This is a genomic window from Jidongwangia harbinensis (assembly GCF_020216025.1).
In the GTDB taxonomy this organism is placed as follows: domain Bacteria; phylum Actinomycetota; class Actinomycetes; order Mycobacteriales; family Micromonosporaceae; genus Actinoplanes; species Actinoplanes harbinensis.
This window is the reverse complement of the sequence record NZ_JAIWNC010000040.1, coordinates 1-57,343: the sequence shown is the minus strand read 5'-3', so window position 1 is coordinate 57,343 and position 57,343 is coordinate 1. Positions and strand designations below refer to the sequence as shown.

Here is a 57,343-nt window from a genome sequence, read left to right as displayed (position 1 = left end):
CGCCTCGCGGATCACGACGAGATCGTTCGGTGGCCCGTTGAGCGGAAGCAGGACCTTGTCCGGGTCTATGTATTCCCAGTTCCCGATGAGCAGTGCTCGGTATCGCTCGTCATTCATGATGCTGCCGTTTCGCCGTCGGCTTCGGCTCCGGCCTCAGCATAAGTCGGCGAACGGCGGGCGGGCTTGTCGGATCGGGGACCCGACAGACGTTAGACGCCGACCCAGAACTGGGTCACGCCGCCCGCGGCCACCTCGCCCTCATGCCGGGTCAGCGAGGGCTGGTCGGGCCGTCGGCCCCAGTAGACCGTCTGCGGCGCGCTCCAGTCGCAGGCGCTCGCGTAGGCCCGTACCGTCGCGAGCGCCGACGCCACCGGCCGGTCGTGCCGGTCGCTGCCGGCGAACATGCGCAGTCCTTCGAGGAGCAGTCCCAGGCCCTCGGTGTAGCGGGGGATCCCGGCCTCGGCGGCGGAGAGTAGCCGGCGGCGGGCGAGTTCCCCGCGCGGCAGACCGCGTTCCCGGAGCAACTGCCACGCGTGGATGATGTGCGCGTCGGGGAGCCACCCGAACCACCGCGCGAAGTTGTCCGGCCAGTCCCCGAGCCGGTCGATGCGGTGCAACCGCAGCAGCAGATAGCCGGCGACGGCCGCCCCGTCCGGCCGTTGCACCTTGTCGCGGAAGAGCCGCAGCGCCTGGTCCTCGAGATCACCGGCCACGACCTGGGCCTGGTCGAGCTGGCCCGACGACAGATAGCTCAGCATGGCCCGGGCCGTCGGGTCGGGGCTCCAGGCCCGGACCCGGACGCCGTCGTCGACATCGCCCCTGGCGCGCACCCGGGCGAGCGTCAGCACGCAGCGCGGCGCCGGCGGCAGGCAGACGAAGCGCCACGCGACACCGGGGCCGCCCACCTGGATCAGCTCGGCGTCGTTCAGCTTCACCTCCGCTACGTGTTCGGTGGTCTTCGCCCAGGCCGTTTCCGCGTCGACCGGAAGGGGCGTGGTCTCCGTCCCGTGCCAGAGCCGGGCCCACACCCGCAAGGCTGGCTCGGCCTCGCCGCCCTTGGTGGGTGCGCCGGTCGGCCGGACTACCTGAAGTGTCACGGAAGTGAGCGCGTCGGCGTCCACATCGGCGGTCCGGGCGACGATCTCGCCCGAGGAGAGCGCCGCCCGCACGACGTAGGTGCCGGGCGGCAACCGCAGCTCCTGGGATCCGCCCACCGGCATCGGCATGGTCGTGGTCTCCGCCGTACGCGTGTCGATAACCTCGGCCGCGAGCACCGCCTCGGGCGGCAGGTGGTCGGGTCGCAGCGAGACCCGCAGCAGTCCGTCGCCGGTCACGGCGCCACCGACACTTCCGCTGTGGCCCAGGGCGGCCAGGCGCCCACCTGCGCCACCGCCCCGCGATAGGGCGGCCCAGCCTGCACGGCGAGGCGGTACATGTCGGCCCGGACGTCGGCGTCCCACCCGCCGTCGCGGGCCGTGGGGGTGACCGGCTCGGCCGCCTGCGACAGCGACTCGAGCAGAACCGTCGTGCCCGGCCGCCCGACCGCCTCGGGCGGCCAGCAGCTCACGCGCAGCGGCACGTACGGTGGCTGCGCGCAGACCTGGACGATGCCGTCGCCCACCGCGCCGAAGGACTGCGGGCGCTGGACCGGGGCGGCCGGGTCGCCGAGGCGCAGCACGGTGGTGACGGCCCGCTGAAGACCGGGGAAGTCGACCACCCAGCGCCCGTTGTCCGGCCGGGCGCCCAGCCCTTCGAGGCTGCGGATGAGCGCTTCGGTGAACCGCGTTGCCTGCCCCGGCCGCCCGTAGGCCTTGTGGCCGCCCGAGGCGCCGAACAGCAGGGCGCCGTCGCGGTCGTCGCTGACCACCTCGGGGTCCTTGAGCACGTGCCCGGCGCCGCCGAGATTCTCCAGGAATTGCTGTGGGATCTCGCGGCAGGCGTCGACGAAGAAGTACTGGCTGCGGGCCTGGCAGGCGGCCATGCCGGTGTAGGTCGCCATGATGTCGACGCTGTTGCGCATCATCGCCAGCCGGGACTGTCCGAAGTCCTCGAGCAGCAGGTAAGGCGACTCCTTCTGCACGCCGTGGCCGCAGAAGTAGAACAGCGCCACGTTGCCCTCGTGGCTGTCGCACCGCTCGTACCATGCCTCGAACGCGGCGATGGTGTTGGCCAGGTTGGGGACGCCCACCCGGATCTCGCCCTCGACTGGGTCGACGTGTTCGGCCGGCGGGGAGAGCAGGACCTCGACGGTGCCCAGCCGGGCGCCCGGATGGTTGAGGCCCGACACCACGAAATCGGTGAAGGCCATGGCCGCATGGGGTGGCCCCGTCAGCTGGCGCAGCCCGAAGGTGTCGTGCGGGACCGGGTCGGCCCCGCCCGGCAGATGCCGGTAGGCGCCGACGCCGATGGCCAGCAGGTGGACCCGGGGGCCATCGCGCCCAGCGTCGATCACGAGCGTCATCCGTCGTTCGCCCCGGCCCGCTCGGCGAGCCGCTCGTGGAAGCTCGGCTGGAGGAAGTACTGGCCGTGCGCGCGCAGGGGGGAGTCGGTGCGGTACGAGTAGTCGACCACGCCGTCGATGATCGAGCCGACCTCGAAGCCGAGCAGGTCGCTGTAGTCGAAGATGTTAATCCAGCGCCGCACGGCCGGTGGCCGCGGGAGCTTGCGCTTCGGGTCGTCGCCCGGAACGGCCCGGTTGCTGGCGCGGAACAGCTTGAGCTCCTCGAAGAAGCCGACCTGGCTGCCCACGGTGACCAGCAGGTCGACCTCGACGTCGGCGCCTGTCGAGGTGAGGACGTCGTAGACAATATTGCCGCCCATGCTGTGCGCGACCACGACGAACGGGTCGGCCGGAGTGCGCTCGGCGGCGGCCGCGCGCAGGTCAACCTCGACCAGTTCGCCGATGGGACGGGCCACGCCGTGCTGCTCGTGTAGATAGACGAACACGTCACCGAGGAAGCCGGTGACCGGCGGGACGGCGACCGACCGGATCTTGTCGGCGGCTCGCCGGCCCACGTAGTTGGGCACCGCCGAGCGCAGCCGTCCCAGGCCGCGCCGGACGGCGTTCCATCCGGGTCCGAGGCCCAGTGACTCGTATTCCGAATCCGAGGCCGCCGCGGCCGGCGAGCCGTCGCTGGCAGTCGCGATCTCCTGCTCCAGCCGGGTGACCAGCTCCTGATCGGTGCGGATCGTGTCGACCCAGTCCGGGTGGGGTTTGCTCCGGGCGTAGCGGTACGCCGGTCCGGCCAGCTCCGCCAGCTCGCCTGCCTCGTCGCGCTCGCCGAGGGCTGCGGCTGACCAAAGCAGGTCGACGGCGTCGGGCAACGAGCGCCGGGCGACGGCCAGCACGACCTCGGCCGGGGTGGTCGCGCTGCCGTCCGGATCGGCCGCCACATACATCTCGGCATAGGCGGTGTCCTCCGCGCCGAGGCTTTCGAAGTCGTCGCGGGGGACCGAGGCGCCGCCCCAATGAAGGCGTCCGCCGAAGCCGCCCCAGTAGGGATTGCGGATCGCGACCGCGCGGCCGTCGGCCGGGCGGTGGTCGCGCAGCAGGAACTCGCGGAACAACGCGTCGCGGGCCGCGATACCCCGGGTGTAGTCCGCACTCCAGCGGTTAGAGACTCCGTGCACGAAAACGAGCGGCATGGCGGCCTGATTTCGTAGTCGTTGCAAGCCCTCCTGTCTCGTTTTGATAGCCGCGGAAGACGCCGTCTGGCAAGCGACCTGTCGGGAGGACGACATAGAAGTCGCCGTGGGTGTTGCACTTCGCCTTCTGCACCAGGCAGTTCTTGACGCGTTGCCGAGGGCGCGGTTGTCCCAGACCAGGAAGGCGTCGCCGTGCGTCGAGGAGGCCAGGCCGGACGCCAGACGGAAGCCGGCCGGGGTGCCGCTGGTGGGGTAGGAGATGGGAAACGACAGGTTCAAGATCGCGGCCGGCTTGTTGCCGCTGTCGTCGACATGGCGGCGATGAGGGTGGACCGATGACCCGAGGTCCTCACGCTTCGTTCAACGGTGGCTGCTCGAGCTGCATGATCGACGCACGGATCTGCCGAGATGAGGTGCGACACGAGGTCGCACGAAGTGAGTGAGTACGTCGATTGGAGGTCGGGTTTGATGCCCGAGACGTAGCTCCCGGTCAGTATCTCCAGACCGGTCCCCGCCCTGACGTGCGTGGCGAGTAATCGCCGGGTGCGAAGCTCAGGGAAAAGCCCAAGGGCACCTATTCCGACTGGGTGTCACAGGTGAGGGGAAGGCCGAAAGGGTGAATATGGTGAACCCTCGTTGATGCCTCGTCACGGCAACTCTCCGGGTCGGACAGTAATGCCGGGGAGACAAAGAGGCTGGCCGCTGGAAGTCGGCAGACGACGACCGAGGACTCATCGACGGTCGTGTGGATACCGTCGCCTCCGGGGTTAAGAGGGCACCCGACCCGGCCGTGTCTCACGCGTGTGGAACGTGGAAACCCCGTTACGGTCCGCAGGATTTTCTGTGGTAGGCCGACCGTGAGGAGAGTTCAACTCCGGGACGGGAACAGGACGCCCAAGAAGCGAATGCCGGTGACTGAAAGGTAACAGGAAAGCGGCGGCATCATCAACCGGTCCTCCGACCGGTCGTCGCCGTATAACTGGCCGGATACCGAGCCTGGTGCCCGGCTGCGAAAGCAGGCTGACGTGTGGCGGGTGAGCCTTTGACGACAATGCAGCGGAACCATTCGAGCCGAAGGACAAGTTAGACACAGATGACGGCTTTCGCTTTAGATATTGCGATGGCGGCCCTCGGAGTGAACGGACCTGAGGACGACTCTCCACCATGGGACAACGTTGCCTGGCGACGCCATGAGGAGAACGTACGGCGGCTACGAGGCAGGATCTTCAAGGCGACGAAGGACGGTGACTGGCCGAAGGTCAGGAACCTGCAGAAACTGATGCTGCGCAGCTGGTCCAACACGCTGGTCAGCATGCGCCAGGTCGCGCAGCGCAACGCTGGACGCGCGACGGCGGGCATCGACGGGAAGGTCGCACTGACCTCCCCGGCACGCATGAACCGGGCGGAACAGACCCATCGCACCGCACAGACGTTCATGCCGCTCGCGGTCAAGCGGGTATACATTCCGAAAGCCAATGGGAAACAGCGACCACTCGGCATCCCGGTCATCTCGGACCGCGTCCACCAGGCGCGGCACCGTAACGCACTGGAACCCGAATGGGAGGCCCGATTCGAGCCCAAGAGTTACGGGTTCCGGCCGGGCCGCAGCTGCCAGGACGCGATCCAAGTCATCCACGTGACCGCGTGCGGCGCGACCGCGCAACGTGTGTGGGTGCTGGACGCGGACCTCACCGCAGCATTCGACAGAATCGACCACGACCGTCTACTCGCCACGATCGGGGATTTCCCGGCCGTCCCCAGATCCGGGGCTGGTTGAAAGCGGGCGTGTTCGAGAAAGGCAAAGGATTCGCTCCCACTGATGCGGGAACTCCGCAAGGCGGGGTGATCAGTCCTCTGCTGTTGAATATCGCGTTGCATGGGCTGGAAGAGGCGGCAGGAGTCCGTCACGAACGCAGCGATCCGCAGCGGACGAAACGGGGCTCCCCTTCGCTGATCAGATACGCCGATGACATGGTCGCCCTCTGCTACTCCAAGCAGCAGGCCGAAGACGTCAAAACGCGGCTCGCCGCATGGCTGGCACCGAGGGGTCTAACCTTCAACGAGGACAAGACGAGAATCGTCCACCTCGACGAGGGGTTCGATTTCCTCGGGTTCACCGCCCGCCGACGCAACGGCAAGCTCCTGATGAAACCCAGCAAGGCCGCCGTCAAACGAGTCAGGCATCGCCTGTCCGCCGAGTTTCGGGCCCTGCGCGGCTCGAACCCGGCGACTGTCCTCGCGAAGATCAACCCGATCGTGCGGGGCTGGGCGAATTACTACCGAGGGGCAGCATCGTCCATCGTGTTCGCCGCGCTGGACGTGCACCTGTGGCGGCTCACCTACAAGTGGGCCTGCCACAGTCATCCCCACAAGCCGAAGCCCTGGATCGTTAACAGGTACTTCGGCCGGTATAACTCGGACAGGCAGGACCGGTGGGTGTTCGGCGACCGCACCAGCGGCGCTTACCTCCCCAAGTTCGCCTGGACGAAGATCGTCCGGCACAGCCTGGTCCGCGGGGACGCGTCTCCGGACGACCCCGCCCAGGCCGCCTACTGGGCCGAACGGCGCAGCAAGAACAGACCGCTGCTCGACCGCAGAACCCTGCACCTGCTCCGCAGGCAGCACGGGTCCTGCCCGATCTGCGGTGAGTTGCTGCTGCACGCCGACCGCGAGCCACAAACCCCACGCGAGTGGGAACAGTGGCACCGCACCACCCGCAAGGCGATCACCAGGCAAATCATCGCCTCCACGGGAAAGGCCTGCCGGACGAGACCCGACTCGTTCACTCCTCCTGCCTCCGCCGAACCACCAACGGACAGCAGGAACCAGCACCCACTGCACTCCAGAAATCGCCCCAGCGGCTTGCTTGAGCCGTGTGCCGCGACGAGTTGCACGCACGGTTCTGAGGGGGCCCGGCGCAGCAATGCGTCGGGGCTACCCGACTGCACTGGTACGTGTCAGTCGTCCGGCTCCGCGCTACGCAAGTAACATCAGGACTTCTACTCACGCATGCGGCATGCGATTCCGTCAAACCCTCAAGTCGGTTATTGTTTGTTTAGGACGAGGGGAGGTTCGCGATGGCGCGCGTCGATGACCCAGGCGATCAAGAAAACTTCGATTACGACGGCGATGGCTTTTATGTAGATCCGGGGTGCGACGACTCATTCTCTGCAAAAGATGCATTTCCTACTTCGGACATTATTCCTCCACAAGACGCGTACGACCACTCTGGTGAACGCCATGATCACACTGAGGAAGACCAATCGACTCGCCAAGGCGAAACCATACTGGGGTGGGTGATGTCGGAGCTGCCGTCCATCGAGAGGGCCTGCGATGTCCTGCTTGATGCGGAAGCGGAGGATCGGCACGAGGCGGCTGCGCGCACCGTCTTGAACGGCCTGCAGGTCGGGGTTCGCGGCATCATGGATCTGAATCTGCGGCCGCCGCCTTATGGCGAAAGTGTAGTGACTGCCGCCCAAGCCAGAAGGTTCATTCATATGGTGGGATCCCTCCTGGCGAAGGTGGTCAGTGAGAGGGGAATGGAGTGGCCGCCACCGCTTCTTTACCCCCCACCTGCAGTCACGCGAGATCTGATCTCGCTGTACAGTTCGGCCACGGTCGGATCGCTGAGACGCGATCGTCGTCCGGACGCATCGCTTCGGGCGGCCCTGCAGGTAATAGATGTCAGAACCACCGCTCTCCTTGACGAGTGGGGACCGCGCAGCATCGGAGCCGCCAAAGCGGCAGCGGGTTCATCGCCGGGAGGGATGCGTTCTCGAGTAGGTTTGTTTTTCAGTGGTGCCGCTGTGTTGATTTCCCTGCTCCAAGGGCCAGGGGCGGCCCACGACTTTTATGAAGATGCTTTGACGCTGGGCGGCGACATGAGAGATGTCGCGTTGCACGTCGTCTCCGGAATATCAAGCACCTGGAGTCGCGCTGTCAGCGAGGCGATCAGCGGGGTCGACGCTCGATATGCCCAATCTCCCTCTGACGACTCACGCCGCGGTAAGCATCAAGAAGGCGTGGGAGGAACTGAGGGCATCACAAGGCCGGAGGCCGACATGGAAAGAATCTTTGCGTCGCTGGATGAGTTGGTGGCGTTGTTGCCCGCCGAACCGCTTGAACAGGCGAATGTGAGCGTAAGTACGGCAATCGCTAATCTTCACGTGCTTACAGGATCCGTCGACTACGAGTCGATATCTGAGACGGCACACGATGCGCTCGACCAGATCCAAGCTGCTCAACAGTCAGTTCTGATGCTGCGGGCGCAAATCGAGATTTGGAAAGAGCAGCGTGGGGGGTAGGCGGTCGCTTTGGTCTGCCGCGATGGGGCGCTCCCGCCTCGACGGGCGGGGGGCGTAGACACTACTCGCAATGTCCGACGCCAAGTGCTTGAGGTAGGCGAGACACTCGCTGCTGGTCCTGAATGGGCCGGTATTGATACTGCGGCTCGAACAGGCAGTGGACGGTTCCGGCCGCGCCGGGTGAACCGGTGCAGGTTCGGTCGCCCCGGCAATGTGTGGCAACTGCTGCGGCACTGCCGGTACCGCCATAGGCACGTCGACTCGTGCCATATCTTGATTTGTCAATGTCGCTCACCGCTTTCCTCGGCAGCAGGGTGGTTGGAGGGCTCGTGTCCTCCTGACTCGCGGTTGTCGTCTCCGCCATCAACCTCACGCGCCGCCGCTTGCCCCGCGGTTCTGGCGTCCACCGTACTGGCCGCTGGCATCGTCGATACCGCCGCTCACCATTCACGTCACCGATCGTGCACGGGGCTGTCCGCGAGCACAGCGACGCCGAGGGTGGCGGCCCGCCGCGCTAGCGGCGATGCCTGTTATGCCGGACAAAGTTTCGCGGCCGTTTAGTGCCGCGATGCCTACGATGGCGTTCGCTGCGCCGACAACGATGAGCCCGGTGCCGACGAGGTCGACGCCTCCAGTCAATGCTGCAATGCCAGCCACCGCGATCGCCGCGCCGACACCGACGGCCGCGACGCCCACCGGGACGGCCGCCATCGCCGCGGCCGAGACCGACGCACACCACGCCGACCAGTGTGGCGCCCTCCGTCAGCAACTCGAAGCCGAACACGGCGAATGCCGCGCCAACGCCGACGCCGACGCCGGCCAGTAGGAAGCGGGCTGCCGCCGACCGCGTGCGGTGGCCAACGGCAAACTCGTCACGCGGTGTAACGCACGTTCCGGGGTCAGCCCGACGTACGATCATGCCGATCCCCTTTTGACCTTCGTGGCACCCTGACCATGGCAGAAAGTCAGTGGAAGCCACGTCCGCATTTGTCAACACTGGCTCGATCAGATGTTGGACACCGGAGGCGGCAATGCGACAGCTTGAGCTAGTGATTGTGCAGCTCGATGAGGTACGGCGCCTCATCAAGGTTGGCCGAGTCCCGCAACTCAGATTAGCGCATATTCTTCTCGACAGCGCTGTCGAACTGATCATGCATCGAATGGTTGAAGAGTACCTACAGTGGGAAGATCGCGACTTCGACCAGCTAGAGAATCTGTATCGGATGCGCAAGTGGCGCAAAAATGGAACGCAGATGCAAAGGCGGTTTGCGAACAGGCTTACCGAAGCGGAGCTTGAAGGCGAGATCGCACGGCTGGAACCACTTGTCACTTCCAAAGCCACTCGGCGGGATATCAAGGGCAAGTTTCCATGCAAGGTCGAGTTCCTTGTCGAGAAGGGCGCGCTGCCGCAGGCGCTGGTTCCGGTTCTCCGCAAGCTGCACGCATATCGCAACGAGACATACCACCGCGACCATCACCGGACGGGGATCCTGCTGCCAGCGGTGCTGATCTACTTCGACATTGTTTGCACCGTTCTGGATTTATACCATCCCGGAACTATGATTCGGGCCGACGAGGTTGGCCCTGAGCTCGCGCGATTGCGGCCAGATTGGAGAGCAGAAAGTCCGTTTGAGATTCCGCATATTGCTGCAACGAAGCTGCGGGAAGAGGTTGGACTGGATTTGTCCGCGCTTCAAGATGCACTGGCGGACCACCTCAGCCTGCGGCTAGAGGAGCTACTGTCGGGGCTGGAATACATAGACCAGAACAATCCGCGTCGGAACGCTGGCGAAGCGATCCGACTGATGCAGGTCGGAAACGATGACGTCGACGCGATTTTTAATCCCGACGTGCTGCTTTCCCGCCGGCTTCCGATAACAGTGCAAGACATACGCGATTGGGCCGAACGAGCGGAAGCACTTCGCGAGGTGGCCGACCGAGACGCCCTGTTCGCTGAATTCGCCGCGTTGGAAGATCTGTTTGAGCCTCTTGAAAGACGAGTCAATGAAGCAGTTTGGCAAATCGACGAACGGGCCAATATGCGCGACTGATCGACCATGGGCGTCTCTCGGTCGGCAAGCTGCGGGGCATGCTGCCGCAGGCGCTGAGCTGACCCACCGCGGCCTTAGCCGGTCGGAGGCATGTGTCCCTTGCCTTGCCCGCCGAAGTGTCTACGTTTGGGCCCTCCGTGGCGTCGGTTCGCCGAGCCGCTTGCGCGCCTGGCGCTCCAGCTCCTCGCGTTACTCTGGCGAAAGTCCGCTCTGCCACTGCTGGAACTGCTCAACGCCTCGGAGAGCTGCGACCCGTATGCCGAACTGCTCCCGATCTGACGCAGCGTCGCACACCCTTCGAGTGGATTCTTCGCCATCTCGGCGAACTCCGGGCCTCATAGTGCTCAGGATGGAACGACGCCTTCGGGCCTTCAAGATCGACTTACTGATCTGGCCGATAGTGCCCTCACCGACGAGCTGCTCGCCGGGCGCCGCGACCGCGCCGGCGACGAAAGCCACCTGCTCGACGATTTACTCCGCCAGGCAGCCGACACCGGCTGGAACGACGACTACCTGCGCCGACACACCGCCGACCACGCCGCCGCCGCCGACCGGCTCGACGACCTCCTAGTACTCCAGCCGGGGATGTTGACCTTGGCTGAGCTGCCGCGTGATGCGGTGCGGGAACGAGGACAGCCACCGTCGATCATGGACGGCTGTGTGGACTGACCATGACGCAGCGGTGGCTGCCGGATACAGGGTAGACGCCCAGCGACTGGGGTGCCCGCGACGGCCGGCGATCGAAGGGGAACCGTCGAGCAGGTCGAGGGCGCGGCTGATGTCGGGTACGTTCGCACTGCTGGTCAGCACCAGCAGCGGAGTGCCATTGCCGTCGCAGATCAGGTGGTGCTTCGAGCCGGGCTTGCCGCGGTTGACCGGCGATGGCCCGGTGCCGGCACCCCCTTTTTCGCGTCGATGTGACTACCGTCCATCGCCGCTCTCGACCAGTCGATCCGGTTCGCCGCGTTCAACCGGTCGAGCATGATCTGATGCATCTGATCGAACACCTCGGCGTCGGTCCAGCGCTTCAACCGCCGCCAGCACGTCATCCCGGAGCCGAACCCGAGTTCCCGCAAAGCATGGATCGTCGATGACGAGTGGTGGATGCTGATCGAGCCGCTGCTGCCGCCCTGGCCGGACAGGGCACACGCCGTGGTGCCGGGTCGTGCGGGGGATGTGCAGGTGGCCGTAGACCGCCGCGGGCCGCTGCACCACACCGTGAGCTACCGGCCGACCACCAACGTCGCGTTCCTTCCCGCCCAGCGTGACTGGGGAGGTTCCGCGCTCGGGTGCCGCACACAACGGCACAGTTGCATTGAGCGATCCGCCCGTCTCGAGCGCCGCAATTCTTTCGGAGGCCTGGCAGCAAGCGGCGGCTAACCGAGCTGCGGTTCGTAAGCTCGTGTCGCTCATCTGCTCCTCCTGCCGTCACAGTGATTCAGCGACGGATCGTGAGTAGCGCAGAACCTCTGCACGTTGAGTTCGTCGGTCGACAGGCACCCGCGCCCCGGACCGAATACGAAACCTGAATGCCGCGGCAGCGGCCTTGCGGGGCATGTCCCGGCCGTGCTTGGCTGGGTCGTGCGGACTTTCGAGAGTCAGCAGCCGTCTGTCGCGATGGGGGACGCGCCTCTTGCCCGACCGTTGGACGTCCATGAAGCAGTCGCCGAAGGTGGCGGCGTCTCCAAGCTCGGGCGTCAGCGGATATCGCCCGCGCCGCCGCCTCGGTCAGGTTCGATGGGCACGCCGGTGCCCTGGCCCGTGAGCGCTGATGTTGGCCCTGAATGGGCAGCGAGCGAGCCACTGCCGCCGGGTGATGCGCCAAGCGTACGAGCCCCGCCGCGGCGCACCCGTCAGCCGCGTCCGGGTCCACGCGCGGATCGGCGCGTTGGCTGGTCGCGAGACGTTCATCGGGGCCGCGACGTGATCCTCCGTGATGGCCGCACGACAGTCGCGGCCCATGCGAGCGGCGTGCTGACCGACGACGTCACTGAGGTGGCGACCGCGGAGGGCGTCCACATCGAGTTCGAGTAACTCTGACGCTGGAGGTGACTTCTCATCGGCTCTATGCTCACGGCCCTTGCCCGGCCGTCCTCACAGGCGTTCGGCCCCGCCCCGCTGATTACCACCGGTGTTCTCCGCCGGTGCGCCGGGCGGACGTGCCCACCGGGCGCATGCGCGCCACATCACCAATCAGAGAACGCTGATTTGGTGCCGCGCTCGGTTCATCAAATTCTTGCGGCACCCGGCAAGCCCCTCGAAGACGACGTGAAGTCCGAGATGGAAGCGCGGTTTAGGTTCGATTTCAGCAGGGTTCGGGTGCATACCGACGGCCAGTCCGCACAGGCAGCATCCAAACTGGGCTCTGTTGCGTTCTCGGTCGGACCGCATCTGGTATTTGCCGCCGACCGGTACCGCCCCGACTCACCGTCTGGCAGAAGCCTGCTTGCCCACGAGCTGACGCACGTCGTGCAAAGCTCGGGCGAATCCGACCCGGTGGCCCTTCGGATCGGCGATTCCCATGACCGGGAGGAGATTGAGGCCGACGCTGTCGCCGCGGGAAGGTCGGATGTGCAGCCCGGCCCGCGACGGGCCAAAGCGCTGAGGCGAGCGGTCGTAGCTGTGCTGCCGCAGGTGGCGGATCAGGCTACCGAGGCGGCCCAACGACAGATCGCGGCCGCGCGCCAACTACTGAGCGACCCACGCCTCGATGCCGCGAGACGGGAGGGGCTGCGCACACAGATCGCCGCAGTGGAGGGGGCGATCGGTCGGTACCGCGCCAGCGGTGGCGGACCTTCAGGACCCATGGGAGGGCTTGCGACAGCTACTACCAATCCGGTAGGGGCTGCGGTGGCTGCCGGCGTGGCTGCGATCAGCGCGCTCGCTGTGCTGCTGTCCGGCCGCAACGCCCGGAGGGACGCCGCTGCCGCTCTTGCCGCAAAGGTGGCCGAACTCGCCGAAGCCGTACGCCCCTACGCCGGCCCGACGCCTGAACCAGGCGCCTCGCCCGACCCTCGGCCGGGCAGCTCGAGTCCGGGGCCTGACTTCGGCCCCTTGGTGACGGCTGCGGCTGTCGCACGTGGACTGCAACTGGCGACCGACGCGCGGGGAAAGCCGGAATCGACGAACGACTGTGACGGTTTAAAGCGTGCCGGCCTGGTGGGCCACGAGTGCTGGGAATTGGATGCCTACCCGTACGCGGGCCGGGACCTCGAGTCCGCAAGCGCGCAGGCGCTGAGACAACTCCAGGCTGCCAATCCGAAAGCAAACCTCGATGCGTATAAGGAGGAGGTGACCGACCGCGGGCCCTGCCCTGGAAAAGGCTCCCACACGAACGTACGCGACCTCAACGGCGTCGTCGTCCGTGATCCCGATGCTCCCGACAACTACTTCGGCAGCATCGTTTGTTGTCCGTGCTGCGTGGACGAACCGACAGGGCCGATCATCGAGGCCCGCTGCGGACTCATATAGATGAGCGTCGACCGAACACCTGGATGCGCGCTTCTGCTACCGCACCTTCGACCGCCACGATCGGCTGCTGCAGTCGAAGATGACCGTGTCCACGGCTTGGCCAGGTTCGTCTTCACCGCTCCTGGCGGTCTGCTGGTGCTCGTGACCAATCGGTGGAAGGCCTGGGCAGCATGGAGGTTCACGACTGGAAGAACGACTTGAAGATCTCCCGTAGATCGTCGCGGTCCTCGAGTTTGGTGCCCCGGATCAGGGCGAGCGGCGCGGTGTAGTACCGAATGCCGAACGGCGGCAGGAAGGTGTCCTTGGGCCACTCGACGTCGCCAGTGGCGGTGCGCGCCGGGATCAGCCAGTGGTCGCCGGGGCGGCGGACCAGCTTCTCGCCCCCCTCAAACCGGATCTGCACACCGTCCTCCAGGTTGATCCAGTCCTTGGTGTCGACGGTGAGCGTGTTGTCCGCGGCGAGGGCCGCGTCGCCCGGCTGGCGGGGTTCGTGGTGGTCCCAGCGGCGCAGGAACGGGTGCAGGGCCGGGTCCTGGCCGGTGGTGGTCGTCGGTGCGGTGGCGAACCGGACCACGCCGTCGAGGCGGTCGATGTCGAGCACCCGCAGCAGCGGTTCGCGGTGGCCGGCGCGCACCGACCGGTCGTCGATCACCTCGACGAGGTCGCCGAGTTGCAGGCCGAGCCGGTCGTCGCGCCCGAGCGAGGTGACCGTGGCCTGCTTGCCGCCCATCGTGATGATCGGGAACACCACGCTGCCGTTCTCCCGGGACCAGGTGAACGTGGTGGGCGAGTGCATCTCGACGCGGTAGAGCTGGTTCTCTTCGCCGCGGTAGCGGGCTGCCGGGTCGAGCACGCACGGGTCGGTGCTGGGCGCGGCGAACGCGCGGGCCTCCAGCTTGCCGAGAGCGGCGAGGGCCTTCTCCTCCCAGCCGGGCCAGCCCTGTTTCACGTCGTCCTTGCTGGCGTCGCCGAGGGCGTCACCGGCCGGGTTAACGGTGGTCGCGGTGACCTGCCAGACCACTTCGGTGCGTACGCAGGTGTCCGGCCCGTCGTCACCGAGGGCGACCTCCCGGATGGCCGGGTCCTCGACGGCGGTGACGGTGCGTTCGAAGACGCGAAGCACCACGGTGAACGGCGGAGGTGGCAATTGGTCGTCGGCGTCCTTGGGGTCGAACAGCGCGTACGGCTGGTCGTGGTACCGGGCCTCGGCGGCGTTTTCCACCAGCACGCCGCCGACCCACATCCGGCCGGGGGAGACGGTCAGGTCGGTGATCTGCCCCTTCTCCTCGACTACGCGGATGTCGAAGCCGCCGTGCAGTTCCGGAGCGCCCCACGGGCCGATCAGGTCGGCCGCGAGCGTACGCATCTGGTGCAGCAGGACCGCGGTGTTCTCGTTCGCGTCGGCGTCGAGTTGCACGCGGCCCTGCTGGCTCAGGACGGCCGAGAAGTGCCGGTCCGGGCGGAAGGTGAGTCGTGAGAAGTCGCCGTACACCGATGCCCCCTAGGTGACGAAGATGAGGTCGGCGGCCGCGCCGGCCGGGGTGAACTCGGCCAGCCGCGCCCGCAGGGTCGCCTCGCGCTGCGGCTGGAACAGGTCGTGGTAGGCGCCCATCTCCGAATCGTCGGAGGCGCCGGTGGTGATCTCGGGGGGGCACTGCCGCGCGAGCCGGGCGTACGCGGGTGTGCCGTACCGGATCGAGTCGAACTGCGGGCGGACCCGGCGCGTCTCGGCGTCCCGGTCGGCGCCGGGCACCGCGAGGACCCCGTCCGGTTGGCAGGCGTGCCGGCGCGGGGTGTGCGACCCCGCCGGCACGTGGCAGAACCGCAGGCAGCCGCTCTGCACGTGGCTGACCTGCACGTCCGCGGTGAAGATACTGTCCTCGGCCAGATCGATCGACTCGGCGCACACCTTGCCGAACACGGTGGTGCGCAGGAACGACGCGACGACGTGCGCCGGCTCGCCGGCGGCCGCGGACAGGGCGTGGTACGCCGCCGCGGTCGCGTCCAGGATGCTGTCGCGCAGCACGAGCGGCGCCGGGTCGTGCGCGACGGTGTCGGTGTTGACTCGGATCGCACCGAGGATGCTGTGCGAGACGGTGACCGCGGCGGTGGTGTGGTCGAGTTCCAGGCTGGGCTCGCCGCCGTCGGCGGGTTCGCAGTCGGCGCCGCTGATCGACCAACCCGGCACCAGCGTGCAGTGCCGCAGGTCGAACCGGACGAGTCGGCCGGTGACCCGGACACCGCGGCCGGCGACCAGCAGCCCGTCGATCACCAGGCGCGCGCCGGTGTCGCCGCGGACCCGCAGGCTGTCCGGGCGGCCGTACCGGTCGGGCACGTGGATAACCGGCCGGGTGCGCTGCGCGGCCCGCAGTTCGAGGCGGCGGCCAGCCGGCAGGGTGATGTCGACGCGTTCCTCGTACGTCCCGCTGTCGGTGATCTCGATGATCGCGGTGGCCGGGCCCTCCCGCCGCCACTTCTCCACCGCTTTCATGATCGTCGGGTGGTGGCGGGGGCCGACCTGGTAGACGGTCCGGTCGTCGGGCGGCAGCGGGCGGACGTACTCGCCGCCGCCGCAGTCCGCCGGGAACGCGTAGTGGTAGGTGACGGTGATGCCCTCGTCCGGGGCGCGCCGGCTGGAGAACGCGATGCGGCCCAGCTCCGGGTCGATCGCGACCTGGTCGCCGCGCGGGCGGTACCCCCAGCCGGACAGGTCGGCCGCGACGATCCGTGACAGCGGGATGAACTGCTTCTTCGACCCGGTGCCTGACCACAGCCGCAGGCTGGTGCCGTAGTAGTCGGCGGGCCGGGCGTCCAGGTCGCGGCGGCTGATGAAGGCGGGCACGTTGGTCTCGTCGGCGATGTGCGACGCCGACGGCTCGGTGACCGGGTCGGCCACCAGCGGGGTGTCGTTGCCGAGGATGCTGAACGTGTAGTGGTTGCTGGCTCGGTCGACGCAGAACGCGGCCGTCTCGGTGATCGAGTACGGTCGCAGCCGCCACACGAACAGCCCGACCGCCCCGATCGTGAACCGCCGCCCGGCGGTGTGCGCGACCGTGTCGAACGGTCCGTCCACCCGGTCCAGCGCCTCCATGTCCCGCAGGTCGAGGGTGCGCGCGAACGGCCGGGCGCCGAGCCGGACCGGCTGGGTGACACCGAGCAGCGTGTGCAGGGTGACGGCCCGCGCCGGCCACTCGGACAGTTCCTCCAGCAGCGCCAGGGTGCCGCGCCGGCGCCGCGACCGGATGGTGTTCACGACGTCGCGGCGCGAGGTGGACGGGTTGCCGACCAGCGCGCCGATCAGCGGCACCACCTCGTCGGCGCAGGTCTCGATGAACCAGTCCTGATAGGCGCGGGCGATCTGTTCGCCGACCTCGTCCGCCTGCCCGGTGATGATTTGCAGCAGGGCGCGCAGCGGTTCGCCGCGGCCGGCGTCGCGCAGCCGGTGGATCACCGGCAGGAGCTGGTAGAGCCGGTTGGCCGTCACGGTGTGACCTCCTGCAGGACGAGCGTCTCCGGAACCTCGGGGGACAGAATCGCGATCTGCGCCGGCCGTAGCTTGCCGGTGTCGTCGTCGAAGCGGGCCATGTCGACCGCTATCCGTGGTGGCGGCGGCGTGGTCAGCCCGGCGGTCAGCGCCTCCAGGGCGGCCGAAGTGACGTCCTCCGGTACGACGCCGATGGAGTCGACGTCCGCGTACACGACCCCGCTCACCCGGTGCACAGTGCTGATCACGTCGCTGAGCACGACGTCCTGGCCGAGGGCGCGGCGGGCGAAACCGAACCGGTCGAGCAGGGCGGCGCGGACCGCCCGCTCCACCAGTTCCCAGCGGTGATCGGGGTGGACCTCGACGTTGATCGCGAGCAGCAGCATCAGCAGTTCGCGTTCGGCGACACGGACCGGCTGGGCGGGGTCGCCGAACCGGGCCAGTGCGGCCCGCAGCGACGGCAACAGCGAGGTGGGCCGGGCGTCGCCGACCCCGGCGACTGTCACGTGCACCACCGGGCGGAAACCGTCGGACAGGCGTACGGCCGCGGCCTTGCCGATCCCGGCGCGGGCCCGGGTGAAGTCGGCGTAGTCGCTCACCGAGACGAGACGGTCGAGGGCGTGCACCCCGGTCGGCGCGTTCTCGCGGGCCATCTCCAGGGTGTCGCGGTCGGCGCCGCCGGTGGATTCGAGGGGGTTGGTCACGCCGGAGACCCGCAACGGGCGGGTGAGCAGCTGGGTGATCCGCCCGGCGGGCACGAGGCCGGCGCTGCCGCCTCCGGCGCGGTACCGGGCGGCGATGTTCTCCACCCCGGTCGGCGGCCGGGCCCCGTGCGCGCCGTCGCCGAAGACCACGGTGGTGGTCTCGTCGGGGTCGACCCGTGTGGTGAACCGCCGGTCCGCAGGCCCGAGGAAGGTCAGGTTGTCGGCCTCGTGCCAGCGGATCCCGTTGACCTCCACCCGCAGGGTGCTGGTGGCGCCGATCGTCTCGGACGACGGCAGGAACGCGACCGGTTTACGGCGCAGCGGGAACGACTGGAACGGCACCGAGGCGTCGCCGCTGCCGAGCAGTTCCGCGACGGACTCGCCGTGGGTGGCCTCGGCGACGTTGCCGAAGATCTCGACGGTGTTCCGGTGGTACTCGTGGGCGAGCGGTTCGGCCAGCTGCAGCGTGGTGTGCACGGTGTCACCGGGCCGGTCCGGGTCGGCACCCTGGGTCACCCCGGCGATCATGACGACCTCGGCGGCGATCACGCCGGTGATGCCGGGCAGGTCGGCGCGTTCACCGCGGACGATCAGCAGTCGGCCCGTGGACAGGCCGTCGTACGCCTGGTCCAGCGGCAGGTCGTCCCCGCCGACCGGGTCCGGGTCGGGCTGGCGGGCCAGGTCGAGGGCTTCCGGTGCGGCGTACACCGTGGTCTCGCGGGCGACGACGAGGCTGACGTCGGTGTCCGCGCGCCACGGCTTCGACAGCCGCAGCCGGGTGACCGTGGCGTTGAGGTTGTAGGCCGACATGCTGACCGTGTCCACCTCCTCCACCTCGGCGAGGATCGGCCCGGGCAGGCCGGGCCGCTCGATGATCACGGTGGTGTCAGGCGGAATCTGCTCGTAGACGGCGTCCAGCGGCAGCAGCAGCGGGTCCGGTGGGCCGGTCAGTGATTCCTCGGTCAGCCGGACCGTGCCTACCTCGGGTGCGGCGGGAGCGCGGTCGAACCGCGCCGTGACCCGGCCGTCGGTGAGCCGCTGCACGTCCTCCTGCGGCAGCCCGGAGATGGGCTGGAACTCGCGCTGCGCGCCGAGCCGGATCACGAACGGCGCGTCGGCGGCGAGCAGGTTCAGCGCGATGAGGGCCGGGCCGTCGATCTCGACGGTGCGGTTCACCCGGCCGACGAACCGCAGCCGCAGTCGCGACCCCTCCGCCGCCACCCGGGTATCGGTGACCTCGACCGACTGGTCCGGGCCGATCGGCACGGTCTTGGTGCTGCCGTCGAGCACGACCCCGTTGGCGGTCATCACCTCGGTGCCGATGGTTAGCTCGAGGTCGGCGGTGGTGGGCACGTCGAGCGGCGCGGCGCTGGTGCGGTAGCTGACGGCCGCGCTGATCCGGACACCTTCCGCGCCGTCGAGCGGCCACTCCTCGAACACACCGGGCTGATTCGGTACGGCCCGCGGCGCCGCGGTGGCACCGAACGGCACGGCCCGCACCCGGGCCGCCCGGATCCGCGAGACGACCGCCTCGCCGGCGGAGGCGACCGCCGCCGGCAGGGTGGCGGCCAGTTCCGGGCGCAGCGCCGCCAGCACCTGCGGGGTGAGGCTGGATCCGGCGCCGAACAGCGCCGGCAGTGAGTGGCGCAGGTCCTGCGGCCCGGCCGGTGGCCGCGACGGTGGTTTCGCCAGCGACCCGAGCAGCGAGTCCAGCCCGGCGGGCGCGGCCTTCGCCAACGCCGGCGGCGTGGTGTCCACCGCCGTCAAGTCGGTGATCAGCGTGCCGAGCCAGCGGGTCAGGCGGGTGAAACCGCGGGCGCGTACCTCGGTGAGCCGTTCGCCCAGCCGCTGCAGGGCGACCGGCAGGAGTTGCGGCAGCTGTGCCGCCCCGCCCGGGCCGCTCGCCGCCTCGGCGAGGGGGGCCAGCAGCTCCTCGTCGACGCGTTCGGCGCGGCGCACCCCGGCGAGACCCAGGCGGCTCAGGTCGCGGTGCACAGCGAGGCGGTCGCGTACGGTCCGCAGCAGCCGCAGTTGCTCCGCGGTGAGGGTGGGTTGCAGCGTCACCGCGGTACGATCCGCGGCCGCATCCTCCACGGTCGCCGCGACCCGGCCGACCTGCGCGGCGTCGCCGGCGTCGAACAGCAGTCGGTCGTTGGGCCGCAGCCCGGTGGTGATCCCGGCCAGGTAGATTCTCTCCAGCGCGGGCACCTCGTCGGCGTCGATCCGCGGCTGCACGGTGAGCCGCGGCCGGATCAGGTTCCACGCGGATCGCGCCGGTATCTCCCGGCTGGTCTCGAAGACCTGCGGCTGCTCGCCTGGCCCTGGCAGGCTCTGCGCGCGGGTGCCGGCCGGGATCGGCACGGTGGTGTCACCGGCCGGGTCCGGGTCGAGGGTGAAGGCCAGGTGCACGCCGGCGGCCACGCCGGGCCGCAGCCGGTAGTCGACGAGCCGGGCCAACTCCAGCACCGACCGGCGTTCGGTGGCGGTCTCCAGGTAGCCCTCGTCGTCGATCCGCTCCTGGTAGAAGCTCAGGATGTGGCTGATCGTGGCCCACGCGTCGAGCATCGCGATCGACGGGTCGCCGGCGTCCCGCACGGTCAACGCCGGCAGCCGCCCGGAGAGCTGCCCGAGCATCGCCGCGAGCACCGCGCCGTGGGTGCCGCCGGTCGTCCGGCACGTGTCGCATGCGCAGTTCATCGCCCACCTCGCAGGTCCAGCGCCAGCCGGCCGTTCCCGGGCCGGGCGGGGTCGTCGTCGAGCCGTGCGATCTCCAGCGGGCCGATCGGCAGCACACCGGCCAGCCGCTGGCCGGCGTCGCCCTCGTGGAGGCGCTGCAGCACGGTGACCTCGACGCTGTCCACGCCGGGCACCGCGGCCGCCGCGGCGACGATGCCGCTGAGCGTCACGTCGGTGCCGAAGGTGAGCCGGTCCGGGGCGAACAGCGCGCCGATCGCGGCGCGCAGCCCCGTGCGGACCTGCCCGCGAACCGCGCGGGGGAGCAGGCAGGCGGTCAGGGCCAGGTCGATCGGGACGTAGTCGGCGATCCGCACGGTCAGGTCGTGGCCGATCCGCCGGTACGGGTGCAGCGCCCGGGTGGTGGCGGTCAGCACGCCGGCGTGGACCGTGGTGGCGCCGAGCGGGTCGAGGGCGACCTGCGCCTCGTACCAGCTGCCGTTCCAGCGCAGCCGGCCGGCGGCGCCCTGCATGTCGGGCAGCCGGGCGGCCAGGGTGCCGTAGTCCTCGGCGGTGATCGCGCGGACCAGGTCGCGGCGGAACGCGCCGGGCGCCATGGTGCGGACCTCGCTGACCGGTTCCGGGTCGGTGCCGCCGCGGGCCGGCAGGGGGTTGCGGACGCGTACCGTCATGCCCGGGTCGATCCCGCGGAACCGGATCTCGGTGATGGTGTCCGCGCCGACGTTTCCGGCGGTGCCGTTGCCAACCCGGTAGTGCGCTTCGAACACCGCGCCCGGCTGCGGCGTCCGGCCGTGCCGCCCGTCACCGAACCGCAGGTGCAGGACACCGTCGTCGTCGGTCTCACCGACCACGTGCGGTTCGTCCGGCCCGCTGGAGAGCAGGTCCCGGCGCATCGACCAAATCTCGCCGCCGGCGACCGGTTCGTGGAGCGTCACCGCGGGCATCGCGGCCCGCGGATCCTGCCGCAGAGCGTCGCCGGCCGGTCCGGACATCGCGTCCAGCGCGGTCAGTGCACCCACGTACCGCTCGCCCCAGGCCGCCTCGATCGCCGCGATCTCCTCCTCGTGCAGGCGCAGCCCGGCCGGGCAGCGGCGGGCCAAGGTCCGCAGCCACCGGACCTTCTTGGCGAGCAGCGCGTTGATCCGGCTGACCAGGCGGTGCAGAGCCCGCGCTTGCTCCTCGGCGCTTTGCGGGGGACGGCCGCGGGCTGGTGGCATGGCCAGCCGGGCCGCTGCGACGGCGGTGCTGCCGAACAACCGGACGATCTCGGCGAGGTGCCGGTCCTCCAGTTCCTGGCCACCGCGGGCGCGGGCCAGCAGCTGCCGCATCCGGCGCCGAGCGGCGGCCGGTATCGGCTGCAGCAGTCGCGCCTGCTGCGCGGCGACCGTCTCGTCGGCCGGGTATCCGGTGCTCTGCGTGACCGGGCCGGCGCTCAGCCGCGGGTCGGAGCGGGGCACCTTGACTGCCGGATCATGTTTCTCGCCGGGCCCGGCGCACCCGCAGTCGACCAGCACCGCCGCCGGCAGCTCGACCGGTTCGGCGGCGCCGGGCCGGGTCAGGCCGTGGTCGGCGAGCAGCAGGTTGCCGCGCGCCACGGCGGCCTTCACCAGCAGCTCGCAGTCGTTGCCGACTACCACCGAGACGGGCAGGGTGAAGCCGAGCGCGTCGGCCTGCGCCCAGAACACGTTGAGCACCGGCTGGTCGAACAGGTCGTCCACGGCCGATTCGACCCGGGTCAGCCGGACCACCTGGCGGTGGCCGGGGTTGGCGTCGGCGCGCTTCCCGCTAACCGCACCGGCGATCTCCTCCAGGAGCAGCAGGTCACCGGCGGCCAGCCGCAGCGCCCTCGGCCGCCGGCCGTACATGTCGGGCGGACCGGTCCAGGCGTCCTTCAGCGTCGCCGAGGTCGCGCCGGCGGGCAGGTGACAGCCCGAGTCACCCCAGGTCCACAGATCGATCGTGCTGTGTTCCGGGATGAATGTGAACGTCCGTTCCCGATCAGCGAGCGGCTCGAACGCCTGACCGTCGCGGCTGTGGAACGACATCTGCCCGGCCTTGACGCTGAGCCTCCCGGGCACGTCCAGGCAGACGAAGGCGCGGGCATTGCACCCGTCGTGCATCAGGTAATCGACGAGGCGGACGTGCCGGCGCACCGAGATCCGCCGCCGCGCTGTCCCGAGGTAGGCCTCCGCCGCCACCGCGTCCTGGTAGTAGCTCAGATGATCGCCGACGTAGGCGAGCAGTTCGACCAGCGTGATGCCAATGTCCGGAATGTGTCGCTCGGTCCAGCCGGGCAGCAGCAGCGCCAGCCGGTCCAGCAGCAGCCGCCGGAAACTCTCGTAGTCCTTCGCCAGATAGGACAGATCCGGCTCGTCGAAGACCTCCGGCACGCATCCGTCCGCCGGCAGGCAGTCCGCGTCACCCGCGCAGTCCGCCGCGAAACTGAAGCTCGCACGGCAGAAAAGTTGATCAAACCCGGGCGGCGCCGGCTGTGTGGGATCGTCACTCTCATCACCATCGATCAAGGTCATTGTGTACGGGGAAAGCCCACCGTGCCGATCCAGGATGACCACCATCCGGTCGTCGGCGTCCGGGTCCTCCGCGTGGTGTATCGCCACCCGTTCGACGGTCAGCACGGGATCACCCGGCTCGCCGACGATCAGGACGTCGGCACGGGTCAGCTCGGTGGTCAGCTTGCCGAGGAAGGTGACGTCAAGCGACCGGCCATCGGCGCGGACCTCGACGGTGTCCAGGCCGTTGAGACCGGATTCGCGGACCTGCCGCCGCCGCGCCCGGTCACCGAAGGAGTACGGGTTGATCATGCTGGGCCTGCCCGGTCGATCGCGGTGGTGCGCTGTTCCCCGGTGCGCAGAATGACGTAGCTGATCGCGATTCGGATGGTCGCCTCGTCGCTGACCACTTCGAGGCCCTCCACCTCGATCAGGTCGCCGAGCCACTGCTGCACCGCGGCCTGCATGGTGAACTGCAGAGCGGCCGCGACCTCGGGGCTGTTCGGGGCGAAGATCAGGTCGAGCAGGCCGCTGCCGAAGTCGGGCCGGTTGACCCGCTCACCCGGGCTCGTGAAGATCAGCTGCTCGATCATGTCGCGGATGTGGTCGTCGGTGCCGGTGGTCGCGGTGCGTCCGTCCGTACCGACGTGCAGCGGGAAGTCGATGTTCATCACGTCCCCTTCACCCGGAACTGCACGACCGTGACCAGCAGTTTCGTGCCGGTAGGCGCGCAAGTTGAGCTGCTGGTGCTCAGCACCACCGGCATCCCGCCGGCCTTGACCCGCTTGGCCGGACCCGACCAGAGCGCGGTGGCGCACGGGCCGCCCGCGTTGGTGGGCAGTGTGCACGCCGACACCGTGTAGGTCACCGGCATGCTCACCACCGGTTTCCCGCTGACCTTCACTCGCGTGGAGGCGCTGCCGGGCTGAGCGCGGCCCTGGTGGACGCAGCTGACCGTGGCGTCTTTGTGCAGCAGCGGATCGGCCATCATGCGCCTCCTCAGTCGACCGTCAGCGCGTCTCCGTTGATCTTCACGGACTTGCCGGTCAGCTCCACCGAGGCGCCCTTGCCCGTGCTGAGCTTGATCGACGTACTGGTGATCTCGATGCGCGGCCCGGACGCGCCGGCCGAGGTTTCCAGCACCATGCACTGCCCGGGGGTGCTGCTCAGCACGATGCGGTTCTCCGCCTCGGTCTGGATCACGATGGGCGGCTGGGTCGGCGGCGGCTCCAGAGCGGCCGGCGGCAGGTCGCTCGCCGAGCCGCGCCAGCAGCCGGTCCAGAGCGCCTCGTCCGGGTCGCCGTCCTCGAACTCCACCCACACGCCGGCGCCCTTCGGCGGCACGAAGTACATGCCCATCTGATCGCCGGAGAGCGGGCTGGCCGACCGGGCCCAGATGCACGCGCCGTCGCCGAGCACGTCCGGCACCCGGACCCGCAGCCGGCCCAGCTGGAGCGGGTCGATGTTGTCGTTGACGACGCCCCGGTACCGGCCGCGGAAGCGTTGCAGGGTGGCGATGCTCTCGATCATGTGATTACCCTCGGAATCAGCGGGATGAGGCCGTCGCGGGACAGCGAGAAATTTTGCGTGTACCGCCCGCGGCGCAGGTCGTGGGTCACGCTCGCGACGAAGTACAGGCCGTCGTACGCCACGCCCGCGCCGCGGACCGCGACCAGCCGGCGGGCCTGCAGGATGTGGCCGTACCGCAGCACGTCCAGCTGGCCCTGACCGCTGATCGCGTCGGACGCCTGCGCGGTCTGCGCCAGGCCGAGCAGAGCGGCGGTCAGCGGCGCCAGGTGGGCGACGTTCGGCACCGGGCGCTGCCGCAACGCGAGCGACGGGCGGGCGGCCAGCGGCGGCCGGAGCAGCCCGATGTCCGGGATCGGCACCTTGATGATCTGTTTGGTGTTGGGCTCGACGATGTCGAGGACCATCTGCTCGCGGGCCTGCCCGTCGAAAGTGAAGCTCAGCGACTCCACGTTCGTGGCCGCGTCCAGGTTGACGCTGAGTGCGGGCTGCGGCACGCCGACGCGGACCTCCGGGCCCCAGTACGCGATGCTGGTGCCCGGCGCCGGGCCTGGCTCCAGGTAGAACACGTAGCCGCACTCGTCGGCGAGCGCCCGGATGTAGGCCAGGTCGGTGCCGGCCTGCACCGGGATTCGCTCCACCGGGTTCGGGATGTCGAGCAGCACCGGCGGCACCGGCGCCGGGATGATGCCGTACTGGAAGTACTTGGCGCAGATCGCCGCCACCCGGGTCGCCGCGCCCTGCGCCGGGTGACAGGTCCGCACGTGCTCCAGGTCCATGACCAGGGTGAGGTCCTCGCCGGTCACGGTCAGCGTAGTAGCGCCCGGTTGATCGCTCACCGTCAGTTCGTGGCGGGTGATCACGCCGTCGATCAGCACGGTCGGCGAGCCGTTGACGATCACCGTCACGATCACCCGGATCTTCGGGTCGAAGAACCCGGCCGGCAGCAGCCTCGTGTTGATCACCGAGGTCTTGCTGACCGCAAACGTCAGCTGGAAACCGCTGGGCTGCCCGGCCGAGGTGGTGACCTGCACCGCCTGCAGGGCGTCGGCCAGCTCCCGCGGCACCGGCAGCGCCACGGTCGGTCCCATCTGCAGCAGCAGCTGGTAGGTCTGGTCAGTCATCGCGCGCTCCCGCGATGCCCTCCGGCAGGGTGATCCGCAGCCGCCGGCCGGTTGTCTCGGTCAGCTCGTCGGGGCGCAGCGCCCGGTTGGCGTCGGCGATCCGCCAGAACTGTTCGGGATCACCCAGGTACCGGGCGGCGAGCAGGTCGAGGCGGTCGCCGTCGACCACGACGTGCAGGCGTACCTCGGTCAGGTCCGCCGGCTGCGGAGGGAAGCGGCGCCGCAGGTACGGCACGACCGGGCGGCCGTCGCCGGGGTCGTACTGTGCGATCTCGGTGGCGAAGTAACGGCTGGTCGGCGGGAACATGGTCAGCCTCCTCCGGGTATGCCGCTGAAGCCGAGTGCCGCCAGGCCGGGGCTCCCGCCCATCCCGGCGAACCGCTCCTTCTGCTGCTGGTGCAGTAGGTAGAGGCTGCCGCCGCGGTGGCTGAACCCGAGGTCGTTGACGGTCAGGACCCGCATGCTGAGGTTGACGCGGGCACGGATCGGGTTGAGGTTGGTGTCGAACGCTTCCTCGGTGACGGTGAACTCGGTGAGGCGTACCGGCAGCAGCCGGTTGCGGCTCCAGGTGAACAACGTCAGCGGCGCCTCCACCGGCACGATCTCGATCATCCCGGCGGCGGCCCGCACGTCATTGGCGATCAGCTGCCCACTGGGCGGGTACACCATGGTCTCCAGCGCGGCGAGGGCCGGGAACAACCCGAGCTCGGCGACGGTCGGGTTCTGCCGAGGGAACTCCAGCGCGTCGGTGGCGTCCATGTCGGCCTCGAGGCGGATCGTCTCGGTCGGCGGACCCTTGAGCCGCAGCGCTTCCAGCCGGTCGCCGGGGTCGTCACCGGCGCCCTGCGCCTGCAGCGTACGGCTGAGGTTGTCCGGGTTGTACTGCAACGCGATGATCCGCTGGATGCGGGAGGTGGCCGGGTCGAGCAGGATGATGCCGCCGCGGACGGGCCGCGCCGCGCCGGGGAACGTCGTCATGGCCGGCCTCCTCTCCTCATCGTCGACATCACTGCACGGTCCCGGTGAGTGTGAGCCCGGCGAGGGCGTTGTCGCCGGTGAGCGGGGTGCCGTCCGGCGCCATCAGGGCGGTGGAGCTCTCCACCACGATCGAGACCCGGTCGCCGGTGACGGTGAACGCGCCGATGAAGTTCGCGGCGTACCGCGTGCCGTTGGGAAAGATGCCCTTGATGAAGCCGTTGCGACGGACCGTGCCGCCCGGCTTGAGAGCCTTGCCCTCGTCGCGGTACCAGGAGATCTTCTCCTGGCCCGGCTGCAGCCCGGAGTAGTCGAGCTGGTCCTTCTCGTCAGCGGGTTCGGCCGTGCGTTTCGAGCTCTTCAACGGCGGTAGGCCGAGGCGGACGCGTTGCTTGTCCTTACCGGCCGGGTCACCGCCGGTCTTCGGCGCGCGCGGGCCGGCGGCCGCCTTCTGCCGGTTCGCGATGACGGCCTGGACCTTCTGCCGCAGCTCGTCGGCGGTGGTCTGGCCTGGACTCCACTCGACGCCGATCAGATAGTCGATGTCCTGCTCCTGGATGCCCTGGGTGGCGGAGAGCATCATGTCGATCCAGTCGGAGGCCGGTATTGCGAACTCGCCGTCCGGGCTGGTGATCGCGATCGCCTCCATCAGCCGCCGCTGCGCCGGGCTGGCCCGCCGCAGCGCCGCGTCGACCTTCGCGGCTTCGGCGAGGAGCCGTTCCAGTTCGGCGCGCGGCACCTGGGGCGCCCCCTGCTGAAGCCGGTCCAGCATCGCCTGCCGGGACACCGCGCCACCGCCCGCCGGTGTCTCGGCCGCCCGGGTTCCGGCGTCGGGCGTGCCGGTGTCATCGGCGTCGGTGTCCGGCACGCCACGGGCCGGGGTGCCCGCGTCCGGTGTGCCGCCCTCGGGCGTGCCGGCATCGCCGGTGCCGGAGCCCTGCCCGGTCACGCCGGTCCGGCCGGCGCTGACCCCGCTCACCTCCTGCGTGTCCGTCGAGCCGGTGACCCCGGCGGACGCGCCGTTGACGCCGACGTTGCGGCCCTTCCCGACGGTCGCGACGCCCGCGGCCCGCACCTCCTCGTTCTCTCCGGCGCCCGCGGTCAGACCGCCGGCGATCTGCGAGTCCTTGTTCGTCCCGGCGCCCGCGGTAAGCGCTCCGGCGGACTGCGTGTTCACGTTGGCGCCCGCGCCGATCGAGCCGATCGCGGCGCCCTGCGAGTCGTAGACGATCCCGGCGCTGACCGTGCCGACGCTCACGCCGTTCGAGTTGATCGAGACGCCGATGCCGGCGTTGAGCGTGCCGCTGCTGGAACTGTTGATCGACAGCCCGAGGCCGATGTTGCCGCCCTTGACCGCCGGCGTCTTCGCCGCGGGTTTCTTCGCCGGTTGCCTTTTGGCGGGCTGCTTCTTGGTGGTCTGCTTCTTCGTCGTCTTGCGCTTCTTGGCCTGCTTCTTCTTTTTCTTCGGCTTGATCTCTTTGTAGAGGATGATCCCGGGCTGGCACCACACCACCCGGAACCGCCGGCCCCGCACCAGCAGCACCCGCGGCAGCCGCATCGTGCTTGTCGGCATCGCTACGAACTTGTCGATGCCGAGCCGTGCGCGCAGGTCGTCGTTGTGCTCGTCGTTGCCGTTCTCGATGTAGCGGTCCAGCTGACCGATCGCGAACGCGTAGCGACCCCACCGGGCGGACTTGACCTCGGCGAGCATCATCTGACGGCGCGACTTGTTGCGGACGGCCACGTCCGGATGGCCGAATCCGCTCAGGACACCGCCGATCAGCTGCGGATCGATGACGGTGTCGCGCTTGTCGGTGTCCTCCGGTGTCGCCGCGCCGCTCTCGATCCGGAAGCCCGGTGTGGGACCGAAGCGGCGCCGGAACAACGCCGTGATCTCGTGGTGCACCGCGATGCCGCTGGCGGAGTCGCTGCGGCCCTGTTCCCGCAGCAGCGCCACGCACTGGGCGTTCGGCAACCGCCGCAGACGAAGCGCGGACCGCCGGATCACCGCCCGCTCCGCCTGGGTTACCGGCCGCCCCGCCTGGGTTACCGGCCGCTCCGCCTGGGTCTCGGCGGGGCTGTCGAGCGCGGCGACCTGGATGGATCCACCGGTGTAGGTGGCGCCGTCCTGCATGACGTGGGTCAGCTCATGGGCGAGCACCTGATCGCCGCTCGGCGTGCCGGGGCGGTACTGGTCGTGGGCGAAGACCACGTCGGTGCCGACCGTGTAGGCGCGCGCGCCGACCGCCGCCGCCGAGGCGTCCGCATGGCTGCCCTGGTGCACGCGGACCCGAGTGAAGTCCCCGCCGAGCCGGTCCTGCATCTGCTCGCGGACGCCGGCGTCCAGCGGCTGCCCGTTGCGCCGCAGCACGTCGTGCACCGCCGGCGGGGCGACGCCGCCGTCCGCGAACGGCACGGCACCGGCGTTCGGGTGGCGGCGCAGTTCCGGCTCCTCGATGGCGCAGGCACAACCGGCGTGCACCCCGCCCTTCTCCGGGCAGCGCCGCAGCACCGCCGCGTCGCGGTGGACCGGTTCGGCGACCCGCTCAGCCATCGCCGCCCCCGCTCGAGGGCGGGCCGGTGACACCGTCGGTACCTTCGCCCGACGTCAGCCGGGTGACGCCGCCGTGCACCGAGCGGGCGATGACGCCGCCCAGCTCGCCGGGCGGGCCGAGGCGGACCGGCGTGGCGACCAGCCGGGGCACGGCCCGCGCGCGGTGCGGGCCGGACGGGACCCGGAACAGCTCGGCCAGCTCCTGACGCACGGCCTCGGCGACGGCCACCCGCTGCGCGGGTCCGACGCCGCACCCGTCCAGGACCAGCTCGTCGATGTGCACCCGGATCACGGCGTCACCCCCGCCGGATCGGTCCAGGCCAGCTCCCGCTCGGAGATCGGCAGTTCCAGCTTGGTGAACTCGGTGCGGACGGCGGCCAGCACCCGGGGCATGGTGACCGCGTCACCGGCGTGCGCGGCGGCGAACGCGGCACCCAGCGCGATGTTGTGGATCGAGGCGCCGTTGGCGGGCAGCTTCGCCAGCCGGTCCAGGTCCAGTCCGTCCAGGGGCACCCCGGGCGGAAAGACACCGGCCCAGATCGCGCGCCGTTCGTCCGTACCCGGGAAGGGGAAGGGAACCACGAAGCGCAACCGGCGCAGAAAGGCCGGGTCGAGGGCGCTTTTCATGTTGGTCGCAAGAATCGCCAGGCCACGGTACGCCTCGATGCGCTGCAACAAGTAGTTGATCTCGATGTTGGCGTAGCGGTCGTGGCTGTCCTTGACCTCGCTGCGCTTGCCGAACAGCGCGTCGGCCTCGTCGAAGAACAGCAGGGCGGCACCGCTCTCGGCGGCGTCGAAGAGCCGGCGCAGGTTCTTCTCGGTCTCGCCGATGTACTTGCTGACCACGGCGGACAGGTCGATGCGGTAGAGGCCGAGCCGCAGCGCACCGGCGAGCACCTCGGCGGCCATCGTCTTGCCGGTGCCGCTCGGCCCGGCGAACAGCGCGCTGATGCCGAGCCCGCGGCTCATCTTCGCTGCGAACCCCCACCGCTGGTAGACGGTGGTACGCACGGCGACCTGGTCGGCGATCGAGTGGAGCAGGGCGGTCTCCGCCGGTGGTAGCACGATGTCGTCCCAGCCGGCCTTCGGTTCCATGCGCTGCGCGAGGCTGTCCAGTGCGGGCCGGGTGATGGCCAGGCAGGCGTCCCAGAGCCGGTCGGCCGGTTCGTCCGCAGCACCGGCGGGCGCGCTGAGCACCGCCGCGGTCTGCTGAATCGTGCGCAGATCAAGGTCGAACTGCCCGGCCAGCCGCCCGGCCAGGTCCGCTCCGGCGGCGGGCGCGGCGGCGGCCCACGCCTCGGCCTGCTCGGTCGGTGACGGGCGGTCCACGTCGAGTTCCAGGGTGTCGCGGCCGCTGCGAGCCCACGGATCGCGGACGCCAAGCAGCAGCATTCCGTCGGTGCGGTCGAGGAACCGGGCCACGGTCGTGGCCGCCGGGTCGGTGTGGTCCACCTCGTGCGCGTCGACGTAGAGGGCCGCGCCGAGCAGCACACTCTCCCGCGCCCAGAGCCGGGCCAGGGTCTCCAGGTCGGGTGCGCCGGTGATCGCGGCGGCCGCGATCCGGAACAGCGACAGCCCCGTACGCCGGGCGGCCTCGGCCGCGACGTACGGCTTGGTGATCGCGTCCACGCCGTTCAGCTCGATCAACATCGGCGGCGCCCACCGGGCGGCGGCGGTCCGGGCGGCCGCCTGCTGTGACGGCGCGAGCGCCGCCGGGCGGGGCAGGACCGGGGTGAGCCATGGTTCCAGGCGGTCGTCGATCTGGTTGAGCCCCTTGAGGTAGTTGGTGATCCGCTCGTCGATGCTCAGCGCGCCGGTGACGAGGGGTTCCCCGGCGGCCCGGTCGATGCGCAGCAACCGGCGGCGCAGGGTGCCGCCGGGGGAGATGGCGTCCCAGGCCGGGTCCGGCAGGATGGTCATGGCCAGGGCGAAGGTCGGGTATGCGAGCCGGCCGTCACCCTGCGCGCGGGCGTACCGGGAACTCATCGTCGGGTCGAGCTCCATGGCGGCGCAGAGCAGCAGCAGACACCGCTCGAACGCGGAGAGCCCGAACAGCTGACCGAGCCGGATCATGGCCGGGGGCGGGTCGCCCTTCTCCGCCTCCTCCATTGCCTGCCGGGCGGCGTCGAGGTCCGGATCGGCGGTAGTGACAAGGGCGGTGGCGATCCCGCGGTCCGGGTCGCCGGCGCCGAGTTCGCGCAGCGGTGTGAGCGGCACAGTGGTGCGGCGGCGGAACAGCCGGCCCTGCCGGTTCACCGGAGCCTCGACGGTCACCGCCGGGGCCGGGACGGTGGTCGCCGCCGATGCCGGGGTGTGCCGGTCGAGCAGCAGATGCAGCCAGGCCAGGGCGGCGGACAGGTAGGCGTTGTTGCGGTCCTCCCATGTGTCGGCACTCATGTCACCCTCACCTGCTGGCTCGGGTCGAACCGGGGCGGCGGGCCCGGCAGCACGACCGGACTGTCGATTCCGTCCACCCGGATCCGCACCGGGTAGACGCCGCGCGGTACGCCGGCCACCGCGAATCGCAGCTCACCCGGTCCCGCGCCGGGGGTGCCGGCGAGCTGACGGCCGCCGATCAGCAGGTGCGCGCTCTGCCCGTCCCGCACCGGCGGGTTGACGGTCAGGTCGAGGCCAGCGGTGCCGGCGACGAACGTGGCCGGCAGCCCGGCGGTGACCTGGGGTGCGATCGCGGTGCTCAGCACGTTGCTGGTCGCCTCCGGCACACCGGCGGCGGTGAAGACGGCGGCCATCGTGTAGATGCCGGCGGGCAACTGCGCCGGCTGGTCGGGCACGGTGGCCGTGATCGTCTCGTCAGTGACCTCGGTGAACGCGGCCCCACTGAGGTCGAAGGTGGTGCCGGTGACACCGTGCGTGAGCCGGATCGCGGTGGCGCCGGTGAGGTGGTGCCCGGTCGCGGTGAGTGTGCCGCCGAGCACGAGCGGCACCGGTTGCGCCGATTCCACCGTGGGGAACGGCGGAACCAGGTCGGGCCGGGAGCTCACACCGGAGTCGTCCGGCCCGCGGGTGAGCACGGGTAGCGCGGCCGGGCCCCGCCGGTTGCTCTCGAGCAGCACCACGCAGGCCTGATAGTAGGCGGAGATCCGGTATTGGGTCTGGAACGCGGTCCACAGCTTCGACATGTCGTCGATGCTCAGCGGCTGCCAGCTGAGCCGGATCCGCTCCACCTGCCGGTGCAGGTCGTTACCGGGCAGGGCCGTACGGATCTCGTCGCGGCCCAGCACCGGATGGTCGTGCAGGGTGCCCATCGCGGTGCCGAGCACCCGGTGGGCGAGCCGGTCGTCGTCGTTCGCGCCGTACGCGGTGATCAGGTAGTGCAGTTGCAGCGGCAGGGCCGGGGGAGCGGACTCACCGGGCCGGGCGCCGGGTGGGTCGTCGTTGCGTAGGCCGGCGTCCAGGACCGGCTGGTAGAGGAAGAGGTTGAGCTGGTTGACGTCGTTGGCGTCGCGGGCCTTGTCCGGCGGCTTGGTGGTGACGGCCGCGCCGCCCAGATCAGCGTTGATCGCGTCGAACAGGATCTGCCGGAGGGTGGCGGTCACCGCCGCCACGGCCAGGGGATTGCTCATCGGCGGCGCTCCTGCTTAGTACGCAGGTAGTCCGCGAGGGTCTGCGCGGCCGGTGCGGTGCCCTGGCGCGGCTTCGGCGCCGGATCGCCGGTGGCGCGGACCTCGACGCGGCCGATGGTGACGTGCACGTCGGGCAGGACCGGTGCGGGTGCCGGGTCGCGGCGTACGGACGTGTGCGGTGCGAGCCGGCTGACCGGCTGCGGCTCGGACAGGGTGACCTTCGCGGCCGGTTCGGCAGCGGGCGGGGCGACGTCGATGACCTGTATGCCGGCGGGCGGCTGCGGTGCGGCCGGTCGTCCCGGGCGCAAGGGCTGGTGCCGGGCGCGGGCCGCAGCGGCGGGCGCACGGGTCGCCGCCGGAGCGGGCGGGGTCGCCGGACGGGGCAGCGGTCGCGGCGTGTCGTCACGGACCGCCGGTTGAACAGCGGGCGTCCGGGCCGACGGGACCGTCGACCGGGGAGCCGGTGGCTCGACCCGGGGCACGGCCGTGGGCGTGGGCGTGCGCGGCGGCGCCGGTGCGGGTGCTGCGATCCGCGGGGCGGGCAGCGGTGCGACCGGCACCGGCGGGAGCGGTGCCCGCGGTGAGACGCGCGTGGTCGCGGCGGGCCGTTCGGGGGCCAGGCTCGCCGCCGGGAAGGACGGATAGGGCAGCACACCCGGACCCGGCTCCGGCGGCTCGAACAGCGACGGCACCAGCGGCCGGACCGCGCCCGGCTCGGTGACCGGCCACACCGCGGGCGACTCGCCGAGCACCTCACCCGGCATGTCGCCGGACGGCACACCGGGCACCTCGGGCTTCACCGCGCCGCTGATCGCGGTGCCGAGGCTGTGCGCGGCCAGCCGGGCCAGATATCCGCTCATCCGCCGATCGCTTCCAGGTAGTACCGGCGCCGGGCCGGGCTGAGCGCGAGGATCTCGCTCTCCCGCCAGCCGTACGCCGACGCGATCAGGTGCAGGTCGTGCAACAGGCGCAGCGCCCACGCGTCGAGCCGCGCCCAGAGGAAGCCGACCACGTCGAGGGTGGCCTCCCACGCGTGGCCGCAGTCCGGACAGGCAATGTCGATACGCAGGTCGGCCTGGGGATCGGCCTCGGCGAGGGCGTCGTCACAGGCGGCGACCACTTCATCCGGCAGTGCGGCGGCCGGCATCTCGTCGGCGCCGCGCCGGGCGGACACGACACAGGCGGCGAACAGCGCGGCCCGGGTGGCGGCGAAGTCACCGAACCGGCGGCAGGCGAGCAGGTCGCGCCCGGTCGGTTGGCGGAGCTTCATCTCGTACCCCGCACAGGAGATCGAGAGACGCTGAGCCGGCGGCGAAGGGGGGGTTCTCAGATCGGCGACGCCGAAGACGAGCTCGAGATCCTCCGCGCAGGACGGGCAGGTCGCGGTGGCCGTGACGGACGAGCCGAAGCTCTGCTCCCAGAGGTCGATCAGGCGGGCGTCGCGTTCACCGACGGTCAGCTCGGCCACAGCGGTCAGCGACGCGCCGGGGATGGCGGCCAGCGTGAGCGCCAGAGCCTGCTCGACCGGGGGCCGTCCCAGGCCGTGCTCCCACGCATCGAGCAGATCTGGTGCGGAGAGGGCGGGCATCAGAACGTCGGTTCCGTCGGTTCGGTGACGTTGTCGTCGCGGATCCAGCCCTCGTTCTCCAGCTTGACCGTCTCGAACAGAACCGCGTTGGCGTTGGCGTCGAGCTCACCCACCGTCTGGTACTCCGAGACCCACGCGCGGAACACCTGGTAGGACAGCACCTTCTGGCCGGCCTCGTTGAAGACGTCGATGATGATGTCCTTGCGGAAGTCGGCGAGCGACACCTCCTGCGTACGCTGATCGGCCGCAGCCTGCGCGTTGCTGAAGTTCCACACCTTGTTCGCCCAGGCCAGGAACCCGGGATCGTGTGTCTTGCCGCGTTCCAGCGTGATCGCCTCGTACTCGGTACGCCCCGGCGACTTGTTGCTGCCGCTCGGCGAGCCGCCCTCCCGGTGGCTGACCACCTCGGTGGTGCGCCGCAGTGCGCTGACCTTGCTGACACCGGCCACGTAGACCCCATCCCACTTCACGCGGAACTTGAAGTTCTTGTACGGGTCGAGGCGGGTGGCGTTCGCGGTGAACTGGGCCATCGGTGGTCTCCTAGCGCATCAGACGGCGATCTGCCCGGCGAGCTGCTGAATGTGGATCAGGACGAACTCGGCCGGCTTCAGCGGGGCAAAACCGACGAGGATGTTGACGACCCCGCGGTCGATGTCGTTCTGCGGGTTGTTCTGGGCGTCGCACTTGACCAGGTAGGCGTCCTTCGGGGTGCGGCCCTGGAACGCGCCCTGGCGGAACAGCGTGTTCATGAACGCGCCCACGTTGAGCCGGATCGCCGCCCACAGCGGTTCGTCGTTCGGCTCGAAGACGACCCACTGGGTGCCGCGGAACAGGGTCTCCTCGATGAACAGGGCGGTGCGGCGTACCGGGACGTACTTCCACTCGTTGGCGAGCTGGTCCGCGCCGCGCAGCGTGCGGGCGCCCCACACCACCGAGCCGATGACCGGGAAGGTGCGCAGGCAGTTGATGCCGAGCGGATTGAGCCGTCCGTGCTCCGGGTCGGTCAGCTTGACGGAGAGTTCCTGCAGGCCGGTGACCGAGGCGTCGGTACCGGCGGGTGCCTTCCAGACGCCGCGCTGGCCGTCGGTGCGGGCCCAGATGCCGGCAATCGCGCCGCACGGCGGCCACTCCTGCACGAAGCCGTCCTTGTCCGGCGCCTTGAACCGGGGGAAGTAGAGCGCGGCGTTGCGGCCGTTGACCCCGCCGCCCGGTGGGTTCGCAGCGCCGGCGACCGCCTTGTCCAGGTCGGTCCAGTCCTTCGGCGGGTCGACGATCAGCATGGCGCGCCGGTCGACGCAGAGCTTGGCGGCGTCGGCGACCACACCCACGTCGGTGGTCCGGTTGATCGGCGGTATGCAGAGCATCGTGAAGATGTCGGTCTTGAGCAGGGCGTAGATGCCGGTCTTAGCGGCCTCGCTGCCCTTGATCTCGGTGTCGCCGGGCACGCCTCCCGGACCACCGCCGGTGGCCTGCACGAACGTCGTCGGCGCGGCGCCGCCAGCCGGATCGGCGAACGGATCCGTGCCGGCCGGTGGATCGGCCTGCTTGTTCGGCCGCTTGGTGAGATCCCCGCTGGCGCGGACCAGGTTGGAGCGTTGCAACACCTTGTCCAGGCTGGCCGGTGAGGCCGGGTCGGCGACGATGTTGCGCCAGCTCTCCTCCTCGCCGGTCGCGGTGTCGCGCACCGTGAGGTTCCACAGCTCGTTGTCGGTCGGGTCGCTGGTGTTGTGGTCGACCCGAGCGCGCAGTCCGCGACCCCAGTCGCCGGGGCTCGCGGCCTTGAGCGTCACGCCGTCCTGCAGGTCGATGGTGGCCTCGGCGGCGTCACTCTTGGCGATGCGTACGATCTCGGCCGCCGAGCCGCCGTGCTGGTAGTAATGCAACACCACGTAACTCATCATGCTGCTCGCGTCCAGCCCACCGAAGATCCGCTCGAAGTCGGCCCAGCTGGTGATGTGCCGCGGCTCGTTGACCGGGCCGCGCAGCGCGACGCCGACAAACGCGGGCACCGCCGTCGGCACGCCGATGATCGTGCGTACCGAGCTCGGTACCTCGTCGATGTAGACACCGGGAAAGGTGGGGCTGACGGGCATGGTGGTCCCCTAATCCTCGTTCTTCTTCAAGACCGCGCGAAGCGTCGGTACCAGGCTGTTCCAGTCGGGGAAGCGTTTCTGGACATTGCCGGCAGGGTCGAGGATCTCGCCGTGCGACAGCACCGCGGCGTCGTCGACGACAAGCCGCAGCACCGTGGTCACGTGGTGCCAGCGCGAGAGGCTGTCTGACATCGCTCCCTCCGGGGTGTGCGTTCCCTGAAGTCCTACCTGGCGCCCCTGAGCTGTCGAACATGCCGTGCTCATAACCGGGTGAGAAGCGGGGCAGATCCCGCTCATTTCCGTGTCACCGGATCGAATCTGATTTCCGATAGTCGCTTGCACCGTTCCAACCCGCGCGCTCATGGTTGACAGTGGCGGATTGCCTGGGCGGCTGGCGGAGGCCGTAATGACACGTGGTGCCGGTGGGAAGCTCCTGATCTGCCTGCTGGGTGGTTTCCGCGTGGTCGCCCATGATGCGGCCCTGCCGGTACGCGCCAGTGGCAAGTCCGCCACCTTGCTCTCCACCCTGGCCCTACGCGACCGGCACTGGGCGCCGCGCGAGGCGCTGCTCGGTGTGCTCTGGCCGGACGCCGCGTCTGAACGCTCCACCCACTCTCTGAACTCGCTGGTTCACCTTCTACGCCAGACCCTCGGCCGGGCGATCGAGGGTGCGCCGCCGGTGATCTACTCCGCTGGCGGCTATGAGCTGAACGCCGTGGCCGGCGTCGGCACCGACATCGCGGAATTCGACGCGCTGGTACGCGACGCCAACCGGCTCGCGGACACCGGTGACATGTCCGGCGCGGTCGAGTCGTGGCTGCGGGCCGTCGCGCTTTACCAGGGCGATCTCACCGAGACCTGCGACCTGCACACGGTGGTGGAGCGGGAGCGGTTACGGGCCAGCTACCTCACGCTGCTGAGCCGGCTTGCCGACCACCGGTTCGGCGTGGCCGAGTACCCCTCGGCACTCGCCTATGCGATGCGGCTGCTGGCACATGACCCGTGCCGGGAGGATGCGCACCGGCTGGTCATGTGCTGCCACGTGCGGCTCGGTGAGCGCGCCCAGGCGCTGCGCCAATTCCGGGTCTGTCACCACGTGCTGGCCGCTGAGTTCGCCGCCCTGCCCGAGCCGCTGACCATGCGACTGTACGACCGGATCCGGCTCGACCCGGACAGCGTCTAGTGCGGCAGCCACCATCCGAGATCACGATTGGAATGCGCGGTCGAGGCATCCCCGGCGGATTTGCCGGGGACGCCTCGATGGGGCTGACGCCGCGGCGGGCGGCGCTTCCGGGCCGACGCCGTGACGCTGCATCATGCGACGGTCGCGGCTTCGGCCGAGCATTGGCACCTCAGGCGGTAGGGGACGGCGTAGGTTCTCTCTTGGAGGAAGGCCATGTTCGATCGAGTGACGCAGCCGGAAAGAGCACGGCCGGTGCCGCCTCGCGTACCGGTCCCAACGGGGCTCCTGCAGCGATGTGGCACAGATGTCTGCCCTCCTGGGACCTGCGACCACAAGCGACTTGACTCCGCGCCGTCGTTGGCCTTGAGCTCGGCCGTGCCGGAGGTGCTTCACACGTCGGGTGCGCCGCTGGGCACCGCGACCCGCGCCGAGATGCAGGCGCGTTTTGGCCGCGACTTCAGCCGTGTGCGCATCCACACCGGTCCGCGGGCCGCCGAGGCTGCTCAAGCCGTGAACGCCCAGGCCTTCACGGCTGGCGAGCACGTCGTGTTCGGCGCGGGCCGCACTGACGCTGCCTCGATCGAGGAGGAAGGTCTGCTGGCACACGAACTGATGCATGTGCTGCAGCAGGGTGACCAGTGCGGGCCTGCCATCCCTCTGGAGACCAGCCGACCCGGCGACGACGCCGAGCGCGAGGCCGACCGGACGGCTGCGATGGTCGGCTCGGGCGGCATGGCACCGCCCGTCGGCTCGCGGGGACCGAAGCTCTATCGGCAGGTGAAGCGGCCGACCCCGACCCCCGGCGCACGCGGCGGCGCGGCCGACCTCCAGCAGAGGTACGGCATCACGATCATGGCGGGTGACAAGACGTGGTCCGTGGACGACCTGAAGGCGCTGGAATGGACACTCTCGAAGCTTTCCAAGCAGGAGGCTCTGGCGCTGAAGGGCTACATCTTCTTTCGCTGGTCGGACGCAGCCACTCGCGGCGCGAAGGACCCGACCTACCAGCCGCAGGCTGACGAGGAATGCGGGCTGCACGAAGCAGACATCGCCGCCGGCAGCTACAAGATATCGATGTACGATAAGTGCTTCAAGGACCCCGAGGCAACCAGCGAAACCATGGCGGGCGTGCCGATTGAACGGTTCCACATGCTGCACGAGATTGGACACGCCATGGAGATCGCGGAGCTCCGTCGTGCATACGAGTCTTACAGCAAGGCCATCGACGCGTACGACAACGGGGCGGGGGAGATCAACGATCAGAGCAGTTCGGAAGTGAGCAGAGAGCAGCATCGGAGGCTGGAGAAGAGGGCGAAAGAGCTCGATCAGAACGCCGAAACAGCCACAAAGCGCTACGAGGTAGCCAAAACTCGAACCATCACCGAATTCGACAGTCGTATCGCCGGTAGCGAGGCATTGACGGAATACTCGAAGGTCAGCTCGCCGGAAGCCTTCGCGGAAGCATTTGCGCTGTACAAAGCGGATCCGAAGGGCCTCAAGAAGGTGAATCGGAGCCTATATGACTGGTTCGCGCGACAGGGCCACCTGAACCCGCTCAGGAGCAGCACCAAATCGAAGGCTAAGCCGCGATAGCACGGTCCGCGACCGCGGCCGATGCGACGATGTCGGTCTCGCTCGTGGCACGGTCACCGACCGGCGCCGATGCAGATCCATTCCCCCGAGAGTTCACGAGTAGCGAGGTCCGCTGCACATGGCATCAAGATGATCTGGGTCGTCGGGCCATGGTGCCCGCAGCTTCGAAAGACCAAGTCAGGGCCAGGCGGTCGGTATACCGGATTCGAGCCTCCACCAGGCACCCTGACTCTATGACCCAACGATCACTGATCAAGTGGGGGCCTGCATCGCCGAGGGCGATCGGACGTCGGATGGCTGCGGGGATCCGGTGGGCTCGGTGCAGGCCGCGATGGGTGTGGCTCACCCTCGCAATCCTCGCCGCTGTGGCGGCGTTGATGGGCTACTCGTGGATCGTCTGGCACGCTCCGCTACTGCTGGTCCCTGACCTGGCGACTCCAGCGCCGTCGGCGTCGCCCATGAGCCCGGCTGAGCGCGCGACTTCGTCGCACAACGCCCGCCTGCTGGTCGTCTCCGGCGGCGGCGCTCTGGTCGTCGCCATCGGCCTTCTCTACACCGCCCGAAACTACCGCCTGGCCCACCGTGGCCAGGTCACCGACCGCTTCACCAAAGCCCTCGAACACCTCAGCTCCTCCGAGCTCTATGTACGCGTCGGCGGCGTCCACGCCCTGACCCACGTCCTGCGAGACAGCCCGAGCCACCACACCGACGTACTTCAGGTCCTCGTCGCCTTCGTCCGCCACCGCGCCCCACGAGCTACCGCCGACGACACACCTTCGCCGATCTATCCCCGCCCAAAGCCGCCAGCCGAACCCGACCCGGACGTCCAAGCCGCGCTGACGGCCATCGTCACCCGCCCGCGTCGCCCCGAATACGAACCCCCCGGCATCCTCTACCTCGCCGAACTCAGACTCACCGGCGCCCAACTCTCCCACGGCCAACTTCAGAACGCAGACCTGTCCGGGGCGCAGTTGCAGAACGCAAACCTGCGCGAGGCGCAGCTGCAGAATGCGAACCTGCGTCGGGCGCAGCTCCAGGAGGCGAGCCTGATGGAGGCGCAGCTGCAGCAGGCGGATCTGTTCGCGGCGCAGCTGCAGAGGGCAAACCTGCCCGGCGCGCAGCTGCAGGAGGCGAACCTAGTCGGGGCGCAGTTGCAGGAGGCCTACCTGGAAGAGGCACAGCTGCAGCGGGCGGACCTGTCACTGGCGCAGTTGCAGAAGGCGGACCTGCTCGCGGCGCAGCTGCAGGAGGCGAAGCTGATCAGGGCGCAGCTGCGGAAGGCGAACCTGCTCGCGGCGCAGCTGCAGCAAGCGAATCTGGCCCAGGCGCAGCTGCAGCAGGCGAATCTGGCTCAAGCACAGCTGCACGAGGCGCACCTGGATGGAGCAAAATTGTTCGGGACGCGGCTGCAGGAGGTGGTCCTGCACACGCCCGATGGCGCTGATGCAGCGGAAGGACTAAACGCCGCTCAACTTGCCACCGCCGAGATCGACGAGGCCACCACGCTGCCGACGGGGATGCGCGAAGCGCTTCAGGTACACCGCGAATGGCGCCAGAGATCCGTCCACTAGACGGCACCTCAGCAGGACTTCGCGTCCGCAGAGCATCGCCATCTTGATCCGAGGTTGTACCTGCCGAGAATGTCATCCGGGCAGGTCAGGCGGCATACTCGTATTCGTGGAGGACGCCGCCGAGGCGGTCACGTCGATGGATGTTCAGGTGGGCGATCCGGTCCGGGTCGGTGATCGGCTCGGGGAGCGGGGCCAGTGGCCGGGCATTGGCGATGCCCTGATGCGGTCTGTGCTTGTTGTAGAAGACCTCGTACTCGCGCAGCGCGTGCAGCAGGTGCCGCTGACTAAAGATCAAAGTCCGGTCGAGCAGTTCGCGGCGGCAGGTCCGCACCCAGCGTTCCATTACCGCGTTCATCCGGGGCATCCGAACGCCGCTGAGCACGACCGTGATGCCGGCGTCGGCGAGGACTGTATCGAACAAGGCTGGGTATTTGCCGTCCCGGTCGCGGATCAGATACTTCACCCGGCATCCCGCGTCCTCGATGTCCATCACGAAGTTGCGGGCGGTCTGGGTCACCCACGCGGCGCTCGGATGCGCGGTCGCACCGAGGATCCGGACGCGGCGGCCGGCGTGTTCGATGACCGCCAGGACGTAGAGCCTCGTGCCGGTCTGCGTGACCGTCTCGAGGAAGTCCGCGGCCAGCAGTGCCTCGGCCTGTGAACGCAGGAACTGCGACCAGGTAGTGGCGGCCCGGTCCGGGGCCGGATCGATCCCCGCCTCGCGCAGGATCTCCCAGACCGTCGACGCGGCGACCGTAATCGAGGGTGAGCAGTTCCCCGTGCACCCGCCGGTAGCCCCAGGAAGGGTTCTCCCGGACCAAGCGCAGCACCAGGGCGCGGATCGAACGGATGGTGCGTGGCCGGCCTCGTCGTCGGGGACGCGACGCTGCAGCATGGCGCCGCGCGAGCAGGTCGCGGTGCCACCGAAGGATCGTGTCGGGCCGCACCAGCAGCCGTAGACGGTGCCGGCTGGGTCGGGGGAGTTGGTGCAGCAGCGCGGCCAGCCATGCCCGGTCGGCTGGGTCGAACCGGATCCGCTGTCCGCCGAGTTGGCGGTGCAATACCGTGAGTTGGTGGCGCAGTGCGAGGATCTCCGCGTCCTTGTCCCGGTCGCTGCCTGGCAACAGTCGCAGAAGGGTGAACGCGTTGGTGATACCGAGGTAGGCCAGTCGCAGGAGCATGAGACGGCATCATCGCGTAGTCTGTGCCGTTCGGAACTTGTAGCTGCTGGTCAGGCGGCGTATCTGTATTCGTTGATTACGCCGCCGAGCACTCGGGTTCGTAGGAGCCGGTGACTGGTCAGGTCGGTTACCGGCGCCGGATGCTCTTCGGCGAGTGGTGGGAGCTGGCCTCGCGCTTGGTGCGGGCGGTGCTGGTTGTAGTGCTGGGCGTAGGCGTCGAGGACGCGTCGGGCATGAGTCTGGTTCCAGATCAGTAGCTGGTCGAGCGCCTCGCGCCGGAGGGTGCCAATGATCCGTTCGCAGTGGGCGTTCATCCGAGGAGCCCGTGGCGCGGTCTTCAACGTCTCGATGCCGTCGGCGGCGAAGACCGCGTCGAAGGACCCGGTGTATTTGGCGTCCCGATCACGAATCAGGAACCGCAACTAGTCAACGTGGGCGCCCAGCTCGCTGGCCAGGTTCCTGGCCTGCTGCACGGTCCAGGATGCCGTCGGATGCGCGGTGATCCCAGCGACGTGCAGTCGCCGAGTGCCGTGGTCGAGGAACACCAGCGCATATACCCGGCGCAGGTCGACCAGGTCGACGTGGACGAAGTCGCACGCGATCACGCCGTGAGCTTGCTCAGTGAGGAACTCGCGCCAGGTTGGTCCGCTGCGGCGTGGGGCCGGATCGAGGCCCGCCGCCGTGAGGATCTCCCAAACCGTCGTGGCGCCGATGCGATGCCCGAGGCGCACAAGTTCGCCCTGGATGCGGCGGCAGCCCCAACGCGGATTCTCCCTGGCCAGCCGCTGTGCCAGTGCCCTAACCGCGCTGGCCGCTGGCGGCCTGCCAGGCTTTCGCCGGCGCATGCTGTAGTCCCATTTGCGCGTGATCAGGCGGCGGTGCCAAGCAAGCAGGGTCGCGGGTGTCACCGGGAACACCTGCGCCCACCGGCGTCGGGGTAACAGTGAGGACAGCGCCGCGAGCCACAGCCGGTCCGCCGGGCTGTACCGCCTCGGGCGGGTGAGCTGCCTGCTCAGCACCGCGTTCTCGTGCCGCAACACGAGCAGCTCGGCCTCCTTCGTCACGTCCCGGCGTAGCAACACCGCCGGGACCGCGAGAAGCTTCCGTGCCAGCTGGTACACCAGTGAGACGATCACCTGACCAGGATTCCAGCAGGTCGTCGCGGCGCACCACACCGATCCCAGCAGCGACGAGTTTCCGAACGGTACAAGGCGCTCTGCTGTTGCGGGTCGTTGCTGCCCCGGTGGAACTGGGCGGTGAACGGGGTGTCGGCCAGCGCCCCGGACGGGTTGTGACACATCACGCCGACGGCCATGGCGCCGTCGAGCGGCAGCCAGTACGTCGTCTTGCACCGGTTGGTGTGGTTACCGTAGGCGCTCACCTGCACGTTGCCGCCCGGCGTGGCGCCGAGGCCGGGCATCCGCACCTCGTAGTCGCCGGCGCGGTAGCGGATCACAGTGTTGGTGCCGCCGGTCGAGTTGGTCGACATCCGGGCGTTGGCGACGTACGAAGGATTGCTGGGCTGGGCTGGTCGGCGAAGGCGAAGCCGTACTGCGCCACCGCTCCCGCCGCCGCCGGGGTGGGCTGCGCGGCGGCCGGGGCGGCCTGCGCCGGGGCGGCCTGCGCCGGGGCGGCGGTGAGCAGAGCGAAGCCGCCGAGCACGGCCGAGCCGAAGATCGCGCGGGTCGCGCGTCGCATGGTTCCTCCTGGAACTGTTCGGTACGCCGGTCCGCGGTGGACCGGCGTAAGAACTCTGCAGGGCGGCGCTCGGCGAGTGATGGGAATCGGCTGGGTATGCCTCGTCGCGGACCGGACTGACGATCGGCGACAGCGGGTGCACCGCCGGGAATCCGCTACCGGGGATCGCCTGGTGGATCTCGTCGGCCCACCGCAAGGGGCGACTGCCCAGCGGCCTGCTCCGGACCCTCCGGGACGGGTGCGATGCGGCACCCGTCCCGGAGGCCCGGTCAGAGCTGTTTGTAGTAGACGGCGATCGGCAGCTGGACGCAGCCGAGCCTTTCGTAGAGTGCTCTGGCCGGTGCGTGGAAGGGGTCACCTCCGGTACCGATCTCGACCACGTCTGCTCCGTGGGCTCGCAGCTCGGCGAAGGCGTGCTCGCACGGCGCGGTGCCCACCTGGTGCCGGCGGTACTCGGCGGCAACGGCGAGGTGCGAGATGCTGCCGTTGCGGCGAGCCGGGTCGAGGCTCCAGGCCACGTAACCGGCAATGACCCACGTCCTGACGGCGGGCCGTGAAGCGGTCCGGCAAGTCACCTGGCGCACCGGCTCACGCCGACGCAACGGCCGGAACCGGCCGATGCGCGGGCACTTCGTGTTCCTGCGCCTACGCCCAGCCAGCCTCGTGCACCGCCGGGCCGCCGACTTCGGTGACCTGCCGGTGCGCTGGCTGATCGCCGAATGGCCGCCCGAAGAGGCCGAACCCACCCGCTACTGGCTGTCCAATCTGCCTGCCGATACCTCGAAACGGCGACTGGTGCGGCTGGCGAAACTGCGCTGGCGTATCGAGCACGACTACCGCGAAATCAAAACCGGCCTCGGCCTCGACCACTACGAAGGCCGCACCTGGCAAGGCTGGCACCACCACACCACCCTCGTCAGCGCAGCCCACGCCTTCCTAACATTGCAGCGCCTGGACCCAAAACCCGTGCGCCGGAATGACCCCCTACGCCGTACTCCGACGCCTGCAAGCCCTACTCGCCCGGCTCATCGGCACCTGCCCCACCTGCAAAACCCGCCTCCCACAACGGAACCGCAGACACCGCCGACGATCATGACAAAGCACTACTAGCTAGTCGGGCAGGAACTGTATCCATTCACCGGTGGGCTCCACGGTCGTGCGTTGCCCGACGAGTTGTTCGACGGCCTGCCACGCGTCGTCGGTCAGGTCCGGCACCACGCAGAAGAGGCGGCCCAGCACCTGATCGAGGTGGGTGGGGTCCGCGGCGGCGAACGGCACCAGGGCGGCTAGGAGCTCGGCCTTCCGCCGATTCGGCAGGTCGGCGGCGAACACCCTCGCCGACAGGTGGGTCGCGACCATCGGGACGAAGCCGGTGTCCGGCAGGGCCACTTCGCCGGGGCCGGTGAGCGTGACGGCCGGCCGCGGCATGCCGAGCGCGTCGGCGATCTCCTCGGGGCCGGTCAGCTCGGTGATGTGGTCGATGGAGAGATGGCTGACGCGGGCCCGCCGGGCGAACGGCTCGCCAATGGTCAGGCGCGGCGCGAAGCGGGTGGCCGCGGGGTTCGACGTGAAGGCCGCCACAATCTCCTCGAGATCGTCCGCGGACTCGTCCCACCAGCGTGCCACCGTGGTCACCCGGGCTGTCATCACGGCGGCGAACGACGGTTCCTGGACGTTGTGCGCCGCCTCCAGCGCCTCGTCCAGCTCGAAGCGGCGCAGCGCGACGTCGGCCGGGTCGACGATCGTCCAGGCCTGGGCGGCGGCGAGGCAGGCGGGACTGCGGTAGCCGGCGTATCCGAACGGCACGGTCCTGGCCTCGGTCAGCAACCGCCGTCCGCCGTCCCCGTCGCCGAGCACGCGGTGGGCGATCTCGGCGTGCGCGGCGAGCCGCCTGGTGTGGTGGCCCCACCGGTCGGCGCCGTCCCGGCCCGCGTGGAGCTGCCGGGCCGCGTCGACGGCCGTCGTTCGGAGCTGTTCCAGACGGGCGGTGCGTGCGCGCCGCGCATGCAGCGCCAGCCTGGCGAACTCGGCGAACCGAACGGTGTCGCCGGAGTAGGCGCCCGCCGTGATCCGCTGCGCGTATTCCAGCGCCTGGTCGGCGTCCGGCAGGCACGCGACGGCGGCCAACAGCGAGAGCAGCGATCGGTTGCGGTAGAGCACGTACGGGTTGGCCACGTGCAGATCGATGTAGGTGGAGAGCCAGTCCCCGCCCTCCTGCCGGTTGTCTCGCGCATAGGCGACGACCCACGGGCCGTCCTCCTCGGCCAGGTAGATGCCGGCCTCGTCGCCCTCCGGCGCCGGCAGCCCGGAGATGCCGCGCTCGTACTGCGGCGCCCCGCCGGCCCGTTCCAGCGCGGCCAGCGCCCGGTCGGGGTCGGACACCTCCGGCAACGGGCCGTGCCGGAACCACATGGTCAGCTCCGGTTCCTTCCCGGCCCCGATCCTGGCCAGTGCCCGCCCGTGCAGCACCGCCTGCAGGGAGTCGCCCGGGACGTCCGGCGCCATCCTGCCTAGCAGGTCGCGGACGTTCTCCGGGTTGGCCTCGGCGGCGGACAATGCCAGGACCAGCCGGGCGGCTGCCGTCCACTGGCCGACCGGCTGCGGCCCCAGCATCCCGAGCCGGCGGACCGCCTCGGCGAGGGCGCCCCGGCGCGCCTGGGCGATCACGGCGTCGGGCCGCAGCCAGCGGTCTCGTGTCGTCTCGAGCTCGTAAGCCGTCCGGACGAGCAGCACGGTGTCCGGCCGGCCACCGGGTAGTGCGTGCAGTGCTGCCTCGAGGTCGCTCAGCAGGCCCGCCGCGTCGTCGGCCGCCTCGACGCGGGCACGCTGGAACTCGTCGTCACAGAGGAGTGCGGCGGGCGTCTCGCCCAGCCGGAGCAGTTGTCGCGGCCATGAGACGAGCGCGTAGCGGGAGCGATGCTCGCGCCATCTCCCGCACCAGTCGAACAGGACTGTCCGGAGCCCGCGAAGCTCCTGGGCGGAATACATACCCTCGGCGAAGTTCCGCAGCCGCCAATGGGCCAGCGACAGACCGGTGGCCGGCCGGCCGACGACGAAGCGCCGGACACGGTCGAACGCCTTCCCGAACGTGACGCCGGAAAGCGCGTCGTCCGCGTCTATGTCGATCAGCTCGGTCCGGGTGATGGGCCCCTCGGCGACGACGAGATAGGAGAGCAGCGTCTCGGCGGGCTTGTCGTCCACCCGGCTGGTGAGGTCGTCCCACCAGTTCTCCAGATAACCCTCCATCTTCGCCGGGCTGCGGGTCAGGGCCGCCGCGGACGAGATCTCGCCGGTGCGGATCGCCTCGATGAGGAGGCCGAGATAGAACGGGTCGCCGTCGGTGCGTTCGCGGAGAATGCGTGTCGCCCCCGGTTCACGGACCCAGCGCGGCGCCGCCGCCGCGTCGAGGACGTCCGCCACTCCGGCGGCGTCCAGCTTGCCGACGGTCAAGCGGGCGGGCTGGTCGATGCCGAGGAAGTCGGCCCAGTCCCGGTGCGCGACGGACCTGGCGGACAGCACGACGTGCACGCCGGAGAGCAGGGGCTCCGGGAAGAGCCGCTTCGGCACCTGCCAGGCCGCCGTCTCGGCCTCGTCGAGACCGTCGATGACGATCACCACCGGGTTCTGCGGCGCGCCTTGGAGCAGGCGAAGCCATGTGTCCTCGAGCTCCAGGATCGTCGCGCTCAGGGTGCCGGGCGCCAGCGGCTGACGCCACGCGGCCGCGGCCTGTGCCACCAGGGAGGCCATGACGTCCTGCTGACCCGCGGTGTCGTGCGGCCCGCTGATGAAGTGATAGACGACCTCGGCGCCGGCCTGCTCCAGCCGCCGGATCCAGCCGGCCAGCAGAGCGGTCTTGCCCATGCCCGCATCACCGGTCAGCAGGAGATACCCGGAGTCCGCCGTGGCCCGGAACCGGTCGAGCTCGGTCAGTTCGCGATCCCGGCCGCCGAGCAGCTCGTAGTCCCGGCGGAGGTCGTCCAGCCGGCTGCGAAGGGTCGGCGGCAACCCCGCCCGGGCCGCGAGCGCGTCGGCCACGCTTTCCGGCAGAGCAGCGGTGCGTTGCAGCAGCTCCCGCTGGACAGCCCGGTCCAGGAGCACCATGAGCCGGTCGTCGCGGAGGAGCCGCAGGTAGAACTCGTCGATCGCGTGGCGGCACACCTCCTGCGCGGTCTTTCCCGCCGCCTGCTGCGGGTGGACGTCTGCCGCCAGCACGCGCCTGGCCACCGCGGCGTGATCCAGGTTGCACTGCGCTATCACGTCCACGGTCGCGCCGTTCTGCCGCAGGATGTCGGCGGCGGCCGTCAGTCCGTCCTCGATGGAGGCTTCACCGAAGCCGCGGTGCTCGCCCCAGGTCCGTACTGCGTCGGCGTAGGCCTTCTGCCGTGCCTTGTCCGCACGCCATTTGTCGAAGGTGGCTTTCTCCGACTCCAAAATCTTGATCAGCGGAGCCGCCGGCGGCACGAGCGCCTTGACGCCCTCCGTGAGCACGCCGAAACCCAGTGCCGTCCAGTCGCGAGCCATGGCAACCTCCCGCCGCTGACTGTCCTCGCCTCGGTGATGCCGCTCAGTCGAGAAACGGACTCCGGCCCGGTTTGTCAGGTTCCTCAACTCGTGCGGATGATCGCAGACGTAATCATCAGCAGCCGTACGCGGTGCCGTTGTCGGTGAGCCCGTCCAGCCGGACCCGTCCGCGAACACCTCATAGGTCAACGCCGACTGCGGCGTCACGGTCTGTCGAGCGCTGGATTCCGGTCGTGAGGGGTAGGCAGCCGCACAGCCACTTCAGGCCGGAGGCGTAGATGACGTACGGCGGCGTCGGCGGTGTGCGGTCCACGATCGCGGCCGGTGCCGGCGCGCGAGGGCGACGACGGTCAGGGCGGCGGCCACCGGGATGATCGCGCATCCCCGGCGGCGAGGTACTATTTCGAACGTTGGACGTGATATTTGGTCGTGGCGCCTTGCGGCGATGGGGGAGAGGTGCGCTTCTCATAGGCTGTCAAGTGGCCGCCGATTCCGGCCGATCCGCGCGCTAAAGATCCCTCTGCATCCATGTTCTCAGGCCCGAGTCGGAAATTCCCGCGTTCTACGCGACACGAGAGCCGCCTCATTCCTCCCGAAGTACGTTCTGGATTATTCGGCAGGCACCGCACTTGATCGGGCGTGGTCACACGCCTGGTCACAGTATTGATCAACTTCTGCTGAACTGCCCGGAACTGGGTGACACGGAGGTGTCGTTGTGTCCGTTTCTGCGTACATAGAGACACGTACTGGCATTGCTTGATAGAAATGTAACAATGCTGGGGGTCAAGGGGTCGCAGGTTCAAATCCTGTCAGCCCGACGAAAAGTAGCCGGTGACCTGCGGAAACGCAGGTCACCGTTTTCGTTGGATCAAGATCACTCACCGTAAACCCACTGTTTTCAGTTCGCACCTTCGTCGCCTACTCGTCTCGGGCGCGGTCCACGGTGGATGACCGGCTCGTGCGGAATCTCGGTCTGCCTCACCCTCCTGGCGTCGTCCCGGTCCTCGCTACGCCAGGGCAGTGGGTCAGTTGTCAGTCTCGGCGATCTCCGCGCCGTTGGCGGCCCGCTGAACTGCCTCGCAGCCGTTCTTGGCCGCGGTCTTGCTGTCATACGCCTCGCCGGTCGCGACGACCTGCCCATTGGAGGCCTTGAGCCGGAACCGAACTTGCCGGCCTTGTCGCTGTACATCTCGAACTTGCCCGACACTGTCACCTCACCTTCACCCAGGCGCGTGTCGCGGTCACAACGCGGGACCTTCCATACGAATGTCTCGCCCGTTACCCCGAACAAGCGATCGCCACACCGCCGGAAACGCCGCGCTGCGCGGGAAGGTTTGTTCTGGCCGGGGGCCGGCGAAGCGATCTGATCGGCTCGGCGGGCAGGCACGGCGTTGCAGATCTCGCCACGAACCAGTGGACAGCGCGCCAGCGCCGTCGCGCCGCCGGCACACAGCGCTGGAAAGACAGCGGCAGCCGCCACAGACGCGCCCGCTGTCGTGGGCAGGAACGCCACCGAGAAGGTCGAACATCGAGTCCAGGGACCTGCCGACGAAGATGAGGCCACCGTTGCCGCTGGGGGCGAGTTACCTTGCGGCGCAGCCACCAGGTCGGCGAGAAACCACAGATACGGTGTGCTCGTGCTGGCAACCATCGAGCCGAGGTCGTCCGGCGTGACAAGGTTCCACAGGAACGGCACCAGACGCCCCGGTTCAGACATGCCTGCGATCCTGCCATGATCAACTTCGAAACTTCCGAGAGTCCCATCGGAACGGCCGATGGCCGCAGGCGCAGCGGCGCACAAGTGCTGACCCCGGCAACGCGCATTATCAGCGGCAGATCAGGGCGGAGGCCGGCTCCTCGACGAGGATTTGCCGATTGATGCCGGGTGATAATTTGTGGAGGGTGACGGTTGCGCATTCGCCACGGTGGGCCGCCGGATCGTCCGCCTTCCCGCTCAACGTCCTGGGAGAAGATCCGATGACGAGCAACGACAAGCCTCGGGGCTCCGCAAGGCTCGGGATCTGGTCAAATATCGGGGTCTGGGTCGCCTTTGGCGCTGCCTTCGGCGTCGTCGCCGGGATCCTGCTCAACAACGTCGGTCTCGGTGTGGCGCTGGGTGCGGCCCTGGGTGTGACCGCCGGCGTCGTCATCGCGCGAGCGAATAGCCGCGGCAAATCCTGAGCGTCGCGTCCGCGTCTGGGCGCCGCACACTCTTCTCGGCATGTCCGGGTACGTCGGCGATCACGCCCGACCGTCCTCCTTCCGAATGCTGGTTGAATCCCGCCACGCGTCGCCCGGCAGGTGATCGGATGGCCGGGCAACGGACCGCGGGCTGCGAGGCCCGCTGGCCGGGAGATCCTCTGGTCGTCGACCTCGGGTGTTCAGGTGCCGGAGGCCATGTAGGCAGCGAGGATGTAGTTGGGGTGCCGGTCGAGGTTCTTTCGGGCTCGGTCGTAGCGCATCGTGGTCTTCGGGTCGGCGTGCCGGGCGGCGATCTGCACGTCGCGCAGGCTGACTCCTGCGTCCAGCATGGTGGTGACGAAGGTGTGGCGCAGCATGTGCGGGTGCATCCGGGGCATCCGGATCTCGGCTGTCGCGGACAGCTGCTGGAGCCGGCGGGTCGCGGCGTGTCGATCCATTCGCCGGCCGCGCAGGTTGCGCAGGATCGGCCCCTGCTGTCGGCCGTCGACGGCGCGCTCGATTGCCCGCGCAGCCGCCGGCGGCAACGGAATCAGCACCGTCTTGTCGCCCTTGCCCCGGACCTTCAGGACGCGGTGGCCGTGTTCCTCGCCGAGATCGGCGATGTTCGCACCGCAGGCTTCGAAGATTCGTAGCCCGAGCAGACCGAGCATCGCGATCAGGGCGAAGTCGTTGCGGTTGGCCGACAGCCGTGCGGTCGTCAGCAAGGCTTCGAACTGCAGGTGCCCGAGCCCGAGGGTGGGCGAGTCGGTCGGCATCGGTGGCCGGCGCACGTAATCGGCCGGCGAGTGAGCCAGGATTTGGTCGATGACGCACACGCGGTAGAAGCCGACCACGACTGACAGTCGCCGGGAGACGGTCGAGGGTTGGTAGCGGCGGACCTCCTGCAGCCAGCGCACATACCGCTCGACCTCAGCCCGGCCCAGGCCAAGCGGATCAAGGCTCTGACCTGAGCACCAGGTCAGGAACACCTTGAGATCGGAACCGGTATGCACCCGGGACTCACCCCGGTACCGGCCCAGGTACGCGGCTACCGCTGCATGCAGCAGACGCTCGTCGACGACAGGAAGCTGATCGGGAACTGAAGAGGTAGTCATAACTCACGGTGCGTTACTGCCGGCATAGGCGCCAACGCCCTCGGCGCGGCAGATGAGTCCGCCGCCCTGGGCAGCTAGACATTGATTGCGGGACTCGACCTATACCTGGCGTCCCACATGGAAGACCAGCTACTAGGAGAAAGAATTTCGAGCGACCAAAGCTGGTCCGGATCTCCGGGATCTAGAGATTCCTCATCGCTGACTAGAACGTGCGCCATTACGTAAGAATTAGGGAACCCGAATAGCCTAAAATCGTTATCACATCCACCGGATACCCAACTTTCAGGCGGGGCAACCTCGGTCAGGATTTTTTCCACCACATCCCATCTTGGGGCCGTCGAAAACCTTTCTCCAACGATTGGTTCCCACTCAAAAGTCAGCTTATTATCGGTGAGAAGTCGATGGAATTCGACAATGATGGAATCGCACCGCCAGTCGGCTCCGTCCTTGCGGAAAGTCGCTTCAAGCAGGCCGTAGTCTCGCCGCAGGATGCTGGATTTCCGTCGCCCAGTCCCAGGCTCTTCCAGGTACTCTATACCGGCGAGGGCGGCATCAAATTCAGCAGTGGGTACTCCCGCCGAAAGCCCGAGGACTGTGCCCGAGCTCGCGACCCGCGCCGCAAATTCTTCGCCGCCCATCAAATCCTCCGCAGTGCATCGTTTAGAAATTTCATCTCTACCGCTCGATTTTCACCGACACCCCATTCGTCGGCATTCATGCGGTGCATAACCGATTCGGCGTGGCCTATTAAATTGTCGCGAAGTTGCTTATCTTCCTTAAGTGCGCAAAGCGCGGCATCTACATCGCTCTGATCTGCCGCACCCCCCTTCCGTCGGAGCGGACGCCCGTCAACCTCACCCTTGTAGTCTGGCAAGATTCTAACCTCTTCGCCGCCGACATAGACATGAGCACCCTTGTTGGCCCAGTCCGATCCGCCAGGAGATACGGTTACGCGTGGGTGATTTCCGCATTGGCGCACCTTTGCTCCCGTCGCCTCGCCCGCATGTGTCCGCTAAAGGGAACCGCGATACGGCACGACGTCGTACGAATATTGCGTATTCGGAGCCAGAACTCCACCGGTAAGCTAGGCTATCCAGCTCGAAGTTGGCAGACAAGATCGAGATCAGATGAAACGCACTCAACTCGGCATGTCCGTGCGTCTGCCGCCCGCCTCACCGTGACGCGTAGCGCGCGGATCGCGGCAAATGAGGATGCGTGACCACGTCTGTCGTCCATCATTGCTCGGAGGTCGGCCGGCCAACATCGCCGACGCTGTCGAGTAGCCGCTCGCGAGCGTTGTGGAGGCGATCGGAGTAGTCGGGCATGAAGACCTCGACAAACGAGGTCTCCAAGGCTCCAGCGATCGAATGTATCGGCGACCAGACCGCACGGTCCTCATTCAGGAGGCCGTCAAACGCGGGGGTGCCCATCATCCGGTGAAGCCAGTCGGAGAGGACGAGTGCCTGGTCCTTGGTCAGTCTGATCGCGAAGTCGTCATCAGGCACCCGCGTAGGGTACTGGATAAGCGCTCAGCGGCCACGCCGGTGTACGCGACTAGCGGCAGATCTGTGCGGCGGGCTACCGTCCGGTCATTCGGCTACGGTCGTGCGCCGCTTGTGCCCACACCCGCAACAACTCCGCTGCCAGCCAATGGCTGCAATATTCACCAGCCATTAGCCAGTGTTCCCCGAAATGGGATAGCGCGCCGTTCCGCGTTAAGCCCGCCGGCCTGGAAAGCATCGGTCTCGATGATGTTGTCGGCGGAAGGTCAGCCGGGGCCACGATCGCGCGCAGAGTCGCGGGTCGGTGAACGCCTTGGTCCATCCGGAGAACGCGCCGAACGGGTAGCTCTCTTGCTCCCGGATTAGACCCAGGTCACACGCCTCTACTGGCCTCGAAGGCTATGGCCATGGGCTAGCGAACCGAATCTGATTGCGGTCCGGATCCTGCACGGTGAAGCTGCGGATCCCGGCACCCGCTCTGCCGTCCTCTTCCAGATCGCCGACCAGCTGAACACCGCGCGCCACCAGCTCCGTGCGCGTCGCGGCAGCGTCACTGACATGGATGAGGCACGCTCCCGGGTCGAGCACTGTTCCGTCCCTGGAGAGGTGGAGTTCGGCGTTGCCAGCGGCGAAGACGACATAGCCCGACAGTCGGTCAGAGGCGAACCCCAACAACTCGTAATACGCGATCGTTCGGTCAAGATCAGCGCAGCGCAGAATCGGAACCGCCGACAACGGTGCGACCACTCCACCAGGCACGTCGCCGTGCCGGCGCGGTGAAGCAAGCCGCGCGTAGCCCTGCTCTCGAGCAGCACGCCGCTGGTCGAGCTTCCGCTTCTGCGCCGCGAGCTGCTCAGGAGTCGGCTCGGTCACCACCCACCGGCTCCTCGCCCGAGCGACTCAGCTCCTGCAGACCAGTCCCAGTACTCCATGGCACCCAGCGAACCACCAGACGGACAACGCCGTCTCGGACTTCGGCAGTCCAAACCCACGAACTTCTGCCTGTCTACTCCACCCGGAGGGGCTCCCGAACTCGCCGATACTGAGTTCCGCGGTCGTCAGGTGGCTCCCGAAGTCACCAACCCGCCGGCTCTCGATGTCAACGACAAAACCACTTTGAGTGTCCTTTGCCTGTGAACTGTGTCCCTGGTGCCAGTGAACTTTGTCCCGTCAGGGATTCATGCCATCGAAAGTTGTCCGCCGGGTCGAGACGGTTCCCTCCCCGTGCGCCTCTTTGTTCGACCCGGCCACGAGGTCGGCATACTCCTGTGGTGAAGATTCCCCGCGCGGTCGCGGTCGTGACCGAAGGATCTCAAGTGTTGCTGATCAAGCGGTTCCGCCGCGGCGCATCATCCTCGGACTGTGACATGTGCGAGGACAGTGGCTGGACCGGCCCGCGCTGCCCGGGACATCACTATGCAGTGCTGCCGGGCGGTCACGTCGAGGACGGTGAGACCGCCGCCGTCGCGGCAGTGCGAGAGCTTGCTGAGGAGACCGAACTGCGGGCCGCGGTCGGCCGGCAACTGTGGTTCGGGCAACACAACGGCCGTCCGGCTCAGTACTTCCAGATGGTTGGCGTCACTGGTGTGCCCGTGCTGTCCGGCCCCGAAGCCGCGCAGAACAGCCCGGACAACAGCTTCGAGCTGATGTGGGCGACCGCGGATCAGTTCGAGGTGTTAAACCTCCACCCGGCTGACATCCGCCTGATCTTGAGGGAGTTCCTCGCGACGTAGTCAATCTGCCCGTTGCGGGTGACGTGATCATGGCATAGGCCGGTTCCGTTCGACGCTTCAACCCGGCGGACAAACTTACGATCTTGTGCGCAATAGTGGGTGACGTGTGACCTGGGATGATGTGGTCCTGTCACCAGGTGATCATGCGGTCGGAGACAAGGCCGGCGACTGCGGCGATGGTCTCGGGTAGCACCTCGCGGCGGCCGGTGAAGCGTTGCAGTTGCCGCCACCACTTCAACTCCGCGATGGCATGTTCGACCGGGATGCGTCGTGAGGACTGCTCTGAGCGTTCGGTTTCCCATTGGACCTGTCGGGCGTGCGCGGCGCCGGGGCGCAGCTTCAATGGTGGGGCGCTGACCTGCTCGGGGTGATCTTTGGCCACGCCTTGGTAGCCGGCGTCGACCAGCACCTTGACCTGCGGGTAGGCGTCAAGCAGGGCGTCGATGCCTTCGACGCGGGCGGCGGTGGTGTCATGCATACGCCCCGGGCGGCAACCGCCGGCGAACAACGTCGAGCCGTGCTCGTCACTGACGATCGTGGCCTTGATCGTGTTCTGCTTCAGCTTGCCCGATACGAACGCCTTGCGTCCGGCCCGCCCGGCCCGGGGTCGCCGGACGCGGACCTCGGTCGCGTCCACGCGCAGCGTCACGCCCTCGGCGGCGGCGTAGGCGAACACGTCCGCCAAGGTCCGCAGCCGGATCCCGGTCGCCAGCGCGCATCCGCGACCGGCCAGCAAGGGGCGGACCTGCCCGATGGCCCGGGTCACCGTCGAGCGGTCCACCCCGAACGCTACCGTGAGGGCCTCGTGCGGCACACCGAGACGCAGATGCGCCAGTGTCAGTGCCAGCCGATCGGTGAACCGTAGTCGCGGTCGGCGCCCGGCACCGGCAACCCGCCGCCGGTGACCACCACGACGGGTGTGCAACCGTCCCTCACGAGCGGCCCACCACGCCGGGCGTAACTCGGCCACCAGCAGGTGCAGATGCCGGCGAGAGATCCCGGTGAACGCGTAATGGCTGAACACCCGACGAGCCCACCGCACCGACACCCAACGATGATCCATCACCAATCGAGCGGCACCACCGCCGGTCTACTGTGCACAAGGTCGTTAGATGTCACGAGTCCCTGACGGGACAGAGTTCGCTGGCACGAGGGACACACCTCGATGGCAAAGGACATTGAGGTTCGGCAGTTCCCTCTACTGCTTTGTCGGCGTCAGTGGCGGTGAGGTCGGTGCCGCGGCGGACGGTAGTCACCACGGTGTCGTTGTCGTGGCGGCCTAACGCGGCGGGATCGGCGGCGGCGGTGAGTGCGGACCGCGCGCGTCGGATGGTGACCCGCAGTCCGTCGGCAAAGCGACGGTACAGAACAGCCGTAGCCCTCTGTGCCGGGCCGCAACACCGGCGCCCCGGAACGCCTCGCTGTATAACTCGCCCCGGGCGCACATCGGCCCTCGCGACCTCGACATCGACCTATCCGTCGAAACGGGTCAAGCCCGGTCGTGGTGGAGGCCGGCTTCAACGGGCTCGACGTTGAGCGCGGTGATGAGGTCGTCCGGAGCTGTGCTGTGGGGACGGTCGCTGACCTGTCCGTCGCCAATTTCCACGACGCGCCATCGGCCGTCGTCGTGTCGTACCAAGTCCGCGGTGACGAAGGGCAGGTGGAGCACTCGGATCAGCGGTGTGACGGCGGTCAGGTCCAGACCGGCCGGTGGGAGTTCGTCTGGGGTGTCGGGGTGCGCGGTCCGCAGCCGGCAGGTGCCGTGAATCCACCAGGTGCGTACTTCCGCGCCGGTGAACGGTTCAAAGCGGCGCAGCACGAAGCCGCCCACGAAGTCATCGCCGCGCAGTTCCCGGAACCGGTTGGCCACCCGCCACGCTGCGTCGGTGTCCGCGACGTCGGGGATGAACGCTGCTTCGTGCCAGTGGTGTTTCATCGACTTGGTGTAGTCGCGTAGCACGGCCGGTCCGGCGGGCATCATCGCGCAGGCACCCTCGAAGGCGGTGCGGCTGTCATCGCGGGTCCACACCGACTGCGGGGTGACCGTCTCCATGGCGGTGTACCAGCCGGGCAGTTCGTGCGCCCTCCGGTACTGTTCAGCGCTGGTCCGCAGCACCACATCGCGGTTCGTCAGCGCCTCTGCCAGAACCGCGTACTGCTCGCTGCGCAGCATCCAACCCCGGTAGACCGCCTCACCGCCGCGCGGCACGCGCGCGAGCGCGGGTTCGAGGTCACCGCCGCGGGTGAGCGCGTCGTGGTCGATGAGCGCGACCTCGACGCCGGCCGAGCGCGCCGCTGCAGTTTCGGCCGCGAAATGCTCGTCCGGGCGGCGTGGCCGCAGCACGTCCGTGGGTACCAGCAACAACATGCAGCCATGGTCAACGACCATCCGGTGAACTACTACCGGTTTACCGACCGTCAGGCGCGTGACATCGACCGCCGGAGCAGGCCGCCGGTCGTCGTCTCAAGCATCGGTGGCTCGGCGCTGGCCCTGCAGGCGCCGACGCGCGATCCGGCCCGTAACCGACACTGCGCATTATCGGCGGCAGATGAGGATGCCAAAATCTATCGAGCTGATCACGGGGAACTCCGGCGCGTGACCCCGACCGATGTCCGAAACGTGCAGTCCTGAGGGTGGTCGATGTTTCAGTTCGAGTTCGAGCTTCGGCCTAACGCTGAGGTGCCGCCGTGGGGCGGCGACAAGCTGACGCTGCACTGGTTTGGGTTGACCAGCGGCTGGTACTGGATAAGAGGTCA

The 57,343-nt window shown here is 68.8% G+C and carries 50 protein-coding genes and 3 pseudogenes (1 of these 53 cut by a window edge); 14 read left to right on the top strand and 39 right to left on the bottom strand.

Features of this window, described 5'->3' with window-relative positions:
* From LDL48_RS35155 to LDL48_RS35140, 4 genes are all read right to left on the bottom strand, one after another.
* Positions 1-117: the start of a caspase family protein gene (locus LDL48_RS35155; RefSeq protein WP_225259458.1), read on the bottom strand. It extends 1,905 nt beyond the left edge of the window; only the first 117 of its 2,022 coding nucleotides appear in the window; the start codon lies at positions 115-117; its stop codon lies off the left edge, out of view.
* Positions 118-209: 92 nt separating this feature from the next.
* Positions 210-1,334, bottom strand: a complete 1,125-nt coding sequence (locus LDL48_RS35150) for a hypothetical protein (protein ID WP_225259457.1) — start codon at positions 1,332-1,334, stop codon at positions 210-212.
* Positions 1,331-2,461, bottom strand: coding sequence for a caspase family protein (locus LDL48_RS35145; protein ID WP_225259456.1), 1,131 nt, complete (start codon positions 2,459-2,461; stop codon positions 1,331-1,333). The genes LDL48_RS35150 and LDL48_RS35145 overlap by 4 nt, the downstream gene beginning before the upstream one ends.
* Positions 2,458-3,645 (bottom strand): lipase family protein, encoded by a 1,188-nt coding sequence (locus tag LDL48_RS35140; RefSeq protein WP_225259455.1) that lies wholly within the window; start codon positions 3,643-3,645, stop codon positions 2,458-2,460. The genes LDL48_RS35145 and LDL48_RS35140 overlap by 4 nt, the downstream gene beginning before the upstream one ends.
* A gap of 1,093 nt (positions 3,646-4,738) precedes the next feature.
* On the opposite strand from LDL48_RS35140, the pseudogene LDL48_RS35135 reads away from it, so the two are divergent.
* The 5 genes and pseudogenes from LDL48_RS35135 to LDL48_RS35115 form a co-directional block, all read left to right on the top strand.
* A pseudogene (locus tag LDL48_RS35135) lies at positions 4,739-5,703 on the top strand (reverse transcriptase domain-containing protein); the annotation flags it as partial.
* A gap of 87 nt (positions 5,704-5,790) precedes the next feature.
* Positions 5,791-6,633 carry a group II intron maturase-specific domain-containing protein gene (locus LDL48_RS35130; protein ID WP_225259485.1) on the top strand — a complete coding sequence of 281 codons (843 nt, stop codon included), beginning with the start codon at positions 5,791-5,793 and terminating at the stop codon, positions 6,631-6,633.
* An 89-nt stretch (positions 6,634-6,722) separates the two neighbouring features.
* Positions 6,723-7,949: a hypothetical protein gene (locus LDL48_RS35125; protein WP_225259454.1), complete on the top strand. Its 1,227-nt coding sequence runs from the start codon at positions 6,723-6,725 to the stop codon at positions 7,947-7,949.
* 646 nt (positions 7,950-8,595) lie between these two features.
* Positions 8,596-8,775, top strand: a complete 180-nt coding sequence (locus LDL48_RS35120) for a hypothetical protein (RefSeq protein ID WP_225259453.1) — start codon at positions 8,596-8,598, stop codon at positions 8,773-8,775.
* A 223-nt stretch (positions 8,776-8,998) separates the two neighbouring features.
* Positions 8,999-10,000, top strand: a complete 1,002-nt coding sequence (locus LDL48_RS35115) for a hypothetical protein (RefSeq protein ID WP_225259452.1) — start codon at positions 8,999-9,001, stop codon at positions 9,998-10,000.
* A 567-nt stretch (positions 10,001-10,567) separates the two neighbouring features.
* Here the strand turns inward: LDL48_RS35115 and LDL48_RS45235 are convergent.
* Together LDL48_RS45235 and LDL48_RS35105 are read right to left on the bottom strand one after the other, a co-directional pair.
* A complete protein-coding gene (locus tag LDL48_RS45235; protein WP_372472261.1) occupies positions 10,568-10,840 on the bottom strand; it encodes a hypothetical protein in 273 nt (90 codons plus the stop codon).
* Positions 10,840-11,031 carry a hypothetical protein gene (locus LDL48_RS35105; protein ID WP_225259451.1) on the bottom strand — a complete coding sequence of 64 codons (192 nt, stop codon included), beginning with the start codon at positions 11,029-11,031 and terminating at the stop codon, positions 10,840-10,842. The genes LDL48_RS45235 and LDL48_RS35105 overlap by 1 nt, the downstream gene beginning before the upstream one ends.
* A gap of 1,180 nt (positions 11,032-12,211) precedes the next feature.
* Here LDL48_RS35105 and LDL48_RS35100 point away from each other — a divergent pair.
* Positions 12,212-13,471 carry an eCIS core domain-containing protein gene (locus tag LDL48_RS35100; RefSeq protein WP_225259450.1) on the top strand — a complete coding sequence of 420 codons (1,260 nt, stop codon included), beginning with the start codon at positions 12,212-12,214 and terminating at the stop codon, positions 13,469-13,471.
* A 178-nt stretch (positions 13,472-13,649) separates the two neighbouring features.
* Here the strand turns inward: LDL48_RS35100 and LDL48_RS35095 are convergent, their stop codons facing one another.
* From LDL48_RS35095 to LDL48_RS35005, 19 genes are read right to left on the bottom strand one after another with little or no spacing between them, the layout of a single operon-like run.
* Positions 13,650-14,963: a DUF6519 domain-containing protein gene (locus LDL48_RS35095; RefSeq protein WP_225259449.1), complete on the bottom strand. Its 1,314-nt coding sequence runs from the start codon at positions 14,961-14,963 to the stop codon at positions 13,650-13,652.
* Between the two features lie 9 nt (positions 14,964-14,972).
* Positions 14,973-16,955: a hypothetical protein gene (locus tag LDL48_RS35090; protein ID WP_225259448.1), complete on the bottom strand. Its 1,983-nt coding sequence runs from the start codon at positions 16,953-16,955 to the stop codon at positions 14,973-14,975.
* Entirely contained in the window at positions 16,952-20,356 is a 3,405-nt protein-coding gene (locus LDL48_RS35085) for a putative baseplate assembly protein (protein WP_225259447.1), read from the bottom strand. The genes LDL48_RS35090 and LDL48_RS35085 overlap by 4 nt, the downstream gene beginning before the upstream one ends.
* Entirely contained in the window at positions 20,353-23,175 is a 2,823-nt protein-coding gene (locus LDL48_RS35080; RefSeq protein WP_225259446.1) for a putative baseplate assembly protein, read from the bottom strand. The genes LDL48_RS35085 and LDL48_RS35080 overlap by 4 nt, the downstream gene beginning before the upstream one ends.
* Entirely contained in the window at positions 23,172-23,534 is a 363-nt protein-coding gene (locus LDL48_RS35075; RefSeq protein WP_225259445.1) for a GPW/gp25 family protein, read from the bottom strand. Before LDL48_RS35075 ends, LDL48_RS35080 begins: the two co-directional genes overlap by 4 nt.
* Positions 23,534-23,854: a hypothetical protein gene (locus tag LDL48_RS35070; RefSeq protein ID WP_225259444.1), complete on the bottom strand. Its 321-nt coding sequence runs from the start codon at positions 23,852-23,854 to the stop codon at positions 23,534-23,536. Before LDL48_RS35070 ends, LDL48_RS35075 begins: the two co-directional genes overlap by 1 nt.
* 8 nt (positions 23,855-23,862) lie before the next feature.
* Positions 23,863-24,393 carry a phage baseplate assembly protein V gene (locus LDL48_RS35065; protein WP_225259443.1) on the bottom strand — a complete coding sequence of 177 codons (531 nt, stop codon included), beginning with the start codon at positions 24,391-24,393 and terminating at the stop codon, positions 23,863-23,865.
* Positions 24,390-25,514, bottom strand: coding sequence for a hypothetical protein (locus tag LDL48_RS35060; RefSeq protein ID WP_225259442.1), 1,125 nt, complete (start codon positions 25,512-25,514; stop codon positions 24,390-24,392). Before LDL48_RS35060 ends, LDL48_RS35065 begins: the two co-directional genes overlap by 4 nt.
* Positions 25,507-25,821 (bottom strand): LysM peptidoglycan-binding domain-containing protein, encoded by a 315-nt coding sequence (locus tag LDL48_RS35055; protein ID WP_225259441.1) that lies wholly within the window; start codon positions 25,819-25,821, stop codon positions 25,507-25,509. Before LDL48_RS35055 ends, LDL48_RS35060 begins: the two co-directional genes overlap by 8 nt.
* Before the next feature lie 2 nt (positions 25,822-25,823).
* Entirely contained in the window at positions 25,824-26,492 is a 669-nt protein-coding gene (locus tag LDL48_RS35050) for a hypothetical protein (RefSeq protein ID WP_225259440.1), read from the bottom strand.
* 28 nt (positions 26,493-26,520) lie between these two features.
* Positions 26,521-29,043, bottom strand: a complete 2,523-nt coding sequence (locus LDL48_RS35045) for an eCIS core domain-containing protein (RefSeq protein ID WP_225259439.1) — start codon at positions 29,041-29,043, stop codon at positions 26,521-26,523.
* Positions 29,036-29,335, bottom strand: a complete 300-nt coding sequence (locus LDL48_RS35040; RefSeq protein ID WP_225259438.1) for a hypothetical protein — start codon at positions 29,333-29,335, stop codon at positions 29,036-29,038. Before LDL48_RS35040 ends, LDL48_RS35045 begins: the two co-directional genes overlap by 8 nt.
* The gene (locus LDL48_RS35035; protein WP_225259437.1) at positions 29,332-31,440 is read right to left on the bottom strand and encodes an ATP-binding protein; all 2,109 of its coding nucleotides are present in this window, start codon (positions 31,438-31,440) and stop codon (positions 29,332-29,334) included. Before LDL48_RS35035 ends, LDL48_RS35040 begins: the two co-directional genes overlap by 4 nt.
* Positions 31,437-32,627, bottom strand: coding sequence for a Pvc16 family protein (locus LDL48_RS35030; protein ID WP_225259436.1), 1,191 nt, complete (start codon positions 32,625-32,627; stop codon positions 31,437-31,439). The genes LDL48_RS35035 and LDL48_RS35030 overlap by 4 nt, the downstream gene beginning before the upstream one ends.
* On the bottom strand, positions 32,624-33,487 hold the full coding sequence (locus tag LDL48_RS35025) for a hypothetical protein (RefSeq protein ID WP_225259490.1): 864 nt from the start codon (positions 33,485-33,487) through the stop codon (positions 32,624-32,626). Before LDL48_RS35025 ends, LDL48_RS35030 begins: the two co-directional genes overlap by 4 nt.
* A complete protein-coding gene (locus LDL48_RS35020; RefSeq protein WP_225259435.1) occupies positions 33,484-34,215 on the bottom strand; it encodes a T4 family baseplate hub assembly chaperone in 732 nt (243 codons plus the stop codon). Before LDL48_RS35020 ends, LDL48_RS35025 begins: the two co-directional genes overlap by 4 nt.
* Positions 34,215-34,745, bottom strand: a complete 531-nt coding sequence (locus tag LDL48_RS35015) for a phage tail protein (RefSeq protein WP_225259434.1) — start codon at positions 34,743-34,745, stop codon at positions 34,215-34,217. Before LDL48_RS35015 ends, LDL48_RS35020 begins: the two co-directional genes overlap by 1 nt.
* A gap of 18 nt (positions 34,746-34,763) precedes the next feature.
* Entirely contained in the window at positions 34,764-36,308 is a 1,545-nt protein-coding gene (locus LDL48_RS35010; RefSeq protein WP_225259433.1) for a phage tail sheath family protein, read from the bottom strand.
* A gap of 9 nt (positions 36,309-36,317) precedes the next feature.
* Positions 36,318-36,500 (bottom strand): hypothetical protein, encoded by a 183-nt coding sequence (locus tag LDL48_RS35005; protein WP_225259432.1) that lies wholly within the window; start codon positions 36,498-36,500, stop codon positions 36,318-36,320.
* A 214-nt stretch (positions 36,501-36,714) separates the two neighbouring features.
* On the opposite strand from LDL48_RS35005, the gene LDL48_RS35000 reads away from it, so the two are divergent.
* The 3 genes from LDL48_RS35000 to LDL48_RS34990 all read left to right on the top strand — a co-directional run bounded on the left by LDL48_RS35000 (position 36,715) and on the right by LDL48_RS34990 (position 40,655).
* The gene (locus tag LDL48_RS35000) at positions 36,715-37,491 is read left to right on the top strand and encodes an AfsR/SARP family transcriptional regulator (protein ID WP_225259431.1); all 777 of its coding nucleotides are present in this window, start codon (positions 36,715-36,717) and stop codon (positions 37,489-37,491) included.
* 375 nt (positions 37,492-37,866) lie between these two features.
* Positions 37,867-39,084 (top strand): eCIS core domain-containing protein, encoded by a 1,218-nt coding sequence (locus tag LDL48_RS34995; protein WP_225259430.1) that lies wholly within the window; start codon positions 37,867-37,869, stop codon positions 39,082-39,084.
* A 335-nt stretch (positions 39,085-39,419) separates the two neighbouring features.
* Positions 39,420-40,655 carry a pentapeptide repeat-containing protein gene (locus LDL48_RS34990; RefSeq protein ID WP_225259429.1) on the top strand — a complete coding sequence of 412 codons (1,236 nt, stop codon included), beginning with the start codon at positions 39,420-39,422 and terminating at the stop codon, positions 40,653-40,655.
* A gap of 85 nt (positions 40,656-40,740) precedes the next feature.
* Here LDL48_RS34990 and LDL48_RS34985 read toward each other — a convergent pair whose 3' ends face one another.
* From LDL48_RS34985 to LDL48_RS34960, 6 genes are all read right to left on the bottom strand, one after another.
* A complete protein-coding gene (locus LDL48_RS34985; protein WP_225259428.1) occupies positions 40,741-41,550 on the bottom strand; it encodes an integrase core domain-containing protein in 810 nt (269 codons plus the stop codon).
* 336 nt (positions 41,551-41,886) lie between these two features.
* The gene (locus LDL48_RS34980; protein WP_225259427.1) at positions 41,887-42,258 is read right to left on the bottom strand and encodes an integrase core domain-containing protein; all 372 of its coding nucleotides are present in this window, start codon (positions 42,256-42,258) and stop codon (positions 41,887-41,889) included.
* Entirely contained in the window at positions 42,259-42,972 is a 714-nt protein-coding gene (locus tag LDL48_RS34975) for an integrase catalytic region (RefSeq protein ID WP_225259426.1), read from the bottom strand.
* Positions 42,969-43,325 carry a hypothetical protein gene (locus LDL48_RS34970; protein WP_225259425.1) on the bottom strand — a complete coding sequence of 119 codons (357 nt, stop codon included), beginning with the start codon at positions 43,323-43,325 and terminating at the stop codon, positions 42,969-42,971. Before LDL48_RS34970 ends, LDL48_RS34975 begins: the two co-directional genes overlap by 4 nt.
* Positions 43,289-43,534 carry a hypothetical protein gene (locus LDL48_RS34965; protein WP_225259424.1) on the bottom strand — a complete coding sequence of 82 codons (246 nt, stop codon included), beginning with the start codon at positions 43,532-43,534 and terminating at the stop codon, positions 43,289-43,291. The genes LDL48_RS34970 and LDL48_RS34965 overlap by 37 nt, the downstream gene beginning before the upstream one ends.
* Before the next feature lie 269 nt (positions 43,535-43,803).
* Positions 43,804-44,052, bottom strand: coding sequence for a GNAT family N-acetyltransferase (locus LDL48_RS34960; protein ID WP_308016530.1), 249 nt, complete (start codon positions 44,050-44,052; stop codon positions 43,804-43,806).
* Positions 44,053-44,083: 31 nt separating this feature from the next.
* Here LDL48_RS34960 and LDL48_RS34955 point away from each other — a divergent pair.
* Positions 44,084-44,542 (top strand): annotated as a pseudogene (locus tag LDL48_RS34955) (transposase); the annotation flags it as partial.
* Positions 44,543-44,644: 102 nt separating this feature from the next.
* Here LDL48_RS34955 and LDL48_RS34950 read toward each other — a convergent pair.
* Together LDL48_RS34950 and LDL48_RS45230 are read right to left on the bottom strand one after the other, a co-directional pair.
* Positions 44,645-48,055: an ATP-binding protein gene (locus tag LDL48_RS34950; RefSeq protein WP_225259422.1), complete on the bottom strand. Its 3,411-nt coding sequence runs from the start codon at positions 48,053-48,055 to the stop codon at positions 44,645-44,647.
* A gap of 1,025 nt (positions 48,056-49,080) precedes the next feature.
* A pseudogene (locus LDL48_RS45230) lies at positions 49,081-49,212 on the bottom strand (YegP family protein); the annotation flags it as partial.
* Between the two features lie 820 nt (positions 49,213-50,032).
* Here LDL48_RS45230 and LDL48_RS34940 point away from each other — a divergent pair.
* A complete protein-coding gene (locus tag LDL48_RS34940) occupies positions 50,033-50,236 on the top strand; it encodes a glycine zipper domain-containing protein (protein ID WP_225259421.1) in 204 nt (67 codons plus the stop codon).
* A 200-nt stretch (positions 50,237-50,436) separates the two neighbouring features.
* Here LDL48_RS34940 and LDL48_RS34935 read toward each other — a convergent pair whose 3' ends face one another.
* From LDL48_RS34935 to LDL48_RS34920, 4 genes are all read right to left on the bottom strand, one after another.
* A complete protein-coding gene (locus LDL48_RS34935; protein WP_225259420.1) occupies positions 50,437-51,351 on the bottom strand; it encodes a tyrosine-type recombinase/integrase in 915 nt (304 codons plus the stop codon).
* Positions 51,352-51,425: 74 nt separating this feature from the next.
* Entirely contained in the window at positions 51,426-51,989 is a 564-nt protein-coding gene (locus tag LDL48_RS34930) for a hypothetical protein (protein ID WP_225259419.1), read from the bottom strand.
* A gap of 597 nt (positions 51,990-52,586) precedes the next feature.
* Positions 52,587-52,856 (bottom strand): hypothetical protein, encoded by a 270-nt coding sequence (locus tag LDL48_RS34925; protein ID WP_225259418.1) that lies wholly within the window; start codon positions 52,854-52,856, stop codon positions 52,587-52,589.
* A 396-nt stretch (positions 52,857-53,252) separates the two neighbouring features.
* On the bottom strand, positions 53,253-53,729 hold the full coding sequence (locus tag LDL48_RS34920; RefSeq protein WP_225259417.1) for a VOC family protein: 477 nt from the start codon (positions 53,727-53,729) through the stop codon (positions 53,253-53,255).
* Positions 53,730-54,124: 395 nt separating this feature from the next.
* On the opposite strand from LDL48_RS34920, the gene LDL48_RS34915 reads away from it, so the two are divergent.
* Complete coding sequence (locus tag LDL48_RS34915; RefSeq protein WP_225259416.1) at positions 54,125-54,586, top strand: NUDIX domain-containing protein; 462 nt, start codon at positions 54,125-54,127, stop codon at positions 54,584-54,586.
* A gap of 130 nt (positions 54,587-54,716) precedes the next feature.
* Here LDL48_RS34915 and LDL48_RS34910 read toward each other — a convergent pair whose 3' ends face one another.
* Both LDL48_RS34910 and LDL48_RS34905 read right to left on the bottom strand, forming a co-directional pair.
* Positions 54,717-55,610 carry a transposase family protein gene (locus LDL48_RS34910; RefSeq protein ID WP_225259415.1) on the bottom strand — a complete coding sequence of 298 codons (894 nt, stop codon included), beginning with the start codon at positions 55,608-55,610 and terminating at the stop codon, positions 54,717-54,719.
* A gap of 465 nt (positions 55,611-56,075) precedes the next feature.
* Positions 56,076-56,954: an ATP-grasp domain-containing protein gene (locus LDL48_RS34905; RefSeq protein WP_225259414.1), complete on the bottom strand. Its 879-nt coding sequence runs from the start codon at positions 56,952-56,954 to the stop codon at positions 56,076-56,078.
* Positions 56,955-56,960: 6 nt separating this feature from the next.
* Between LDL48_RS34905 and LDL48_RS34900 the strand changes: the two genes are divergently transcribed.
* Both LDL48_RS34900 and LDL48_RS45225 read left to right on the top strand, forming a co-directional pair.
* Positions 56,961-57,218, top strand: coding sequence for a hypothetical protein (locus LDL48_RS34900; protein WP_225259413.1), 258 nt, complete (start codon positions 56,961-56,963; stop codon positions 57,216-57,218).
* A 9-nt stretch (positions 57,219-57,227) separates the two neighbouring features.
* Positions 57,228-57,343 (top strand): DUF5984 family protein (locus LDL48_RS45225; RefSeq protein ID WP_225259483.1); only part of this gene is annotated, 116 nt, incomplete at its 3' end.

What these genes read in the sequence shown, in the direction of transcription:
- LDL48_RS35075 (WP_225259445.1), bottom strand. Translation starts at nt 23,534, where the DNA reads ATGAACATCGACTTCCCGCTGCACGTCGGTACGGACGGACGCACCGCG.
- LDL48_RS35080 (WP_225259446.1), bottom strand. Translation starts at nt 23,175, where the DNA reads ATGATCAACCCGTACTCCTTCGGTGACCGGGCGCGGCGGCGGCAGGTC.
- LDL48_RS34970 (WP_225259425.1), bottom strand. Translation starts at nt 43,325, where the DNA reads ATGTCGACCAACTCGACCGGCGGCACCAACACTGTGATCCGCTACCGC.
- LDL48_RS35140 (WP_225259455.1), bottom strand. Translation starts at nt 3,645, where the DNA reads ATGCCGCTCGTTTTCGTGCACGGAGTCTCTAACCGCTGGAGTGCGGAC.
- LDL48_RS35030 (WP_225259436.1), bottom strand. Translation starts at nt 32,627, where the DNA reads ATGAGCAATCCCCTGGCCGTGGCGGCGGTGACCGCCACCCTCCGGCAG.
- LDL48_RS35125 (WP_225259454.1), top strand. Translation starts at nt 6,723, where the DNA reads ATGGCGCGCGTCGATGACCCAGGCGATCAAGAAAACTTCGATTACGAC.
- LDL48_RS35065 (WP_225259443.1), bottom strand. Translation starts at nt 24,393, where the DNA reads ATGATCGAGAGCATCGCCACCCTGCAACGCTTCCGCGGCCGGTACCGG.
- LDL48_RS34950 (WP_225259422.1), bottom strand. Translation starts at nt 48,055, where the DNA reads ATGGCTCGCGACTGGACGGCACTGGGTTTCGGCGTGCTCACGGAGGGC.
- LDL48_RS34930 (WP_225259419.1), bottom strand. Translation starts at nt 51,989, where the DNA reads ATGGGCGGCGAAGAATTTGCGGCGCGGGTCGCGAGCTCGGGCACAGTC.
- LDL48_RS34940 (WP_225259421.1), top strand. Translation starts at nt 50,033, where the DNA reads ATGACGAGCAACGACAAGCCTCGGGGCTCCGCAAGGCTCGGGATCTGG.
- LDL48_RS34965 (WP_225259424.1), bottom strand. Translation starts at nt 43,534, where the DNA reads ATGCGACGCGCGACCCGCGCGATCTTCGGCTCGGCCGTGCTCGGCGGC.
- LDL48_RS35060 (WP_225259442.1), bottom strand. Translation starts at nt 25,514, where the DNA reads ATGACTGACCAGACCTACCAGCTGCTGCTGCAGATGGGACCGACCGTG.
- LDL48_RS35120 (WP_225259453.1), top strand. Translation starts at nt 8,596, where the DNA reads ATGCCAGCCACCGCGATCGCCGCGCCGACACCGACGGCCGCGACGCCC.
- LDL48_RS35000 (WP_225259431.1), top strand. Translation starts at nt 36,715, where the DNA reads ATGACACGTGGTGCCGGTGGGAAGCTCCTGATCTGCCTGCTGGGTGGT.
- LDL48_RS35015 (WP_225259434.1), bottom strand. Translation starts at nt 34,745, where the DNA reads ATGGCCCAGTTCACCGCGAACGCCACCCGCCTCGACCCGTACAAGAAC.
- LDL48_RS35045 (WP_225259439.1), bottom strand. Translation starts at nt 29,043, where the DNA reads ATGGCTGAGCGGGTCGCCGAACCGGTCCACCGCGACGCGGCGGTGCTG.
- LDL48_RS35130 (WP_225259485.1), top strand. Translation starts at nt 5,791, where the DNA reads ATGAAACCCAGCAAGGCCGCCGTCAAACGAGTCAGGCATCGCCTGTCC.
- LDL48_RS35145 (WP_225259456.1), bottom strand. Translation starts at nt 2,461, where the DNA reads ATGACGCTCGTGATCGACGCTGGGCGCGATGGCCCCCGGGTCCACCTG.
- LDL48_RS35035 (WP_225259437.1), bottom strand. Translation starts at nt 31,440, where the DNA reads ATGAGTGCCGACACATGGGAGGACCGCAACAACGCCTACCTGTCCGCC.
- LDL48_RS35025 (WP_225259490.1), bottom strand. Translation starts at nt 33,487, where the DNA reads ATGAGCGGATATCTGGCCCGGCTGGCCGCGCACAGCCTCGGCACCGCG.
- LDL48_RS34985 (WP_225259428.1), bottom strand. Translation starts at nt 41,550, where the DNA reads ATGCTGCAGCGTCGCGTCCCCGACGACGAGGCCGGCCACGCACCATCC.
- LDL48_RS35010 (WP_225259433.1), bottom strand. Translation starts at nt 36,308, where the DNA reads ATGCCCGTCAGCCCCACCTTTCCCGGTGTCTACATCGACGAGGTACCG.
- LDL48_RS34900 (WP_225259413.1), top strand. Translation starts at nt 56,961, where the DNA reads ATGGTCAACGACCATCCGGTGAACTACTACCGGTTTACCGACCGTCAG.
- LDL48_RS35050 (WP_225259440.1), bottom strand. Translation starts at nt 26,492, where the DNA reads ATGACGACGTTCCCCGGCGCGGCGCGGCCCGTCCGCGGCGGCATCATC.
- LDL48_RS35085 (WP_225259447.1), bottom strand. Translation starts at nt 20,356, where the DNA reads ATGAACTGCGCATGCGACACGTGCCGGACGACCGGCGGCACCCACGGC.
- LDL48_RS35070 (WP_225259444.1), bottom strand. Translation starts at nt 23,854, where the DNA reads ATGATGGCCGATCCGCTGCTGCACAAAGACGCCACGGTCAGCTGCGTC.
- LDL48_RS34905 (WP_225259414.1), bottom strand. Translation starts at nt 56,954, where the DNA reads ATGTTGTTGCTGGTACCCACGGACGTGCTGCGGCCACGCCGCCCGGAC.
- LDL48_RS35020 (WP_225259435.1), bottom strand. Translation starts at nt 34,215, where the DNA reads ATGCCCGCCCTCTCCGCACCAGATCTGCTCGATGCGTGGGAGCACGGC.
- LDL48_RS35005 (WP_225259432.1), bottom strand. Translation starts at nt 36,500, where the DNA reads ATGTCAGACAGCCTCTCGCGCTGGCACCACGTGACCACGGTGCTGCGG.
- LDL48_RS35055 (WP_225259441.1), bottom strand. Translation starts at nt 25,821, where the DNA reads ATGTTCCCGCCGACCAGCCGTTACTTCGCCACCGAGATCGCACAGTAC.
- LDL48_RS34935 (WP_225259420.1), bottom strand. Translation starts at nt 51,351, where the DNA reads ATGACTACCTCTTCAGTTCCCGATCAGCTTCCTGTCGTCGACGAGCGT.